This is a genomic window from Candidatus Kuenenia sp. (genome assembly GCF_027493735.1).
In the GTDB taxonomy this organism is placed as follows: Bacteria; Planctomycetota; Brocadiia; order Brocadiales; family Brocadiaceae; genus Kuenenia; species Kuenenia stuttgartiensis_A.
On record NZ_JAOSKF010000002.1, the window covers coordinates 115,343 to 173,013 of the forward strand.

At 39.2% G+C, this 57,671-nt stretch carries 52 protein-coding genes (2 of these 52 running past the window's edge); 40 read left to right on the top strand and 12 right to left on the bottom strand.

What is annotated here, in order from left to right:
* Nucleotides 1-1,123: the 3' portion of an O-antigen ligase family protein gene (locus M5U24_RS02235; protein WP_099323801.1), read on the top strand. Its footprint begins 191 nt before the window's first position; 1,123 of the gene's 1,314 nt are visible here — the last part of the coding sequence; its start codon lies off the left edge, out of view; it ends in the stop codon at nt 1,121-1,123.
* Between the two features lie 132 nt (nt 1,124-1,255).
* Here the strand turns inward: M5U24_RS02235 and M5U24_RS02240 are convergent, their stop codons facing one another.
* Together M5U24_RS02240 and M5U24_RS02245 are read right to left on the bottom strand one after the other, a co-directional pair.
* Nucleotides 1,256-1,486: a DUF4926 domain-containing protein gene (locus M5U24_RS02240; RefSeq protein ID WP_099323800.1), complete on the bottom strand. Its 231-nt coding sequence runs from the start codon at nt 1,484-1,486 to the stop codon at nt 1,256-1,258.
* A 9-nt stretch (nt 1,487-1,495) separates the two neighbouring features.
* Nucleotides 1,496-1,828, bottom strand: coding sequence for a DUF6883 domain-containing protein (locus M5U24_RS02245; RefSeq protein WP_099323799.1), 333 nt, complete (start codon nt 1,826-1,828; stop codon nt 1,496-1,498).
* A 730-nt stretch (nt 1,829-2,558) separates the two neighbouring features.
* Here M5U24_RS02245 and typA point away from each other — a divergent pair.
* Nucleotides 2,559-4,409, top strand: coding sequence for a translational GTPase TypA (gene typA / locus M5U24_RS02250; protein ID WP_099323798.1), 1,851 nt, complete (start codon nt 2,559-2,561; stop codon nt 4,407-4,409).
* 97 nt (nt 4,410-4,506) lie between these two features.
* Here the strand turns inward: typA and M5U24_RS02255 are convergent, their stop codons facing one another.
* The 4 genes from M5U24_RS02255 to M5U24_RS02270 form a co-directional block, all read right to left on the bottom strand.
* The gene (locus M5U24_RS02255; protein WP_099323797.1) at nt 4,507-4,818 is read right to left on the bottom strand and encodes an HU family DNA-binding protein; all 312 of its coding nucleotides are present in this window, start codon (nt 4,816-4,818) and stop codon (nt 4,507-4,509) included.
* A gap of 608 nt (nt 4,819-5,426) precedes the next feature.
* Entirely contained in the window at nt 5,427-5,666 is a 240-nt protein-coding gene (locus M5U24_RS02260; protein WP_157820312.1) for a hypothetical protein, read from the bottom strand.
* 291 nt (nt 5,667-5,957) lie between these two features.
* On the bottom strand, nt 5,958-7,013 hold the full coding sequence (locus M5U24_RS02265) for a type III polyketide synthase (protein WP_099323795.1): 1,056 nt from the start codon (nt 7,011-7,013) through the stop codon (nt 5,958-5,960).
* A 16-nt stretch (nt 7,014-7,029) separates the two neighbouring features.
* Nucleotides 7,030-8,406 carry a radical SAM protein gene (locus tag M5U24_RS02270; RefSeq protein ID WP_298201462.1) on the bottom strand — a complete coding sequence of 459 codons (1,377 nt, stop codon included), beginning with the start codon at nt 8,404-8,406 and terminating at the stop codon, nt 7,030-7,032.
* A gap of 339 nt (nt 8,407-8,745) precedes the next feature.
* On the opposite strand from M5U24_RS02270, the gene M5U24_RS02275 reads away from it, so the two are divergent.
* The 11 genes from M5U24_RS02275 to M5U24_RS02325 all read left to right on the top strand — a co-directional run bounded on the left by M5U24_RS02275 (nt 8,746) and on the right by M5U24_RS02325 (nt 18,013).
* Nucleotides 8,746-9,204 carry a YkgJ family cysteine cluster protein gene (locus M5U24_RS02275; RefSeq protein ID WP_099323793.1) on the top strand — a complete coding sequence of 153 codons (459 nt, stop codon included), beginning with the start codon at nt 8,746-8,748 and terminating at the stop codon, nt 9,202-9,204.
* Nucleotides 9,182-9,685, top strand: a complete 504-nt coding sequence (locus M5U24_RS02280) for a hypothetical protein (RefSeq protein WP_099323792.1) — start codon at nt 9,182-9,184, stop codon at nt 9,683-9,685. Before M5U24_RS02275 ends, M5U24_RS02280 begins: the two co-directional genes overlap by 23 nt.
* A gap of 206 nt (nt 9,686-9,891) precedes the next feature.
* Nucleotides 9,892-12,237, top strand: coding sequence for a ferrous iron transporter B (locus M5U24_RS02285; protein ID WP_099323791.1), 2,346 nt, complete (start codon nt 9,892-9,894; stop codon nt 12,235-12,237).
* Complete coding sequence (locus tag M5U24_RS02290; RefSeq protein WP_099323790.1) at nt 12,237-12,656, top strand: hypothetical protein; 420 nt, start codon at nt 12,237-12,239, stop codon at nt 12,654-12,656. The genes M5U24_RS02285 and M5U24_RS02290 overlap by 1 nt, the downstream gene beginning before the upstream one ends.
* Entirely contained in the window at nt 12,643-13,299 is a 657-nt protein-coding gene (locus M5U24_RS02295) for a metal-dependent transcriptional regulator (RefSeq protein ID WP_164995136.1), read from the top strand. The genes M5U24_RS02290 and M5U24_RS02295 overlap by 14 nt, the downstream gene beginning before the upstream one ends.
* 291 nt (nt 13,300-13,590) lie before the next feature.
* Complete coding sequence (locus M5U24_RS02300; RefSeq protein WP_099323788.1) at nt 13,591-14,379, top strand: MotA/TolQ/ExbB proton channel family protein; 789 nt, start codon at nt 13,591-13,593, stop codon at nt 14,377-14,379.
* A gap of 5 nt (nt 14,380-14,384) precedes the next feature.
* The gene (locus M5U24_RS02305) at nt 14,385-15,095 is read left to right on the top strand and encodes a flagellar motor protein MotB (RefSeq protein WP_164995135.1); all 711 of its coding nucleotides are present in this window, start codon (nt 14,385-14,387) and stop codon (nt 15,093-15,095) included.
* A gap of 34 nt (nt 15,096-15,129) precedes the next feature.
* Nucleotides 15,130-15,822, top strand: coding sequence for an OmpA family protein (locus M5U24_RS02310; RefSeq protein ID WP_099323785.1), 693 nt, complete (start codon nt 15,130-15,132; stop codon nt 15,820-15,822).
* A 68-nt stretch (nt 15,823-15,890) separates the two neighbouring features.
* Entirely contained in the window at nt 15,891-16,835 is a 945-nt protein-coding gene (locus M5U24_RS02315; RefSeq protein ID WP_099323784.1) for a L,D-transpeptidase family protein, read from the top strand.
* A 6-nt stretch (nt 16,836-16,841) separates the two neighbouring features.
* Complete coding sequence (locus tag M5U24_RS02320; protein ID WP_099323783.1) at nt 16,842-17,489, top strand: cyclodeaminase/cyclohydrolase family protein; 648 nt, start codon at nt 16,842-16,844, stop codon at nt 17,487-17,489.
* Nucleotides 17,490-17,497: 8 nt separating this feature from the next.
* Nucleotides 17,498-18,013 (top strand): hypothetical protein, encoded by a 516-nt coding sequence (locus tag M5U24_RS02325; protein WP_099323782.1) that lies wholly within the window; start codon nt 17,498-17,500, stop codon nt 18,011-18,013.
* Between the two features lie 155 nt (nt 18,014-18,168).
* On the opposite strand, the gene M5U24_RS02330 is transcribed toward M5U24_RS02325, so the two are convergent.
* Genes M5U24_RS02330 through M5U24_RS02340 form a run of 3 tightly spaced genes read right to left on the bottom strand, consistent with a single transcriptional unit; the run spans nt 18,169 to nt 19,691 of the window.
* On the bottom strand, nt 18,169-18,402 hold the full coding sequence (locus tag M5U24_RS02330; protein WP_099323781.1) for a hypothetical protein: 234 nt from the start codon (nt 18,400-18,402) through the stop codon (nt 18,169-18,171).
* Nucleotides 18,403-18,460: 58 nt separating this feature from the next.
* Nucleotides 18,461-19,174, bottom strand: a complete 714-nt coding sequence (rnc, locus tag M5U24_RS02335; protein ID WP_099323780.1) for a ribonuclease III — start codon at nt 19,172-19,174, stop codon at nt 18,461-18,463.
* On the bottom strand, nt 19,158-19,691 hold the full coding sequence (locus M5U24_RS02340) for an NYN domain-containing protein (protein WP_099323779.1): 534 nt from the start codon (nt 19,689-19,691) through the stop codon (nt 19,158-19,160). Before M5U24_RS02340 ends, rnc begins: the two co-directional genes overlap by 17 nt.
* Nucleotides 19,692-20,067: 376 nt before the next feature.
* Between M5U24_RS02340 and pheA the strand changes: the two genes are divergently transcribed.
* From pheA to pgsA, 10 genes are all read left to right on the top strand, one after another.
* Nucleotides 20,068-21,147, top strand: a complete 1,080-nt coding sequence (gene pheA, locus M5U24_RS02345; protein ID WP_099323778.1) for a prephenate dehydratase — start codon at nt 20,068-20,070, stop codon at nt 21,145-21,147.
* A gap of 6 nt (nt 21,148-21,153) precedes the next feature.
* The gene (tpiA, locus tag M5U24_RS02350) at nt 21,154-21,939 is read left to right on the top strand and encodes a triose-phosphate isomerase (RefSeq protein ID WP_230405671.1); all 786 of its coding nucleotides are present in this window, start codon (nt 21,154-21,156) and stop codon (nt 21,937-21,939) included.
* A gap of 39 nt (nt 21,940-21,978) precedes the next feature.
* Nucleotides 21,979-22,377, top strand: coding sequence for a preprotein translocase subunit SecG (gene secG, locus M5U24_RS02355; RefSeq protein WP_099323777.1), 399 nt, complete (start codon nt 21,979-21,981; stop codon nt 22,375-22,377).
* A 195-nt stretch (nt 22,378-22,572) separates the two neighbouring features.
* The gene (locus M5U24_RS02360) at nt 22,573-23,457 is read left to right on the top strand and encodes a YicC/YloC family endoribonuclease (RefSeq protein ID WP_099323776.1); all 885 of its coding nucleotides are present in this window, start codon (nt 22,573-22,575) and stop codon (nt 23,455-23,457) included.
* A 63-nt stretch (nt 23,458-23,520) separates the two neighbouring features.
* On the top strand, nt 23,521-24,066 hold the full coding sequence (gene gmk / locus M5U24_RS02365) for a guanylate kinase (protein ID WP_099323775.1): 546 nt from the start codon (nt 23,521-23,523) through the stop codon (nt 24,064-24,066).
* A gap of 2 nt (nt 24,067-24,068) precedes the next feature.
* Nucleotides 24,069-24,611 (top strand): flavoprotein, encoded by a 543-nt coding sequence (locus M5U24_RS02370; protein WP_099323774.1) that lies wholly within the window; start codon nt 24,069-24,071, stop codon nt 24,609-24,611.
* A gap of 5 nt (nt 24,612-24,616) precedes the next feature.
* Complete coding sequence (gene dut, locus M5U24_RS02375; RefSeq protein WP_099323773.1) at nt 24,617-25,066, top strand: dUTP diphosphatase; 450 nt, start codon at nt 24,617-24,619, stop codon at nt 25,064-25,066.
* A gap of 157 nt (nt 25,067-25,223) precedes the next feature.
* Complete coding sequence (locus tag M5U24_RS02380) at nt 25,224-27,485, top strand: DNA translocase FtsK (protein ID WP_099323772.1); 2,262 nt, start codon at nt 25,224-25,226, stop codon at nt 27,483-27,485.
* A complete protein-coding gene (gene rimO / locus M5U24_RS02385; RefSeq protein WP_157820309.1) occupies nt 27,478-28,785 on the top strand; it encodes a 30S ribosomal protein S12 methylthiotransferase RimO in 1,308 nt (435 codons plus the stop codon). Before M5U24_RS02380 ends, rimO begins: the two co-directional genes overlap by 8 nt.
* Nucleotides 28,786-28,944: 159 nt before the next feature.
* Complete coding sequence (gene pgsA / locus M5U24_RS02390) at nt 28,945-29,511, top strand: CDP-diacylglycerol--glycerol-3-phosphate 3-phosphatidyltransferase (protein WP_099323770.1); 567 nt, start codon at nt 28,945-28,947, stop codon at nt 29,509-29,511.
* A gap of 21 nt (nt 29,512-29,532) precedes the next feature.
* On the opposite strand, the gene M5U24_RS02395 is transcribed toward pgsA, so the two are convergent.
* Nucleotides 29,533-31,290, bottom strand: a complete 1,758-nt coding sequence (locus M5U24_RS02395) for a DUF1858 domain-containing protein (RefSeq protein ID WP_099323769.1) — start codon at nt 31,288-31,290, stop codon at nt 29,533-29,535.
* 384 nt (nt 31,291-31,674) lie between these two features.
* On the opposite strand from M5U24_RS02395, the gene M5U24_RS02400 reads away from it, so the two are divergent.
* Nucleotides 31,675-32,463, top strand: coding sequence for a ParA family protein (locus M5U24_RS02400; protein ID WP_099323768.1), 789 nt, complete (start codon nt 31,675-31,677; stop codon nt 32,461-32,463).
* Nucleotides 32,464-32,546: 83 nt separating this feature from the next.
* Here M5U24_RS02400 and M5U24_RS02405 read toward each other — a convergent pair whose 3' ends face one another.
* Nucleotides 32,547-33,098 carry an RNase H family protein gene (locus M5U24_RS02405; RefSeq protein ID WP_099323767.1) on the bottom strand — a complete coding sequence of 184 codons (552 nt, stop codon included), beginning with the start codon at nt 33,096-33,098 and terminating at the stop codon, nt 32,547-32,549.
* Between the two features lie 198 nt (nt 33,099-33,296).
* Here M5U24_RS02405 and M5U24_RS02410 point away from each other — a divergent pair, with 198 nt between their 5' ends.
* Nucleotides 33,297-33,680 (top strand): VOC family protein, encoded by a 384-nt coding sequence (locus M5U24_RS02410; protein WP_099323766.1) that lies wholly within the window; start codon nt 33,297-33,299, stop codon nt 33,678-33,680.
* Nucleotides 33,681-33,903: 223 nt separating this feature from the next.
* On the opposite strand, the gene M5U24_RS02415 is transcribed toward M5U24_RS02410, so the two are convergent.
* Nucleotides 33,904-35,382 carry a B12-binding domain-containing radical SAM protein gene (locus tag M5U24_RS02415; RefSeq protein WP_157820308.1) on the bottom strand — a complete coding sequence of 493 codons (1,479 nt, stop codon included), beginning with the start codon at nt 35,380-35,382 and terminating at the stop codon, nt 33,904-33,906.
* 1,071 nt (nt 35,383-36,453) lie between these two features.
* Between M5U24_RS02415 and M5U24_RS02420 the strand changes: the two genes are divergently transcribed.
* From M5U24_RS02420 to M5U24_RS02490, 15 genes are all read left to right on the top strand, one after another.
* Nucleotides 36,454-37,803 carry a DEAD/DEAH box helicase gene (locus M5U24_RS02420; protein ID WP_099323765.1) on the top strand — a complete coding sequence of 450 codons (1,350 nt, stop codon included), beginning with the start codon at nt 36,454-36,456 and terminating at the stop codon, nt 37,801-37,803.
* Between the two features lie 75 nt (nt 37,804-37,878).
* Entirely contained in the window at nt 37,879-38,376 is a 498-nt protein-coding gene (locus M5U24_RS02425; RefSeq protein WP_099323764.1) for an AmiS/UreI family transporter, read from the top strand.
* Nucleotides 38,377-38,961: 585 nt separating this feature from the next.
* A complete protein-coding gene (locus tag M5U24_RS02430) occupies nt 38,962-41,481 on the top strand; it encodes a glycogen/starch/alpha-glucan phosphorylase (RefSeq protein WP_099323763.1) in 2,520 nt (839 codons plus the stop codon).
* 433 nt (nt 41,482-41,914) lie between these two features.
* Nucleotides 41,915-43,138 carry a DEAD/DEAH box helicase gene (locus tag M5U24_RS02435; protein WP_099323762.1) on the top strand — a complete coding sequence of 408 codons (1,224 nt, stop codon included), beginning with the start codon at nt 41,915-41,917 and terminating at the stop codon, nt 43,136-43,138.
* 287 nt (nt 43,139-43,425) lie between these two features.
* Nucleotides 43,426-44,616, top strand: coding sequence for a lipid-A-disaccharide synthase (lpxB, locus tag M5U24_RS02440; RefSeq protein ID WP_157820307.1), 1,191 nt, complete (start codon nt 43,426-43,428; stop codon nt 44,614-44,616).
* A gap of 509 nt (nt 44,617-45,125) precedes the next feature.
* The gene (locus tag M5U24_RS02445; RefSeq protein ID WP_157820306.1) at nt 45,126-45,560 is read left to right on the top strand and encodes a BlaI/MecI/CopY family transcriptional regulator; all 435 of its coding nucleotides are present in this window, start codon (nt 45,126-45,128) and stop codon (nt 45,558-45,560) included.
* Nucleotides 45,550-46,548 (top strand): M56 family metallopeptidase, encoded by a 999-nt coding sequence (locus M5U24_RS02450; protein ID WP_099323759.1) that lies wholly within the window; start codon nt 45,550-45,552, stop codon nt 46,546-46,548. Before M5U24_RS02445 ends, M5U24_RS02450 begins: the two co-directional genes overlap by 11 nt.
* Before the next feature lie 64 nt (nt 46,549-46,612).
* Nucleotides 46,613-47,947, top strand: a complete 1,335-nt coding sequence (locus M5U24_RS02455) for a TolC family protein (RefSeq protein ID WP_169702940.1) — start codon at nt 46,613-46,615, stop codon at nt 47,945-47,947.
* A 67-nt stretch (nt 47,948-48,014) separates the two neighbouring features.
* A complete protein-coding gene (locus M5U24_RS02460) occupies nt 48,015-49,868 on the top strand; it encodes a multiheme c-type cytochrome (protein ID WP_099323757.1) in 1,854 nt (617 codons plus the stop codon).
* Nucleotides 49,869-50,106: 238 nt separating this feature from the next.
* A complete protein-coding gene (locus tag M5U24_RS02465) occupies nt 50,107-50,334 on the top strand; it encodes a heavy metal-binding domain-containing protein (protein ID WP_099323756.1) in 228 nt (75 codons plus the stop codon).
* 126 nt (nt 50,335-50,460) lie between these two features.
* On the top strand, nt 50,461-52,080 hold the full coding sequence (locus tag M5U24_RS02470; protein ID WP_099323755.1) for an HD domain-containing phosphohydrolase: 1,620 nt from the start codon (nt 50,461-50,463) through the stop codon (nt 52,078-52,080).
* Between the two features lie 103 nt (nt 52,081-52,183).
* Nucleotides 52,184-54,352, top strand: a complete 2,169-nt coding sequence (gene glgX, locus M5U24_RS02475) for a glycogen debranching protein GlgX (RefSeq protein ID WP_197705305.1) — start codon at nt 52,184-52,186, stop codon at nt 54,350-54,352.
* Nucleotides 54,353-55,436: 1,084 nt separating this feature from the next.
* Nucleotides 55,437-55,796: a response regulator gene (locus tag M5U24_RS02480; protein WP_230408031.1), complete on the top strand. Its 360-nt coding sequence runs from the start codon at nt 55,437-55,439 to the stop codon at nt 55,794-55,796.
* A 175-nt stretch (nt 55,797-55,971) separates the two neighbouring features.
* Entirely contained in the window at nt 55,972-56,883 is a 912-nt protein-coding gene (locus M5U24_RS02485; protein ID WP_099323752.1) for a radical SAM protein, read from the top strand.
* Between the two features lie 24 nt (nt 56,884-56,907).
* A protein-coding gene (locus tag M5U24_RS02490) for a cation-translocating P-type ATPase (RefSeq protein ID WP_099323751.1) crosses the window boundary here: on the top strand, nt 56,908-57,671 show its 5' end (the start). It continues 1,993 nt past the right edge of the window; the window shows 764 of its 2,757 coding nt (coding positions 1-764); it begins with the start codon at nt 56,908-56,910; the stop codon falls past the right edge of the window.

Sequence of the window (57,671 nt, forward strand, 5' to 3'; positions counted from 1 at the left end):
ACCCATACTGGTATTTTTTATTTATCTGATAATAGCATCAATTTTTTCAAAAAATACAAAGTATTGTTTCGAAACACTCCTGCACGACTATGTCCCGTACTTCATCATCTTTTTTTGTATGGTCAATACAATACACAGTATTGAACAAGTGAAACGCATAATAAAGGCAATGCTTATTACCTGTGGGCTGGTATGTGCATATGGTTTGTATGGGTATTATACGGGAATTGCCGCAAGAGATGACAGGTTAATTGCTACATTTAAGTATCACTCAAGGATTGCAAAATATATTTCATTGTTCCTGCCGATTGCTATTTGTCTGTTTTTTTATTACAGAAGCATATTTGTTAGGTTTTGGCTTGGATGTCTTGTTTTTGTAAGCGGATATGCAATAGTTCTGACGATGAGCAGGGCAAGCTGGTTCGCAAATATGGTTGCTGTGATTTATATAGCGTTCATGTTGAAAAAAAAGTACTTGCTCATTGCGATAATTGCTATGTGTCCTTTATTGTTTGTGCTTTTGCCATCGAAATATTCCATGCACGCCAAAACCATCACACAATATGATAAATTCTTTTCGTCGAACAAGATTCTTGGAGAAAGGTTGATGTGCTGGAAGGCGTCGATTGCGATTATTCTTGATCATCCGTTGCTGGGGATCGGGCCAGGAAAAAGAAACTTCAGGGATATATATGAAACATACAGAAAGGAGATTAGAGAAAAAGAAAAGAAATCTCTTGGGGATATTCCTGCGAAGACTATTAAGAAGAAAAAAGTGCAAAAGGTTGAAAGTCTTTCGCATGCGCATAATATTATACTGCATATGTGGGTGGAAACGGGGATATTTGGATTAGCGATCTTCCTATGGATGTTTACCATAATATTTTATAGAACAATAAAAGCGATAAAATCAATTGCAGAAAATAGATTCGAAAAAATGCTGCTTGTAGGTGTTTCAGCCGGTCTTGTTTCGCTGATTTCCCACGGATTAACTGATATTTTCTGGAAAACCCCTGAATCCTTATTTCTTTGGCAGGTTATCGGGGTGTTGTTCCTTATTATTCAATTAGAGGGAAACAGAAAAAGAAAGGATATTTTAAGCAGTCATTCAGGGAATAGCTAATGCTATGCTTGCCAATTAAGAACGCATTTCCCGAACCTAAAAATGAGGAAGACTGTGTGACTTAAATCCTCAGGATGGTTTATTTTTATTGACAGAAAAAATATTGTCTGCTTCAGTAAAATCCTTTTTTAATCAAGAGACAGCAAGCTCTCTAACATGGGTTATGTCCCTTTTACTAACTGCTCGTATTTGAGATGAAAGCAAAGTTGTAACAGCAACTGTTCCACCGTCAAGTGTCATAAATTCGACTTCAAATGCTTCACCTTGACGATGAATGTGAATAACCGTACCGACATCACCAGCCTGTAAACCATCCTCCGGTAAATCTTTCAACAAAACAATTCGGTCATGCTCTTTTATCATGGTTTCCTCCTATTTTGGGTGTGCAGTAATCAATCTTGGTGTTGTAGACTTTTTTTCTATTATCCAAACAGTCCTTATATACGGATTGCGGCTATCCGGTGTTTCTAACAATCCATCGACACTATAACGTGTGCCATATTCAGATTCAACGACTTTTACCACATTATAGGTTGCCCCATGTTTGCGCAAAGATTCTGCTAATATTCTCCAATTTTCCAGCGTGAAACCAAATTGAGATAAAAAGACCGCTTTATTGCTCCCATCCGGATGTGATGTACACAACAAGTATTCCGTAATTTTTTTACGATCTACTTGTGCCTGATCTGCATTAGGCAAATTCATTAGTTTTCTTACGTGAAAGTAATTTTACGTGGTATAACTTTATGGCTCTTCAGTAAAATCTATGAGTAAAAAGAAAGAAGAGTGTGGATCTGCTGTAAACCCTTATTAAATGAATGAAACACCAATTCCATTCATTACCAGGGAGCAACAGATGTAAGTAAAGACTATATTGAATAAATATAATAAATTCAAGTTCTTTGTGTATTCTAATATTCGATATAAGGATAAATACGAAGGGCAGGTTATTGAAATCGACATCTTTTTCAAAACATACAAAATATTGTTTCGAAACACTATTGCATGACTATGTCCCAACTTCATCATCTTTTTTTTGTATGGTCAATACAATATATATATATTCTGGAAAACCCCTGAATCCTTATTTCTTTGGCAGGTTATCGGGGTGTTGTTCCTTATTATTCAATTAGAGGGAAACAGAAAAAGAAAGGATATTTTAAGCAGTCATTCAGGGAATAGCTAATGCTATGCTTGCCAATTAAGAACGCATTTCCCGAACCTAAAAATGAGGAAGACTGTGTGACTTAAATCCTCAGGATGGTTTATTTTTATTGACAGAAAAAATATTGTCTGTAATAATCTATCTGGAATAGTGTATATTTAATAAAAAGTTAATCTTATTCTATGCCGCTTCGTTATTCGTAGCGGCTTTTTTATTTTGAGTTCACAAGAGAAGCATTGTAATGTTTCCATAAGAAATTTGAGGAAAAGAATGGCAAAAACGGTAAGAGATAATGTTCGTAATGTAGCTATTATCGCCCATGTTGATCACGGCAAAACGACTCTGGTTGATCAATTGCTTAAGCAGAGCGGTACGTTTAGGGTGAATCAGCAGATTCAGCATAGTGAAAGAATCATGGATTCGAATGACCTTGAGCGTGAGCGTGGTATAACCATACTGGCAAAAAATACTGCTATTAATTACGAAGGAGTGAAAATAAATATAATAGATACGCCAGGACATGCTGATTTTGGCGGAGAAGTGGAGCGGGTGCTCAAAATGGCGGATGGTGTGTTGCTGCTGGTTGATGCGGCAGAGGGGGTCATGCCTCAGACCAGGTTTGTACTGCGAAAAGCCCTTGGTTATAACCTGAATCCTCTTGTTGTAATTAACAAGATAGACCGTCCTGACGCCCGTTGTCAGGATGTAATCAATGAAGTGTTTGATCTCTTTGTGGACCTTGATGCCAACGACGAACAATTGGATTTTAAAATTGTATATGCAAGCGGACGAAACGGCTATGCCAAATTATCGCTTGATGATGAAAGCAGCGATATCAGACCACTCCTTGATGCAATTATACAATTTGTTCCAAAACCATGTTATGACGCTGAATTCCCATTGCAAATGCAGATAGCATCGCTTGATTATAATGACTATGTCGGCAGGATTGGAATTGGCAGGATTTTTTCCGGCACAATTACCACCGGCCAGCAAGTTGTTAGAATTGATAAGACAGGAAAACAATCCTTGCATAAAATTACTGATCTGTTTGCGTTTGTGGGGTTATCAAGGGAAAAAACGCTGTTGGCAATGGCGGGAGACATCATAGCATTAACGGGAATTGAGAATATTGATATAAGTGATACGATTACTTCTGTTGAAAATCCACAAGCAATGCCGTTGATACATATTGATGAACCGACCCTTTCCATGGTATTTTCCGTTAATAATTCTCCGTTTTGTGGTAAGGACGGAAAATTTGTTACCAGCAGAAATTTGAGGGAGAGATTGTTTAGGGAATTACGTGCAAACGTTGCCCTTAAGGTGGACGAAACAGCTTCGCCAGATGCTTTTTGCATTTCAGGAAGGGGATTATTACATCTCTCAATATTAATCGAAAACATGCGCAGGGAAGGATATGAATTGCAGGTATCAAAACCGAAAGTAATTTTTAAGGAAATAGACGGGAAGAGAATGGAACCGATGGAGTATGTGGTTATAGATGTGCCAAAAGAAATGGAGGGACAGGCGATTTCTCTTCTGGGGGCTAGAAAGGGTGAAATTGTCAGCATGAAGACGGAAAAACAATATACACATTTTGAATTTAAGGCGCCTTCGCGTGGATTAATCGGTTTGAGAAACCGTTTGTTGAGTTCTACGCGGGGCGAGGCGGTTATGCATCATAATTTTTATGATTACGAACCTTACAAAGGAGATATAGTGCACAGGACGCAGGGCGTATTGGTTTCTATGGCTGCTGGTGAGGCCACGGCATACGCTTTGGAGGGTTTACATGATCGTGGAATAATGTTTGTTAAACCCGGTGAAGAAGTGTATGAAGGGATGATAGTTGGTGAGCATTGTGAACAGAATGATATTGTGGTTAACGTGATAAGGGAGAAGAAGGCTACGAATATCCGACAGGCTACCGGAGAGAAAAGCGTTAAGTTGTCTCCGCACAGAGAATTTTCACTAGAAATGGCACTTGAATATATTGAAGACGATGAGCTGGTTGAAATTACTCCTAAAACATTTCGATTAAGAAAAAAATTTCTTACGGAGAATGAAAGGAGAACCACACGCAGGCAACAGAACCCTGAAAAGGTAGCAATTCCATAAAGATACGAAGATTCGTTACGCAAATAATGTTTTGTTAAAAAAAGCAGGCTTTTCAGCCTGCTTTTTTTAACAATAATAGTAAATGTATATGTAATTATTACTTCTTTTTCATTTTTCCTGTTGAAGCGGAACCACCTTTTGCTACAACCTTTTTAAAATCTTGTCCTACGCTGAATTTAACAGTTTTGCTTGCCTTAATATTAATAACTGCTCCCGTTTGGGGATTCCTTCCTTTTCGTGCTTTTCTTTCTTTTACTGAAAAGGTTCCGAAACCAATAAGACGCACTTCGTTCGATTTCTTTACTCCCTGCTTGATGCCGTTCAATACAGCGTTTACCGCCTTTTCTCCGCAAGTCTTAGAAACACTACATTCATTCGCAACATACTCAACTAACTCCTGTTTATTCATACAACTTTCTCCTTTCTAAAAATATGGCGTATATAAGATAACCATAAGGACAAGCTAAAGTAGGGGTTAGAATACAGTAAATAACTTTCTGAATCAAGCAATTTTTTGGGCATTCTGAAAAAATATAAGTATGATATATTTGTGCAAACTAGCATAAATAGGGAATCAGCAAGGGGAGTTCTTTTCAGCTTAACTCGTTTCCAGCATTTTAGCTGTTTGAAAATTGCATTTCAATAAATTAGGCCGCCTTTGTCAGTGACTTTATTCTGTTGTTACTCTTGATGTAGAGGCGCATACAATGCGTCTCTACATCAAGTCGTCGGAGTTGAGAGTGGCGGTATGGCCGGGAAAGGTACATAAATGAACTTGGGAGGTCTCATTATTCAGGTTGATGACTGTAATACCGCATATTGCAAGGGAAGCCGAAGGATATCGCGAGGAGCATTTCCGATTTTTTGTAACCGTTTGTGTGATTGGGGCAAAACAACGCTGCAAGGGATGTGGCAAGCCTTGTCCCCCGCTGGCGGGGGATTAAGGGGGTGGAATTGTCTGCGGAGGAAATCAGGGAGGTTTATAACATGAATAGCCATAAATTTTTCTTCTCATTCCTACGTTCTGCGGGAATGCATGTCACGAAACAGTATAAAATTGTCCATTTGACCAGTCTGCGGAGTGTGGGAAAGAGGGTCAAATTTGTTTTCATAATAAAGGGGTAGTTGAATCGATGGAGAAATCCAGTCCACCCCCTGCACCCCCGCCAGCGGGGGACATAGTTTGAACAACAGGCGCATTCCCGATTTTTGGTTAACTAATTGTACATTGTAACACAAACATCCTGCTTGTGGCATTTTACCCTCAAACAGGAAGCTTGTGTTACTATTCCTTTCCCTCTCCCCGCTAATGGCATTTTTACAAAAAATCGGGAATGCTCCCATATCGCGGGATAATGAGAAGTTGGATAACACTTTAGTTTTTTTGAAAAACGTAAGAGCAGGGACGAAGCACGAAAGACGAAGGATGTTCATCATCCGTCGTCCCTACACTATGCGCCAAACATTGCTATTATTGGAATTTTTCAAAAGACTAAAGTGTTACGATAATTGAAATATGGAGGTTTGACCCCACTGTTGCGACGATTTTTAATGTCTAAGAAGAAATCCATGAGCGCTCAGCCCGGCGCCGAACGCTACCATTACACACCAATCGCCGGGAGCAATGCTTTTCCTTATAATTTCTTGCAACACAAACAATACTGTCGGGGAAGACATGTTTCCATACCTCGCCAAAACGTCACGGGTTGGTTGTAGTTGTGATTCGGAAAGTCCCAGCTCGTTCCTGATAGCATTGATTACTTTTTCCCCTCCCGGATGGAAGGCCCAGTGTTCAATATCCTCAGGTTTTAGTTTCCAGGGTGTTAGCAAGTCCATTACAACCTGAGAAACAGTTTTACTGGCAATCGCAGGTAATTTCTGAGAAAGCTGGTTATGCAATTGCCCATTTTTGTATATGTATCGTATATCTTCGCGATGATGAGTGTCACACCTGCTGGCAGAAGCAACCAAGGTAAATATTCCAGGACGTTTCCATAGAACGGTTGCCGCTGCCCCGTCAGCAAAGATCGCATTTGAGACGATTAAACTCAAATCGTCTGCCATTTGAAATGTTGCGCTGCAAATTTCTACCGAAACACTTACGACCACTCCATCTCCATTCGACTGTATCATATCTTTACAAATCTGTAGATTGGGGATAGAACCGCCACAACCGCTTCCTACAAGGTCGTGAATCCTTATTCGTTTAGATAAACCAAGCTTTTCTATAAGGTATGTAGAAATTCCCGGGCAAATGTATCCGGTACAGGTGTTTACTACCAATCCTGTTATGGTATCTTTCGTTAAACCAGCCTGTGCGAGGGAGTCATTAATTGCTTGCGACGAAAGCTCTATTGCCCAATTTGTGAAACGGGTAATACGACTATCCGGAGGTTCATTGACAAGGCATTCAATGTTATCTGTTGCAATATGTCTGCATAATACACCCGGATGAGCGAAAATCTTTTTCATTCTTGCAAGACTTTTTGGCCCTAATTTACTGGCATAATGTTTTGCGAGAAAAGCTTCCGCTTCTGCCTGTTTTATCACATACGGCGGTGTTACTGTAGATAATGAGGCTATAGATACATTTTCATTAAACATAAGCAAGATTATTACATTATATATCTCTACCCAAATATCTAAGCCCTCTGCGAATGAATCGTGTATTTTTCCAGAGAGGAGGTTTGATTCCCAGCCAATATCCTATACGATTCAGAGCAGGAAGGAACGGCAAACCGATAGCTTTGGGAGTCATAAAATTCATGTGTACCGACATGGCAGAACGGATTGTTTTCAATAACCATTCCAACTGAATGGTTGGAGAAAAGTAAAATACCGGTTCAAGCATGTTATGGGGAGAAACGGTTAATACGTCCTCTGACCGTGCTATATTTTCAAGCTCAGTACCTGGATATATGCGTATTCCTATCATAAAAAGCGCTACATCTTCAGGGCGAATTTGTCTTTTCGCGAAATCAAGTGTTTCCATAACAGTGTCTTCCGTTTCACCTGGCCCGCCGAACATAAATATCCATAAACAAGGCATAGTATGTTTCCGGATTATTTCAGATGACCTATAGATCTCACGCGCGGTAAAACCTTTCTTTAAACGTTCAAGGACGGGGTCGGCAGCGCTTTCAATGGTAATACCTACACCAACAAAACCTGCACGTTCCATTACATGAAGAAGTTTATCGTCAATAAAAAGAGGATTCAACTCCACCGTTTGGAATCTGGCATTTATTCCAGTCTTTGCAATCGAATCACAGATATCCAGTGCGTGTCCGTAAGGGGAATTAAATACATTGTCTACAAACTCAATATCTTTCATACCACTTTTTGTCAATTCAATAATCGCATTTGCTACCTGTTCAGAATCACATAACCGGTAAGAAATGCCTTCAAGTTTTCTATACGTGCAATAGACACATTGAAAGTGGCACCCGAGTTTCGTTTGAATGGGAATAGTGGAAAACCGTGATAAATATGCGGGCACATTAATCCATCGACGAAAATCAGGGATTACGTTGTTCAATAAAAAATTGTTTCCACTATGAGTATTTATTTTAAAACCTGTTTTGTCATTCCACGCAATACCGGGCACATGAATCGGCTTTTCATTTTTAGAAAGAACATCCAACACTTCGGGAAAGACAACCTCTCCGTTTCCTGTGATTACCCAATCTGCGCCGGTATAATTGAGGAGTTGTTCTGGCATAACCCCTGCACCGGCACCTCCCAGGATAAGCATAGCTTTCGTTTTTGTGCGAATTGCATCGACAAGTAGTTTCAAATCTTTATAGAACGCTACCGGATGTAACATATCATTGTTGTCGATATTTCGTACAGAGAGTCCTATGACATCAGGTTGTATTTTATCGATGGATGAACAGAGGGCGCGTAATGGGTTACGAACAAACATTAAGTCTAATACCTGAACATGATAACCAGCCCGTACAGTGGCATCAGCAACCATACATGCTCCGAGGGGCATGACAGGTATTGGACCGCGATAACGATTGGTGATAACAAGAAGGACATTCACTGCTTAAAATGTCAACCCATAAACAGATTGTTTCAACTACCGTTCATCCAGAAAGATTAAAAATATATTCTAGTATGGTTTTTTGTTAATAGCTATTGAATTATTAATTGTTTATTGTACATATTCATTGCTTCAGAATGTGGAGTTTTACCATTATTTCTTCCTTTACATTTCAAAGTTAAAATTGTATTGTTATTTCCCGATAGATTTTCAATATATGAGAAATTTTACTGTGTGGAATAAACGCAAAAAGTGGGAAGTATAGAAGAGAAATTATTTATTTGAGATATGGATTGCAGCGAACAAACAAAAGATAAAGAGGATGGAGCAGATTGTAAGCCCTGGTACAAAAAAGGACTACAGTTTGAATGCCAGCAGTGTGGCAAGTGTTGCCGTGGGGAGCCAGGGGTTGTTTGGGTGAATGACAAAGAGATTAAAGACATTTCCCGATTTCTGGGAATTACTCAGGAAATGTTTGCAAAAAAATATTTAAGAAATGTTTATGGGCGAATTAGTTTGGTGGAATATGGCAATGGCGATTGCGTTATGTATAACAACGGTTGCGTTATATATGAAGTTAGACCATGCCAATGCAGAACGTTTCCTTTTTGGTCTTCGAACATCAAAGAAAAGAACGAGTGGGAAAAGTTAAAGGGGCAGTGTGCAGGCATAGATAAAGGGCGGTTGCATAATTTGAAAACAATACGAAAGAATTTGATAATGTATGAAAATCGATTTGCCGGATAATAGTATTATTGCAGAAAAGGAAACAGCTCATAATGATCAACTGTTTTCGGAGTTAAAGGAACTTTATTGTCTCTTAGAGCATGAAGTGTCTTTGATTAATCCCAGATGTAATAAATGTGGAATGTGCGGCAATTTCGGGGAATATGACCATGTGCTGTATGCAAGCAGTGTTGAAGTTGATTATGTAACTAAAAATGTGTCTGTTCACGATTTTGATATTTCAAGAGATGTTTGTCCATTTCTCAAAAATGATTTATGCAGTATCAGGAACTTTCGGATGCTTTCCTGCAGGGCATTTTATTGTGACGAAAGACATAAAGATGAAACCCAATCAATACATGAAAAATACCATCGGTTAATCAAGACGCTCTATAATAAATACCACCTCGAATGGGAGTATAGTCCATTTCTCCCACAACTTAAGAGATTCAAATCAAACACGTTGAAAAACGGCAACATCATTCTCCCTCCGGATATTTAAGAAAGAGTTCATCAAATCCTCTACGCAGAAATTACTTGACTTAAACCGGAAAGGAAGTAGACTGTTTTTGCTGAGACTCATTATCAATCAAGCCAGAACCAAACATGCACGAAATACTAAAGGCGGAACCACAGATTGCACAGATTAAAAAATTAAATATTCGGATTCCACCATTAAATATTTTGCTACAAAGCACGCACTGACGAATGGAAGTGTGCAAAGAAATTACTGATAAGGTACTAAACGTTAAATTAAATGAAAGAGCAGTTACGGGTAATACGTATATGAATATTAAGAGTGCAGGTACCTTCAAATTGGCACTTGTCGGAAACCCGAATGTCGGAAAGAGTGTTATTTTTGGGTTACTTACGGGTAAATACGTAACAGTATCAAACTATCCGGGCACCACGGTGGAAGTATCGCGTGGGGTATATAAAGGGTATGAAGGGGGTATCGAAGTGATAGATACGCCGGGCGCGAATAGTCTCATACCGCTTTCTGAAGATGAGGCAGTTGCAAGGGATATTTTGCTGGAAGATTACGATAAGCGCATTGTTCAGGTTATCGATGCTAAAAACCTGAGGCGTGGTTTATTGATAACAACCCAGATCGCTGAAATGGGGTTGCCGGTCTTGCTGGTACTTAATATGTGGGATGAACTCCTTGACAGAGGGATGAATGTTGATATCAATGCCTTGCAGGATTATTTGAAGATTCCTATAGTGAAAACTATTGCAACACACAAGGTAGGTTTCAGAGAGTTGTTTCATTCGGTGCCTCTTGCCAGTGTGCCGGACATCCGGATTAATTACGGCAGATATATTGAAGAAGGAATTTCAAGGGTAGGCAAGATACTTAACAATCTAATGGTGGTGAACGACAGGGCTTTGGCGATTATGTTGTTATCGCATGACGAATCGCTGGAAAGAAAATTAAAGGAAAAATTACCGGAAGTTTCGTTGCAAGAAATTGCCGGAATACGTGAAGACGTGCAGAGACATTTTAGTAATCCGTTAGGGTACGTTATTAGCATTAAACGCTCACATTATGTTGACAGTCTGATTGAAAAGGTTACAACCGCAGCGGGAAAAGAGGCGGAAACCCGGCCGTTTATGAGGGGAGTATTTTTCTTCTTTTTGGTACCCCTGACGACTTTTTTAATCGGATATAAACTTATGTCGTTGCTCATGTATGCAATTACCATGAAGTTGCAGGTATCCGATGTCCTTGAGACCGTGCTGGAACTTTCTGCCGGCGGCATAATGTCCCTTTATTTTACGTTGTATCTTTATAAAAATGAATTTAAAACACGGAGTAAAATTACCGAAGTTTTGGGGCGGATTACCATGCATCCCATAGCTGCATTTCCCCTGTTGATAATAATTTTGTGGATAGTTTACAAATGGGTGGGAGAGTTTGGTTCCGGTGTGTGTGTGGACTTTTTAGAAAACAAGATATTTGGCAGTGCGGAAACGCCCTCGGATGGCTTTGATTTATGTGTGTATATTCCTTTTCTTAAAAAGGTTTATACTTTTACCCACATCAATTTCGAGGGAATAAATTATTATATTGGACTGTTGGCACAAAAAATAATGAGTAAAGATAATTTGATTTACGAATTATTTTTAAATGCGCAATCAGGGCTGATTCAGGTAGGACTTACCTATGCGATTGCAATCGTTTTCCCCATTGTAGGGTTTTTCTTTCTTGCATTTGGCATTATGGAAGACAGCGGGTATTTGCCCAGACTGGGGGTGATGGTGGACAAGACATTTAAGCGTATCGGATTAAACGGAAAGGCCGTGCTTCCAATGGTTTTAGGTTTGGGATGTGACACGATGGCAACGATGACCACCAGGATTTTAAATACGAAAAAGGAAAGGATTATTGCCACCCTGTTGTTAGCATTGGCGGTACCCTGTTCCGCGCAGCTAGGGGTGATTGCAAGTGTTCTCGGTAGTATTTCCGGGATATATTTTGCGGCATATTTTCTTATTATTTGCTCACAGCTTTTTTTTGTTGGTTATTTATCAGCAATAATCCTGCCAGGCGCCCCCTCTGATTTTATAATGGAGATACCTCCGTTTCGCATGCCAAAATTATCCAATATATTCATAAAGACATTTTATCGGGTTAACTGGTTTATGAAAGAGGCCGTACCTTTGTTTGTACTGGGTACGCTTGTTTTATTTGTTGCTACAAAGTTGGGAGTGTTATCTTTTGTTGAGAAAATAGGGCAACCAGTAATCGGATATTTTTTAGGATTGCCGGTTGAAACGACCCGCGGATTTATTTTAGGGTTTTTAAGAAGAGATTATGGAGCGGTTAGTATTTTTAAAGTGTTGGAAGAACAGGGGGTGGGGCATGTAATAGATCCAAAACAGTTACTGGTTTCCCTCGTGGTTATCACCTTGTTTATTCCCTGCATTGCAAATTTTTTTGTTATGATCAAAGAGCGCGGTGCGAAAAACGCATTTTTAATGTTTGCATTTATATTGCCCTATTCTATACTCGTTGGGGGTTTGTTAAGAATTGTTTTGCGTTTATTTTGATGGGACAAATGATAGGCAGGATTGTTTCTCTTTCGGAAGAGTGTGCAGAGGTATGTATTGTTGATACACAAAGCGCGTGTAGTAACTGTTCGTCATGCCCCAAGAAAACAGGAACAAAAGATATCATAAAGGTAGCCGGACTAAATAAAGTAAAGGCTGGACAGCTTGTTATCTTGCGTGATAACAGAAACTGGATAAATAAAAATAAAATAATATCATTAATTGGCGGCTTTATTTTTGGAGTAATTCTTTCAGAAGTATTTTCAAAAATTATAGTGTTTCGTACATATCGTTCGGAATATGATTTCATCGGTGGCGGTATTATGGTTGTCATCATGATAATTCTTATAAAAATAACAAAACCAAACTATTGTTTGAGAATGGAACTGTATGGAGAAAAAAAACGTGAACATAATTGAGTCTTGCCATGAAGAATTGCTGGAGTTGATATGGACAATTGAAGAAGAACATGGTGAAACCGAGAAGGAATTGCTGATCAGGAAGGAAGGCAGTTCTTTTGCTGAAGCATATCTGAAAACACTTGTGAATAATGGATATATTTTGTTAAAAGATAATAAAGTTATTCTGACGGAAAAGGGTCAGGTGGAAGCAAAATTAATCATCAGAAGGCACAGACTTGCGGAAAGATTATTGCACGATGTTTTAGAGGTAAAAGAAGAAGCCATGGATTCCAGCGCGTGTGATTTTGAGCATTTTTTGAGCGAAGAGGTAACAACAAGCATATGCACGCTTTTGGGTCACCCATTAACATGTCCTCATGGGAAAAATATCCCTCCGGGTGATTGCTGCAGGAAAACTGATCAGGAAATACGCCCTGTAGTATTTCCACTTACAGAATTACAGCCTGGGAAAAACGCTAAAATTTCTTACATTGTTACGAAATTTAACGGTAGACTGGACAGGCTTTCTTCAATGGGATTATTGCCAGGGATAAAAATCCACCTACACCAGAAATACCCCACCTATGTGATACAAATGGGCCAAACACAAATTGCAATCGATTCAACTGTTGCACGCGATATCTATGTGCGGCATGGTTGAGTAAGAGGTCATGGTTGTATTTGTTTGACTAAAGTTGAGAAGTTCCACTAAATTGACATAAAAATTTCCCCCGTCAGTTGAAGAAGCATATTATTTCATATCTGGACATACCGCTGCGAATAAGAAAACCGATACATTATCCACGGCAAATATCTGCAATTTAAATCCAAATATATACATAAAAAGAACTTGCGTAAGTTTTAAATAGAAGGTAATATTTCGAGAAAAAATTTTATGAACACGAAATTTGTTTTAAAACGTTATCATTTTTTTGCATGGAGAAAATAAATTATGGATCCTGGTGCACTAATAGGGATAATAATTGGTGCTGCGTTGATATTGGTATCTATTGTGATGGATGGAGGTGGAGCGGCAGTTATTGCTTACATCAACATACCTTCCATAATGATTGTAGTTGGTGGGACGTTGGCTGCGACCATCGTACGATTTCCGATACCGACAGTAATTGGAGCGATTGCCGTAGCAAAGAAAACGGTATTTGTTAAATTTGGGCCAATTGAGGAAGAAATCAAGCGGTTGGTTGAATTTTGTAAAGTCAGTCGTCGCGAAGGTCTTTTGGGACTCGAGAAAGAGGTTGAAAAAATAAATGATCCATTTTTGGTTAAGTCGGTAAGATTACTGGTGGACGGTTCGGACTCGGATGCCTTAAGGGATATTCTCGGAACTGAAATTGATAAAATAAGACAAAGACATACATCTGGCAAGGGTATTCTTGATTTTGCAGGAATGGTGGCTCCTGCTTATGGTATGATTGGAACGTTGTTGGGCCTTGTTAATATGTTAAAAAACCTCGATGACCCCTCAAAAATTGGCGGCGGTATGGCGGTTGCGCTTATAACTACATTGTATGGGGTTATTTTGTCAAATCTTATTTTTATACCACTTGGTGGCAGATTAGAAACGTTAAGCAGCAAAGAACTTTTGTCGAAAGAAATCATACTGGAAGGCGTTGTTTCAATACAAAAAGGTGATGCACCCATGATTACCGAAGACAAATTGAAGGCGTTTTTGCAGCCGAAGGATGCGATGAAAATGTCTGAAGAAAATAAAAAGGAATAGAAACAATGTCAGAAGAAGCGCCGAAAGGCCCGGAAACTCCAGGATGGTTGCTAACATACGGCGATATGGTGACATTGTTAGTAACATTTTTTGTTATGTTAATAAGCCTTTCTACGATCAATGTTGATAAATATAAAGAAGCCATGAAACAGGTTCAGGCTAGTATTGGGGGTACTCATGTATTGGAAGGCAGCAAACAACCTCTAGACAAAGATGCAAAGTCCGACATTGTTGATATTAAAGAAGTTGATTTTCCGCCCACGCGAATGCAGGAATTGACGGAAACGGAAAAATTTGTTGAAGATAAAGAATGGTATCAATATTTAAACGATTTTGTTACGAAATCCGAACTAAGCAATTATATTGACATTGAAGAGATAAAGGTAGGATATATTGTAAAAATACCAGTAGATGTTTGTTTTGAAAAAGGTGAGTCAATTTTAACATGGGAAGCAAATAATATTTTTAAAAAACTGAGTTCTGTTTTGGGAATGACGCGCGGAAAGATTATTGTGGATACGAGTGTTGGGGGTGTCGAATGGCAGAAAATTTCAGCACAAAAGAAATTGATAATTGATAGGGCAGGGCGTATTGCAGATTATTTATTATCATTTGAAACGATTGCTCCGGCAAGGGTTGCAATCTCCGGCAGACGGATTGATGAAATAAGAGATACAGACAAAATTGCTATTGTTGTATTAAAAAAAGCGAGCTAATATTTTTGTGAATTTTATTGGAAAATACATTTAGATGTCTTCTCGCAAAAAGAAAAAGAAGGGTTTCTTTCCTGCAAAGCCGCCGGACATGTTTTTGTTATCGTATGCAGCATTGGCAACGTTGCTTCTGGCTTTTTTTATCATTATTAATACTTTTACTGAAGAGAAAAACAAGAAAATGGTTGAAGCATTTCAAAAATCGTTTCAAAGAAATGTTATAACATTAGGTATGGGGGGATTGTTGCCGGAGAGCAGTAGTATTGAAGAGAGTAAAAATATCCATGATATGAAATATACCTTTTACGATGATGATATGGATGATATTCCGGCGCAAACAGGCGATAAGGAAGTAGATAAAATGGAGAATGAAGCAGATCATATACCTGCCGCTGCAGTAATTTATTTTAAAGAGCATGGAGCAACATTGTCGCTGGAAGGCATGCATTCTTTAAATAACCTGGTTAATTTGACTGCTGACAGACCTGTTTTGTTAATGGTAGAGGGGCATACGAGAGTGGCCTTTAAACCATCTAAGGATTATGAAACAAGCTGGAAACTATCGGTTGATAGAGCGAGAGCTGTTGCTGATTATTTGCACGAAAAAGGGAACATTTCTCACAAAAGGCTAATAACTGTCGGACATGGCAACAATAATTCTTTTGTTAAAAGCCCTGGCGGCGACAGATTTAATGACAGAGTGTCTATTATCATCAAAAAGTTGAGATAACGGCTTGCTATGTATCGAAAGAGTTTCAATTACTTGGGTGCTATTTATGCGGGGGGATTGTTAATAGTATGAAAAATATTACAATAAACAAAATATTGATATTTATGTCTATTTTCGCTCCTGTAAACAGCGGCCTATTTTTATTTAGCAACAATACCAGCATCTTTGCCGCAAATGATCACGGAACATCCATTTTACTGGTAGGAAAAGATGATATCATATTGTATAAAAAAGATATTATTATAAGCACTGATGATCTAAAAAATATTAAAAAGAATAAGACGCCACTCAGTGAAAAAAGGAGTGTGTTTAACATAGGTATGATTGATGAATATTTAAAAGAGGGGAAAAATTATGAGGCGAGAAATCATCTTTCGGAAATTTTTTTAAATAAAAAAATCCCTGAAAAACAGCATGAAATTAAAGAATTATTAGATAAATTGAACAGTGAATTGATATTTTCAACCAAACCTTCCGAAGATGCGGTATTGTATACCGTGCAGGCTGGGGAAACGCTTTCGAAGATTGCAAAGCAATTTAATACCAATTATGAACTTATTATGAGAATAAATAAAAAACCGGATTCACGACTGAATATTGGAGAAAAACTCAAGATTCTAAAAGGTAAAACAAAGATATTGATTAGTAAGAGTGAATTTACCCTGACGGTGCTGCTGAACGACCGTTATGTAAAACAATACCGTATCGGTACCGGTAAGAATGATAAAACGCCGGAAGGAACGTTTGAGGTCAAGAACAAAATGAAGAATCCAACATGGTATTCGCCTTATGGCGGTGTTTATTCTTACGGAGATGAGAAAAACATATTAGGGACACGGTGGATAGGTTTTAAAGAAAAAGAAAATCTTGCCGGATTCGGGATTCATGGTACAACGATGCCTGAAACAATTGGTACCGCATCTTCAGACGGGTGTATTCGAATGAAAAATAGTGATGTTGAAGAAGTGTTTGATTTTGTTACAACGGATACCGGGATTATCATACAAAGATAACAGGCCATGATGTATTTAAATGAGTCCATTGAAAAGTATTTGAATGATTCGGCTGCCCGCATTCCGGCGCCTGGCGGTGGGAGTGCGTCGGCATTAATTGGGGCGTTGGCGTCAGCAATGGCTTCAATGTCGATTCATTTTACTGTTGGAAAACAAGGATTTGAACAAAATACCGGACGGTTAAAGGAATTACTGAAAGAATGTGAAAAGAGCAGAGAAGTGTTAACGGCATTAATACAGGAAGATGTTGATGTTTATAATGAAGTAGACAAGACATTACGGATGCCAAAGATTACAAGTGATGAAAAGAAATTTAGACTCGAATCCATTATAAGGGCAAAGATATTTGCGACGATGGTACCCTTAAAAACCGCAATGACGTGTCTTTATGTATTAAAATTGACCAGAGAATTTGCGGAAATTACCAATCCAAATCTCATATCAGAAGTAGGTGTAGCTGCGATACTTGCTGATGCAGGATTTCAATGTGGTAAGATAAATGTTGATATTAATCTTTCGCATTTGGACAACCAGGTAATGATTCAAAAGGTACAAAATGAGATGCATCAGGCAGAGAAAACTGCCAAAATTTATTTTAATGAAATTTATAAAATCGTACAGAAAAAATTGTGGAGAGAAGAACAAGCTATCTAAATTGCGCTATGGAATGGAGAATAAATAAAGGGAATACCAAATGCAGTGTTTGTGAGAAAAAATTCGAAGAAGAAGAGGACTATTATTCAGCCCTTTTTGATGAAGATGAAAATTTTACACGAAAAGATTTTTGCGCTACCTGTTGGAAAAGAGATGCGCTTGAAAATCTTTTTTCATTCTGGAAAACGAGGATACCGAAGCAGGGCAAGCCCATTAAAAAGTTTGTCAATATTGGCCTGATTCTGGATATATTTTGCAGATTAGAAGATAGCGAAAATGCGCACAAAAAAAATTTACGATATGTTTTAGCGCTATATTTAATCCGAAAGAAGGTATTTAAATTCAAAAACCTGCAAAAGCAAGAAGACAAGGAATGTATTGTTGTTCAATATCCCAGAGAAGATAAAGAATATTATGTTTTTAATCCAAATATGAGTGAGGAAGAAATTGAATCACTCACGAGAGAAATGTCAGATCTTCTCGAATACCCTTATACAGAACAAGGTATTTTAAATAATGTGTAATATTCGCATTTCTAATGAAACATCCATGACCTAAAGGTCACAAAGTGGGACGAAAATAAATAATCCACAGATTACGCAGATCAAGAGAAGATTAAAATAGTTTTTTTTAAGTGCTAATCTGCAGAATCTGCGGATAAAAAATATTTTCCAATAAATTATTGCTTATTATATATGCAGGTACCGCATTCGACCGCAATGCCTATGCTCTTTCTTTTTCTTAAAGCATTTCTAAGGCTTTCAATTTGCGATGAATCTGGATTCTTTTGCCTTTGCGCAATCATTAACTGTGTGTGCATTTGTCTGGTCTTCTTAATACTTGGACATACTGCTTTTTTTATACCTACCGGACAGATACCGACTATTTTCTTTTTATTCAGTTGCCTTACCATAAATTACCTCCGTTAATTGTTTAAAATAAAGAGAATCATTTAGTTACACGCAGAAGATTTAATTTGAATCGGGTGTTAATATTTTCAAGGCTTCTTTCGCGGCAGATTGTTCTGCTTCTTTTTTGCTTTTTCCCCATCCCCGGCCATATTCACTCCCCTTAATTGACACCACTATTTCGAAGGATTTGCCATGGTCTGGCCCTATTTGTTGCAATAACCGGTAAGTTGGGGTAATACCATATTCTTTTTGACTGTATTGTTGCAATATCGATTTGTAATTTTTTTTGTGCTGGTTTTTACATACGAGATCTATTTCTTTTTTTAAATATCTTAAGGTAAACTCACTGGCGGCTTCTATGCCTCCATCAATATAAATTGCTGCAATTAAAGCTTCAAAAACATTTGCGAGCAAAGATTTCGGAAAAAGGTCCCTGTCGTTTAATCCTCTTCCCACTAAAAGAAATTCTTTTAAGCCGGCCTCCATGCCAACTTTTGCCAATGTTGATTGGCTTACAACAACAGACTTTACATTTGTCAACTCTCCTTCGCTATAATGCGGCATTGTTTTGTAAAGATAGTCGGAAATAATCATACCTAATACTGCATCGCCAAGGAATTCTAACCGCTCGTTTGAAAAATTATTCTCAACCCGGCATGATGTATGCGTCAATGCCTTTTCTAGTAACAACATTTTTTTAAAAGAATAGCCAATAATGTTCTGGCATGCAATAAATTTTTCCGGGTTTGTTTGAGAGTTAGTTTGCAGTATCATTTTTTTGAAACTTTTTTTCCTTAAATAGCATAGATTCTTCTATAGCGGTATATTTTGTAGAAACATTGATGAGTTCTATGGCGGTACTACGTCGAAAAGAAACAGTTTCAACCCTACAACCATGGTATTTCAATAGCTCTACCAGTGGTACAAAATCCCCATCACCAGTAACCAATACAACTGTGTCCAGTTTGGATGCAATTGAAATTGTATCAATTGCAATACCCATGTCCCAATCACCTTTTGCGGTGCCGTCAGGCCTCAGTCGCAGGTCCTTCGTTTTGATCTCATACCCTAATCGGCACAAAGCGTCTGTAAAACTGGATTGGTCCACATCCGGTTTCTGTACGATATAAGCTATTGCCCGTACTAAATTTCTACCACCAACGATCTCTAATAAAAGTTTACTATAATCAATCTTAGACTGATGTAACGCCTTTGCGGAATAAAACATATTTTGAACATCAACGAAGACCCCAATCCTTTGCGGAGAGTTGCCTATTTTTCCTACTGCCATAAGTATACAATCCTTTCTGAACAGGTTAATATAAATTCATATAATACAAATACTTAAAAACGTAAGATAATGATATTGAAGCTCAGGTAGGAAAATAATAAATCAATCGTAAAAATAGTATTTAAAAGAACGATGGCATCGTTATCGTTTTACATCATAACATGCCTAAATGCAAAATATTAGAGCAAAAATAAATTTTATTTTAATGATTTTAACAATGTTTCGTCTACAGTCAATTAAAAAAACTTCAAATGACTTAATTTTATTGACTCTCTTGAGGAATTGTGATAAATTTAGTTGAAATTTTACCTATAAATGCTTTGTTATCAACGACTAACCTTAAATAATTACTATTTGCTGACTGGTTAAAATAGACATGAGTATCGATGATTTAAGGAACGAAATTGACATAATTGATGAGAAGATTGTAGATTTACTCAACGAAAGAGCAAAATTCGTTTTAAAGATTGGAGAAATTAAACAACAAAATCGTTCACAGGTTTACGTTCCTAATAGAGAGCAGGAAGTTTACCTACGAATTACATCAAAAAATAAGGGGCCTTTATCTAATGAATGCTTAAAAGCTATATACCGTGAATTAATGGCAGGTTCTTTGGTGTTAGAGAAGGCTATTAGGGTTTCTTATCTCGGCCCTGAAGGAACGTTTAGTTATTTTGCCGCAAAACAGAAATTTGGTTCGTCTGTTGAGTACATCCCGGCAAGGGGCATAGAGTGTGTTTTCAGTGATGTAGCCGGCAATAGATGTGATTATGGCATTGTTCCCGTTGAGAATACCATTGAAGGTGGCATTCGTGAAACATTGAATATGTTTGTAAAACATGATGTAAAGGTATGTTCTGAAATAATTTTGCCAATCCATCATTATTTGATGGCAAATTGCAAAAAAGAAGAAATCAGAAAGGTATTTTCGAAACCACAAATATTAACACAGTGTAAAAATTGGTTGGCGGTTAACATTCCTTGCATTGAACTTATTGAGGTAAGTAGTAGCGCAGAGGCTGCAAGAATAGTTGCAGGTGCTCAAAAGTCGGAGGAAGGCAGGTGTTTTGCCGTGATTGGCAACTCTGAGATTTCTCACAAATATGGATTAAAGATTCTTTTTGAAAATATTGAAGACGACCCGAGCAATACGACAAGGTTTTTTGTCCTCGGCAAAGAATATAGCGGCCCCAGCGGAAAGGACAAAACAGCGATAATGTGTTACGTTAAAAATCGTTCCGGGGCATTGGTAGAAATCTTAGGCCCATTTAAATCGTACAGCATCAATCTCACGAATATAGAATCACTGCCTACGCGAAAAAAGGCATGGGAATATTGCTTTTATTTGGATTTTGATGGACATGTATCAGACCAGAATGTTCAAAAAGCACTTGAAGAGATATCAAAAAAATGTTTTGATGTTAAGATTCTCGGCTCTTTTCCAAAAGGAGATTAAGAGGCATTGAATTCAGACAACCAAAAAAAAAGACCGATTATTCTGGGCAATTGGAAGATGAATAAATCCCTGAAAGAGGGGGTTCAATATGCCAGGTCTTTAAAAGCGGCTATAGCGGGGAAAACCTGGATTATGTGCGGTATTTGTCCGCCTTACGTTTTCCTCAAAGATATTTGTGCCATTTTGGAGGGCAGTACGATTTGCGTTTCGGCTCAAAATATGCACAGTGAAGCCAGTGGGGCATTTACAGGTGAAATTGCCGCTCCAATGTTAAAGGAAGTCGGGTGTTCTCATGTACTTGTTGGCCATTCAGAGAGAAGACATATTTTTGGAGAAGACGATTTCTTCATAAATGATAAAATCAAAAAAGCCATATCCTTTGAATTAGTTCCAATACTTTGTATTGGTGAGACGTTGGAAGAACGAGAGGCCGGGAATACAAAAGATATCGTTCTTCGGCAGCTTAAAAATGGATTGCGTGGTGTTGGCATTGAATTAATAAAATGCATTATCATTGCGTATGAGCCGGTTTGGGCGATTGGCACTGGCAGAACGGCTTCTCCTGAACAGGCAAACGAAGTTCATTCCTTTATCAGGACTATTTTATCTGAAGACTATGGTAAAGATATTGCAAAGAAGTTGAGTATTATCTATGGAGGGAGCGTAAAAGCAGATAATACTGAAGCATTGATACATCAGCCGGAAATTGACGGTCTTTTGGTTGGCGGTGCCAGCCTTGAATTAGAATCTTTTTTAACAATTATTGAAGTTGTACAGGGTGTTGATTTTTAGTTTGATAGTGTGATTTTTATGAATAGGTAGGAGAGTTAGATGATTAAGGCGGAAAAGGCGTTTAAATGGGGGCTTGCTATTGTTGTTATCTTTGGCACGCTGAATGCATTCTTTTTTTTAAATTGGATTGTTGCATTGAAAATAACATTGCCAATTTTATGCGTATTTTTAATTGGTGCAATATTATTGCAGTCCGGAAAAGGAGGGGGGTTGGCTGCTATTGGAGGTTTGGGCGATCAGTCCGCTTTTGGCACAAGAACAAGCTCGTTTCTTACGCAAGTTACCTATCTGATTGGCGCCGCCTTTATTGTTGCAACAATTTTCTTGTTTAAACTTTCTTCGCCTACCGGAGATTTAGGAACAATGATGACACATGAACATCGGGAACCGCAGGAACCGCAGGAACATGAACACAGTGAAGATTGTGATCATGATTAATGCACGTATGAAGGCGAGAACAATGTTGAAAATGCCGGGCTAAGGGTGTGCCTAAAAGTCTCTTTGACAATGTAATAGATGGATTACCGTGAGGCAAAACAATGTTAAATAAACAATTATTAAATATGGTGATGAAACAAAAATGCAAAGAAATGATAGTCTGAGAGTCCGTAGGTATAGATATGGAGCCTTATTATGCTTAAGAGTATGACCGGATTTGGAATTGCTGAATACAATGATGATAGGGGTTCGATGCGTGTGGAAATCCGCTCTGAGAACAATAAATTCTTAAAAATAAATACACGTTTGCCGGAACAATTTCAGTCTTTTGAAAGTGAGTTTGATCGGGCTATAAGGAAAAAAATTGTTCGGGGTTCTGTTGTTTTATCGCTGAACTATAAATCGTTTCGGCAAGAGAATGATTTTACATTAAATACGGAGAAGATAGAGGAGTATTATCGTTTAATAAACGAGCTTAAAGGAAAAATCAAATGTACTGATGAAATTTCAATCAATTCGTTAGTACAATTGCCTGGAGTTTTACAAAAAAACAAGGATGATGCGAATGACGCTGAATCGTTATTGAGTATTTGTCATACTCTTATTAACGAGGCTCTGGAAAAATTATCAGAAATGCGCATAACCGAAGGGAGTCATATAAAAAAAGATATATTACAGAGAAAAGATTTTATCGTGTCAATGATGGATAAATTTGAGGAACGATTACCATTAATAATTCAGGAATATGCAAAACGGCTGCACAGCAGGGTAGCATTCCTGCTTTCTGAAACCAACGTTGAACTTACAGATAGTAATTTATGTCGTGAAGTCGCCATATTTGCAGAGAGAAGCGATATTGCAGAAGAAATAAACAGACTTAAAAGTCATATACATCAGTTGCAGGAGACATTAGATTCTAATGAATCTATTGGTAGGAAACTTGATTTTATTATTCAGGAAATGTTTCGTGAGACAAATACGATGTGTTCTAAAGCTAACGATACAGTATTGTTGAAAGACCTTATTGATATTAAAATGGAAATTGAGAAAATCCGTGAGCAGGCATTTAATATTGAATAAGGGAATTGTTATAATGAGAAACAATAAATATTTTAATCTGTTTGCCGGCATAAGCATATTTTAATGGGGAAAATTGTAATTATTTCAGGGCCTTCAGGGTCTGGCAAAACAACGGTTTGCAAAATATTGAAGCAACAGGCGCATGTCGAAGAATCAATTTCGGTAACGACACGCTCACCCAGAAACAACGAGAAAGACGGCGAATCATATCATTTTGTTTCTAAAGAGAAGTTTATGGAAATGATTAAAAATGGTGAATTTGCCGAATACGCAGAATATTGCGGCTACAATTACGGCACACCTCTAAAACCACTGCAGGAGGCAACCAAAAAGGACATTTTTTATCTTCTGGAAATCGATGTGCAGGGGGCTTTGCAAATAAAAGAAAAATTTCCTGAGGCCATTTTAATTTTCTTATTGCCGCCGAATAATGTAACCTTGAGCCAACGCCTGATTAACAGAAATACCGATAAGGCACAAGACCTGGTGAATCGCCTTAAAATGGCGGAAAAAGAACTGGAATACAAAGATAAATATGACTATTGCGTTGTAAATGATGATTTGGACGCAACCGTCAATGCAATTCGTAACATTTTGTATATAGCGTAATTATGCATAATTGTATAGTTGTTGGGGTGACAGGAAGCATTGCTGCTTATAAGGCGGTTGAAATTGTATCGGGCTTGGTCAAAAGAGGCAGCACCGTGTTTGTGGTAATGACGTATAATGCGCAGCGTTTTGTACATCCGGTAACGTTTCGTTCCATTTCCCAAAAAAATGTCATTACAGATTTGTTTGTCGAAAATGAAAATTATAATCCTAGTCATGTGTCTCTGGCGGAGAGAGCAGATTTAATTGTAGTAGCTCCTGCTACGGCAAATTTTATTGGAAAAGTGGCTGCCGGAATTGCTGATGATGCATTAACCTGTACGGTTATGGCCGCGAAAACCCCTGTAATTATCGCTCCGGCAATGAATGATAGCATGTATTTAAACCCAATAGTGCAGCAAAATATTAAAAAGTTAAAAGAGCATGGTTATATAATTATTGAACCGGAAGAAGGTCGTTTGTGTACAGGGAAGATGGGAAAGGGAAGACTCGCTTCAAACGAAATGATAGTTTCTGTAATATTAGAAACACTTAAAAACAAATAAATGCTGTGAAAACGGTCAGAGTAAAATTAAAGAGAAAACAGGGAACGGAGGACTTGCCATTGCCGCAATACATGAGTGATGCGGCAAGTGGTATGGATCTTTATGCCGCCGTTGAAAGCGATTTAACATTGAAACACAGTGAAATTAAACTCGTACCTACGGGTCTATATATTGAATTGCCCTTTGGATATGAGGCACAGTTAAGACCAAGAAGCGGTTTGGCATTGAAGCATGGTCTAACACTTTTAAACACTCCAGGCACAATAGATAGTGATTACCGCGGTGAAATCGGAATCATATTATGTAATTTCGGAAAAGAACCGTTTGTTGTGAAACGTGGTTTAAGAATTGCTCAAATGGTAATTCAACCAGTAGTGAGGGCAGAATTGATAGAAGTAGACCAGTTGGAAGAATCAAACCGTGGAGAAGGGGGTTTTGGTCACACAGGGCATTAGTTATTTTCAATAATTTCCGTATCAACTGAAGAGAAATACCATGAGGAATCGGAGTACGCTCTCCCCGATAGGAATAACAAACGATTTATTACGTTTTTAGAATTAAAAGAATTTCCGAAATTATCAGGTACTAAAAAACAATAATCATGGTAATAAAATGCTTTCTATTTGCTTACGTCGCGTCATTGCGATTTCTTTTTTAGCCTCGAAGTTATTCATCTTATTAAGTTTTATTAGTTATTCTCATAATGACCCGCCATTTGCAGACTATCCGCCTAACATCCCGATAGCTAATATTTGTGGTATAGCCGGCGCACAAATTTCCGGATATGCCATGGAAACCTTAGGCAAGGCTTCATATGTAATAGTAATTATTCTTGGATGGTTTAGTTTGCGGTTTTTTTTCGGTGGAACGATAAAAGACTTCTGTGTAAAGTTGTTGGGAGCCTTTCTTTTAATTTTCACCTTGTCACCACTCTTAACGCTTGCAGTATGCACTTTTAAACAATCTCTTTTATCAATGAATTTGGGAGGCATATTTGGTCTGGTAATTACCTCGAGGCTATGTACATACTTTAATATTACCGGCACTGCCATCATTTTAGTATCCGGTATGTTGATTTCAATAATGCTTTTGGCAAATCGAACGCCATTTTCTTTATTTATACGTTCCCCTAAAACAAAACCAGAGCCGGAAGAGGTAAGAAAAGCTCCTTTGAAAAAAGAGAAAAATAATACTTCTGCAATGATATCGCCACCAAAAAAGATGGAGAATAAGCTTCTGAATGTTGGAGAAATATCGAAACGAAAAGAAAGTGAAATAGGGTATGAACCGCAAATAAAGAAAGATATAAATGAATCCCTTGGTGAGAAAAAATACAAAGAAAGCGGCGAGACTGATATTTCCCCTTCGTTCACTAAGGCCAATGGAGAGAATAGTTATAAGTTACCGTCAGTTGAGTTGTTGGAAAAACCTTCGGCAAGACATCACAAGGATGATTTAGATCATATTACACAGGGGGCGCATGTATTAAGAGACACACTTGCACAATTCAATGTAAACTCTGAAATCGTTGATTTACAAACAGGTCCTGTTGTTACAATGTACGAAATAGAATTAGCCCCAGGTACGAAAGTTGGAAAGGTAATAGCGCTTTCTGACGACCTTGCAATTGCATTGAAAGCGCTAAGTGTAAGGATTGTGGCGCCATTGGAAGGAAGGTCTTCTATCGGTATTGAAGTCCCGAATGCACATAGAAGGAAGGTGACTTTTAGGGAATTGCTGGAAGTCGCTGATGAAGCGAAAAAAAAGATGGCCATTCCGCTTTTAATAGGGAAAGATGTGGCCGGAAGACCTCTTATCTCCGATTTGGCATCCATGCCGCATCTGTTAATTGCCGGTACGACCGGGTCTGGTAAATCCATATGCCTGAATTCCATTATATTAAGTATTTTGTATACCCGATTCCCAAATGAAGTTCAGCTACTGTTGGTAGATCCAAAAATGGTTGAATTTTCATTGTTCGCTGAAATACCTCACCTGATAAGCCCTGTTGTGACAGATATGAAAAAGGCGGCTGCGGTACTTGAGTGGGCGGTGAATAAGATGGAAGAACGATACGCGTTACTTGCCAGCGTAGGTGTTAAAAACATCAGTGGGTATAACAAATTATCCGTATCTGAGATAAAAAAACGACTAAATGCTGAAGAGGACGTTAAATTAGATGATATCCCTTTACACCTTCCACACATTGTTATTGTCGTGGACGAACTGGCGGATTTAATGATGGTTGCATCAAAAGAAGTGGAATCTTCGGTGATCCGTCTTTCACAAAAATCACGTGCTGTTGGGATACATCTTATACTTGCCACACAAAGACCGTCTGTTGATGTAATTACCGGATTAATAAAATCAAATATGCCCTCAAGGATATCATTCTATGTATCATCAAAGGTTGATTCCAGGACAATACTTGATCAAAATGGGGCTGAAAAATTATTGGGAAGCGGGGACATGCTTTTTTCGCCGCCTGGGACTTCCAAATTAGTCCGTGTTCAGGGAGCTTATGTAAGCGAAGAGGAGGTTAAAGATGTTGTTGATTATCTTAGAAAGCATGCAGAACCAAAATATAACAAAGAATTGAAGAAATGGAAAGATATCTCTGATAATGATAAGAACGAACCACTGTTTGATGCGGCAGTAAGAATCGTATTGGAAACTCAAAGAGGTTCTGTTTCTCTATTACAAAGGAGATTGGAAATCGGGTATTCCCGCGCTGCGAGACTAATAGAGCTTATGGCGGAGGCGGGGATTGTTGGGGAATATAAAGGCAGTCAGGCTCGGGAGGTTTATTTAACTTTAGATGAATGGGATTTACAAACATCTTCTGCGGACAGAGAAGAATATAAAGATGATTAGCAAATCAAAAACGGTAGCATTAATTAATTTGGGATGCACTAAAAATTTAGTGGATGCAGAAGAAATGCTCGGGCGAATTGCAGCGAACGGCAGTACTATCTGCCAATATCCGGAAGACGCTGAAGTGCTTGTTGTAAATACCTGTGGTTTTATCGATGATTCAAAAAAAGAATCAATTGATATGATTTTTAAGATGGCAAAACTCAAAGAAAATGCGCAGTGCAAAAAACTGATTGTTACCGGTTGTCTGGCGCAGCGTTATTCTGCTGAATTGAAAAGTGAAATTCCGGAGATAGATGATGTTGTCGGGTTAAAAGATTTTGAGAAAATAACTCATTTAACAGGTAAGCGTCAGATGGATAACAGTACTATTTATCAAGGGGATGACTGGAGGAATCGAATCAGACTCACCCCGAAACATTATTCGTATTTGAGAATTTCAGATGGTTGTGACAATAGATGCACTTACTGCGCTATTCCCGGAATACGTGGTAATTTTATGAGCAGATCTATTGAAAATATCCTGGAAGAATCAAGACAAATGGCTTCTGAAGGGGTGAAAGAAATTAATATTATCTCGCAGGATACGACTTCATATGGTTTAGATATATATGGGAAACAGATGTTGCATGTATTACTTGAAAAAATTGCAGCGATTGAAGGTATTCAATGGATACGATTGTTATATACGCACCCTGGACATTTTTATCCTGAATTAATTAATACCATTAACGAACACGAAACCATTTGTAAATATATCGATTTGCCTATTCAGCACATTAATGATACTATACTGGGGAAAATGGGCAGAAACACTACCCGTAAAAGTATTGAGACCCTAATCAATAATTTAAGAAGATCAATACGTTCCATAGTTCTAAGGACTTCGGTAATTGTTGGATTTCCCGGAGAAACTGATGAACAATATCAGGAACTTTTAGAATTTATTAAAAAAACCAAATTTGAAAGGCTTGGGGTTTTTGCATATTCTAAAGAAGAAAATACGCCTGCGGCAAAGTTTAAGAAACAAGTAGGTAAAAAAGTGAAGCAAGAACGGTTAAATGAAATAATGCTGGCACAACGTGAGATTGTTTGGGAAAATAACAAAAATCTTATCGGGAAGAAGGCCTCTGTAATTGTTGATGAAAAAGAGGTTGTTTCCGGAATGTTAATAGGGCGGACGTCCGGGGATGCACCTGAAGTAGATGGAAAAGTATTTATAAATGACAAGCAAATAAAAGTGGGTGAGATAAGAGAATTAGTTATCAGTAATGTAAACGGTTATGATTTGGTGGCTTGATTATTTTCTATCACCTGTTTGTACAAACGATTTTTATTACTATTTGATCTGGTTGCATGCGTCGTATGGACAAACTTTGTTTGTCTATGCCTGCAGAAGATTTGTAGGGTATGTGGGCATTCCTACATACTTGTGTAATTTGGGTGCGAGTTGTTGATTATGGATTTCCAAAAATCTACCATATTTAACCTTCCGAATAGCCTGACATTATTCAGGCTCTTGTTGGCTATTATATTCTTTATTTTCTTGTCCTATCATTATTATGCGCTCTCCTTGCTCTCATTTTTAGCAGCGTCATTAACAGATTGGTTAGATGGTTATGTAGCAAGGAAGAAAGGTCTTTTGACTGATTTTGGACGTATTGCCGATCCTTTTGTGGACAAAATTATTGTTTGTGGGGGTTTCATTTTACTAATAAAACATGGCTATGAAAATGTCCCGCCATGGATGGTATTAGTGATTGTTGCCAGAGAATTTTTTGTCAGCAGTATAAGAAGTTATTCTGAAGCAAGAGGCATTGAATTCGGTGCTACATTATGGGGGAAAGCGAAAATGTTTGTTCAGGCGTTGACTATCAGTTTGATGTTGCTTTTTTCCGCTTATTTAAAACATGTGGGAAGTATAAAGAACATAATCATTGTTCTGTTATGGTTGACGGTGATTATTACTGTGGTCTCCGGTATAAAATATATGGTAAAGGCCAGCCCGGTGTTGTTAGAAAGATAAACTATTGGCTTGAGACAACACTCACTTCATTGAAGCATTCAAATCCCTTAACAAATCCTCTAGATTCACCGATACAATTTGAACGGCTTGTCCCAGGCTTATTGTTCTTGCCAGGGTATTTCTTAACACAGGATTCTTTAGCTGTTTAAAACCATATCCTATTAAAATGTCTAATGTTTGCGGATATTGTCTGATCAATTGATAAACATTTGTAGATGCAGTTGCCGAATTTATTTGTTCGGCAATTTCTTCCTGGGTAGATTTCAGCGTTTTCCATATATTAATACTAAAAAGGAAGATAGCGGCATATTCTATAAATCCACTGAGTCCCAGCAAAAAATAAAATTGCGGATTGAGGTGAAATGAAACAGGTTGGGTGACAACCCTGAATACGCAACCTAATATGATGAGGAAAAACGTTACATTCAGTAATTTAGGGCTGTACAGTTTTACTCCTTTACTTAGCGGGATCATTTTAGAGGCGCATCCGATAATCATCATACTGATAAATCCTACAAAAATTGCGTGCCTATATGCTCCAAATAAAGCATGAGAAACCTTTTCTCCTGCAAATGTCTCATATAGGGTAAAAGTTAAAAAGGCACTTTCAGAGACAAACAACCAGAATAAGGCAGCCCGAATGTATTTTCTGAAACCAGTGGGGAGTTTAACCTTGTTTTGAACAAGCTTCTTTTTATCGAATAAGTTTAAATTATAAATAAATAGAAAAATTCCGAGGGCTTCTAAAAGTCCTGAAATAAAAGATATTGCGATAAAAAATCCGTGAAGATTTTGTGTATAGCCTTTGTAAAATTCGGAGAATACCCTTAACGCTATTGAGAGGTTTAGCAGATACAGCACATATGCGCTATTTTTTCTGTTGGGGATTTGTATGCCGAGAAATATGGGTAACGTTTTAGTGAAAATACCAATTATTACCAAACAAGAAAAACCGACAATTTGAATATGCCTGATAGGATCTTTAAAATATGCTGGTATCTCTGTGTTACCTACTATGCAGTAATGGAAATGTAAGGCAGTAAAAACAAATGCTTGTAAAAGAAACCATAGAAAACTCGATAGTATGAAACCTTCATAAACTTCATAGTCACGTTTTTCTGAAGAAAAATATGTTCTGCATAAAACATACATAAAAATAGCAATAGAAGCCGTTTGCAATGACAATCCCACAAATACCGGAATTTTTAAAAAAAGTCCCCCGGAATAATAAGAAATCGTTTTGAAAACAAAAGATAATAAAATTCCTATTACCATTAGAAAAAAAGATTTGTATGCCAGTTGCGTGCTATACAAAATCGTATTCCAAAACTTTGGCAAAGCAAAAAATGAAAGGCCCATTATGAATAATCCCACCCATCCATAAACTTGTGTATCGCCGTGTGTCTCCAGTAACACCCAAGGAACGGAAAGGAACGATCTCTTATATGCCATGTATGCCAACATTACAGCTCCATACAGACAACCGGTGGAAAGTACGATGATGATTGATGTTTTTATAAAAAATTCATAGATATGCTCTGTTTGAGGTTTGATTAAAGACACTTCATCATTTTCAACTTCTTTGCCGTCAATAAGGTTTTGTAAGTCCTCTATTAGTGTAGACGGATTAATGTTGTGCATCCTGGCGAAAAAAGAAATAGGTTTGTCCGGAAGCGAATCACCTCCACACATTATCCCATAGGTATCAAATATCTTTCGGGTGACCGGAAATTTTTCTGCAATTTCCTTTACCGTACTATTTTCCCGAATCCTGTCCATAAAAAATAATCCTAAAAATTTTTAAGGTAATTTCATAGAATGACTGTTTTTAACAGTGATTATTATGATTTATGATAAAGTGATACTCTACTGTGACCAAATATACAAAATATAAAAATCTAACCAAGAATAGTTAAATAAAAATACTATATCAGGCTAAAAAAGCAGTGTCAATGACTAACTAATAAATATAATGCAATTTTGAATACCCATAAAAAATTGCGGAAGGTTCAATAAAATTAGTGTAGAGAAACCTTTTTATTTTGGTTATATTCACACATTGTGCTATTTTTATCCGAATCGATAAAGATCACTCATAAAACTATTTAAATGTTACATTTATTTTAATATTTTTCATTTTTTCTCAATTGAATAAATAACAATATGCGTAGTATTGCGCTGACAAATCAAAAGGGTGGTGTTGCTAAAACAACGACAACGGTAAATCTTGGTGCCTGTCTTTCTGAAATGGGAAAGAAGGTTTTATTGGTTGATTTGGACCCTCAGGGCAACATGAGTTCATGGTTTGGGCTCGATATACATTCCTTAGAAAAATCGATGTACAATGTCTTTTTGCAAGAGGTTTATTTTGAAGAGATTCTGAAAGATACTTGTGTTCATAATCTCACCCTCGCACCCTCAAACGTTGCGTTGGCAGGTGTGGAAAGAATTTTGGCAAATGAAAAAGAACGCGATCTTATCTTACGCAAAAGAATCGCTCCTGTTGCAAATAATTATGATTATATTTTGTTGGATTGTCCGCCTTCATTGGGCTTGATAACGATAAATGCACTTACTTTTGTAAAAGAAGTCTTTATTCCTCTTGAAACAAAAGTGCTGGCGTTGAATGGGCTGGTAACACTTGTAAATACCGTTCAGATAATAAAGGAACGGCTGAATCATAAACTGGAAGTCACCGGTATTATTGCGTGCAGATTTGATAGCAGGACAAATCTAAGCAATGAGGTGTATAAACAAGTGAAAGAGCGTTTTCATGAAAAGGTTTTTAATACAATAATTCGTGAAAACGTACGTTTGGCAGAATGTCCAATTTCCTCAAAACCTATTACTATGTATGCACCTGAAAGTTCCGGAGCAAAAGACTATATAGCGTTAGCAAAAGAAGTAGTAGGATTAGAAACTACCAGGGAAAAAGATATGCCAGAAGAATAATTTATACTCTATTTATTGTACAAATAAACATACAGAATAAATGAATGTCTCCATAGATTGCTAACTACAGGATCTTCCAAGAATCATGGGCATGTACGAGCGATGTAAGCTCTCAAATGGTTCCTGACTAATCTATCTACTTCCGAAAATATTTGATGTACGCCAACACGGTCTTTTTTAGGGGTATGTCCTTTAATCCAGACGAGCTTTGGCAAAAACTCATCATAGAGCGCAAAAATGCTTTTATAGATATCCGCATTCCGCAAAACAGAGCCCTTTCTTTTACTGAGATAATAAACGTCCTCAAGCCTCCTCCTTCGTCCAGGCAAATCAACTGCGGTACGGCAGTCTGTATAAATTGTTATGAAATCCCTCTTTTCAGAGGCCTTGTTCCCGTTTTCTAATGTGAGGGATTCAAGTGCCCAAAGAAGTGTCTGAAGTTCCAGCCGCGTATTCGTTGTATTCTCCACAATCCTTGTTTTCACTGCATCCGGAAAATACCATGCCTCGAACATGTCTTTGTTTGCAGGTGTTTCACCGGGGTTATGCGGAATACACAAAAATCCACCTACGCCAAGCTTTCTCTTTGGGTTGTAGCTGGAATCAATAAAAATCGTTAAATGAGATTTATCCATGGAGAATCGAAAATATCACCTTCTTTATAAAAAAATTTGAAAAAAGTATACAGTCCGCTTATTGAGTAATTAGGTATAGAGCCGCAAAGTGTGTTAAAATGTGGGTTCTAACGCTCCAAACATGGGTGTGCACTGTACGTTTAGCAATGCGATGAAACCTGCCCATTGACAAGGGACAATTAAACGTTAAAATACGGCATGGAATTAAATCACATTGGCATCACAAATAAGAGTGAAGATCACGCCCTGAAATTTTATCGGGACTTTTTAGGTCTTGAAAAAACAAGAGAAATACTTTTACCGCCGGAACTTTCAAAGCAATTATTCTCTCTTTCCCGAGAGATCAAAGTGTTGGTTTTTGAAAAGCCCGGGATAAAGATTGAGGTATTTATCTCTGATTTTAAGCATGCATATCCAAATTTTACGCATTTCGGGATGATGATTGAAAGCTTTTCGGATATTGCAGAAAAGGCGCGGCGATTTGGTGCGGAACTTATTGAGGGAAAACATAAAGATAAGACAGTATATTTCCTCAAGGATTTTTCCGGCAACCTGATTGAAATAAAACAAAAATCCCAATGAGGAATGCCTTATTGACGAAGCCCCTTTTTATTTTGCCACTGCATTTTTCATATTCATACCTTAAAACACTGAGATACACCTGAAGAATCTTTTCCGGGTAATTTTACAGCAATAAAGATTCAATCCCCCTGTCGGTATTCTGTGTTTCAATTTATACAATGCAATTTCAGATTGACAAAGGCCTTCTAAAGGACGAGTCCAATTCCCTCTGGACTTTTTTGATTTACAGGACGTGTAATTTGCTGACCTTGCGGAAATGGTAGCCGTAAACTGCAAGGGTAATGGAAAGTGGTAATAATTCCCGATGGTGAAAGGATGTCCATAACAAGAGCTTCCAAAAGTGAAAGCGTTCATTGCCAAGGATGCCAAGGTAGTAGATGGCGCGGAATAACGCCAGTATATCATTAAAGGTAATTTGCGCTTTAATCTTTGGCGTTTTATATTCCCGAAAGAGGGTCTTTATGCGCTGATAGTGGTTTTTGGGAGTATAAATGTGTTTCAATATTTTTTTATATCCTTCCCGGAATGTATCAATATCCATTTTAGGGATAATGTTAGTGGTGCCGTCTACATTGTCTCCAGACATCTGTCCAAGCAAGCGCCCCTCCTGCATTAGGCGTTCGTATAGCCGCGTTCCTGTCGGGGCCTGAAGCAGGCCAATCATCGCAGACACAATCCCGCTATTTTGTATAAAATCAATTTGTCGCTGAAAGATGGATGGTGTGTCGCTGTCAAAACCAACGATAAAACCCGCTTGTACCTGCAGTCCGGCCCGCTGAATACGCCGTACGTCTTCGAGGAGGTTACGGTTTTTATTCTGTTTTTTGTTACATTCTGCCAGGCTATCCGTATCCGGCGTTTCGATCCCGATAAAAACCGTAATAAAGCCCGCCTCGGACATCATTTGCATCAGGGATTCATCATCGGCAATGTTAATGGAAATTTCGGTGTTAAACGTTATCGGCACATGTTCGCCTTGCCATTTGATCAGGGCTGGCAGTAGTTCGTTTTTGAGGGTTTTTTTATTACCTAGGAGATTGTCATCTACGAAGAATACAGGCCCACGCCAACCCCTGTTATAGAAACTATCCAACTCGGCAATAATCTGTTCAACAGTTTTGGTGCGTGTACGTCGTCCAAATAATGAAGTCACGTTGCAAAACTCGCAGTGGTATGGACAACCTCGAGAGTACTGTATGCTCATTGAGGCGTATTGATTCAGATCGGCTAACTCCCACAGAGGGGTTGGTGTTTTTTGAATGTCGGCAAAATTAGATGAGATGTATACACGTTTAGCGCAATTATTATTCAGGTCTTCCAAAAAGGGTGACAGGGTTAGCTCCGCTTCGTTGAGTACGAAATGATCGACATTCTCAAACTGTTCATGTTCGCTCGTGAATAAAGGGCCTCCGGCAACCACCTTAACACCGGCTTTACTGCAACGGCCAATGATATGTTTTGCCGACGTTCTTTGGACAACCATGCCGCTGATAAACGCATAATCTGCCCATAACAGATCGTCATCCGTGAGTTTTGTTACATTGACGTCTATAAGTCGCTTTGACCACTCCGACGGCAGCATTGCAGCAACTGTCAGGAGTCCTAGCGGGGGAAAGGATGCCTTTTTGCGTATGAATTTAAGGGCGTGTTTAAAACTCCAGAATGTATCCGGGAATTCAGGGTATATTAATAATATATTCAATATGTTTTATTTAATAAGTGATAGGAAACCACACTTTCCATGTAGAACACATGTTAAACTAAAATGGAAGACGATTGCAAGCATTTTTAATTTTTTCGGCAATATTATCAAAATTATAACAATTTGGCTGTTTGAAAATTGATCATAGTTCGCCCACATTTAATCTGAACAAATCAAGGGCCAGGCAATCAGGAGATAAAGAAATACGAAGCACGAAATCCGAAACAAATTTTAAAATGCAAAATCCCAATGAAAAAAAAACGGGTTTTGAACATTTGAACATTTGAAAATTTTACACCGTCTGATACACAATTATCTGAATTATCTAACAATAGTAAATGCACTATTGAATGTTATATAGCGGGGTGAATTTAGGATTCGTTTCGGATTTCGTGTTTAGTATTTATTTATCTCCTGCTTGTTTGGTTCCGAAGATGACAATTTAGGGATGTTTAAAGAAAAGGGAAAATGCAGAGTAAGGAATATTTTTATCATTTAACTGGTAAATTTATTATTATACGATATTATTATGTGATTGATGATGAATTTGGGCACTGTTTAATTTGCTAAATATACGAAAATAATAAAAGAAAGCATGTTGTAATATGATTTTCTGCGAAACATCGTCCACAAATTGTTCACAACCTTCTCTTTTGATGAAAAAAATCGTTACCTGATTCCCAATACTCTGTTTTTCAGAGGTATTTTTTTTCAGAGAAGAAAGAACATTATCATATCCGTTACTAGCCTATTGTATGAGTTGTTCTTCCGCCATATACCAAAAAAACATAGTTTTATCAAATAATTCTAAAAGGAATTATAACGCAGCCAATCACGATCCCGACGTTGTGTTGTTTTTGATGTATTTGGTTTTCTTTGAAAGTTATCAGGGAATCGGAGGGGTTATATTTTAAACATCCCCGTAGTTCCTTCCTTGTGCAAGAGGGGAAATGACGGGTAATTATATATACAGATGTCACGTTTTTACAGCGACGGGAAGCATGTTGCTGGCCTGACAATAGTACAATAGGAATAGTTTATTCCTACAATATTTTATGAAAGAAGGGGTTTATGAAAAATTTTCAAACGTTTAATTTTAATTCTAACATTGTTGCAGGTATAAAATCGGTCGGGTATGTCACCCCAACGCCGATTCAATTACAGGCAATTCCGCTGATTTTGGAGGGGACAGATGTAATGGGCCTGGCGCAGACAGGCACCGGCAAGACAGCCGCATTTGTGTTGCCGATACTACACAGATTGATGCAGGGAGAACGCGGCAAAATACGTGCTCTTGTTATCGTCCCAACCCGTGAACTGGCTGAACAGGTTCTTCAGGATTTCAAAACCCTCGGGTCAAAAACATCATTAAGAAGCATTAGCATTTACGGGGGCGTTAGCATTACCCAGCAGATCAATAGACTCAGAAGCGGCGTAGAGATTGTTGTTGCCTGCCCTGGAAGGCTTTTGGACCATATGAAACAAAGGACCATCGAACTTTCAAGGGTAGAGGTGTTGGTGCTCGATGAAGCGGATCATATGTTCGACATGGGATTTCTTCCGGATATCAGAAAGATAATAAAGTGTCTGTCGCATAAACGGCAAACATTGCTTTTTTCCGCGACCATGCCAGATGAGATCCGAAAGTTGGCGCAGGAAGCGCTAACAAAACCGGTGACTGTTCAATTAGGGAAAACCGCTCCGGCATCCACGGTTAAACACGCCTTATATCCGGTGAAACAACATCTTAAAATACCCCTTCTTCTGAAGATATTGCAACATACAGACACCCAGTCTGTGCTGATTTTTACCCGTACCAAGTACCGGGCAAAGAGCCTGGGCGACCGGTTAATAAGGGCTGGGTACAAGGCGACGTCGTTTCAGGGGAATTTGTCACAACCACAACGACAGGCGGCTTTAGGTGGGTTTAGAAATGGCGCCTACCAGATCCTTGTGGCGACAGATATTGCAGCACGCGGCATAGACATTTCACAAATTTCACATGTTATTAACTATGATATTCCTGATACCCCGGAGGCATATGTCCATCGTATTGGCAGAACAGGTCGTGCGGCGCGTACCGGAGATGCTTTTACCCTGGTAACAGAAGATGATAAAGCAATGGTACGCGGTATTGAAAACATCCTTGGCTCACGTATCGAACGATATACCCTGGAAGATTTCGACTATTCTATGCCTGCATTAAAAAACACCGGAACACATGCTGCACCAACACAGAAAAAAATTGTACGCAATAAAATGGATTGGCACCAAAAAAGTGATACTAGGGGAAAGACTGATTTAAAAAAGGATATGAGCACTTCCACAATGAAAAAACAATATTCCTTTATAAAGACCAAAACTACTCGTCCCTTATCCGCAAATATAAAGACTGCGCCACGTCCATTAAAACATAAATAAGTGCGCCGTGTGTGGTTTTTCTGAATGTAAATGGTTTAAGAAACTGATTTAAAAATAGGAGCGGTTGCTGTGGGAATGTTAGGCGTTGCACTGGTGTATGTTGGCTTTGTTCTGTTTATGAATGGCTTGATGGTTTTGGGAAAGTTAAGCGCAAAGCATGTATTTCCAATGAACCTGTTTGCCGGTGCTCTTATTGTGGCCGGAGCTATGCGGACTGTTTTCGTTCACGGTGGAGAAATAATAACCTATTTTTATGCCATGCAGTCCCTGTTGTTTGGATTTACCTATTTATGGGTAGGCATCAACGCTCTGGGGAACCATGAGGGCAAGGGATTAGGATGGTATTGCTTATTAGTGTCTGTAGTCGCCGTTCCGACGTCATTTACTGCAATGCCTGATATAGGATTACTTATATTGTGGTTAATGTGGGCGAGTTTGTGGTTTATGTTTTTTCTGCTGCTTGGACTCGGAAAGGCTATTGAAAAAATTACCGGTTACTGGACAATTGTTAATGCCATAGTAACTGGTATTGCCGGATATACAATCTTAGTCGAAGTCTGGCCCTGGCAATAATGCAATAATATAGTACCTTGTCAGTAATTTCTTTGCACTTCAGGCGGGTTCAGGGTTGTAACCCAATGTCATTAAGTTAAGCAAACGGCCGCAAAAGTCCCCCTTAATAAAGGGGAAAAAAGGGGGTTGTTTTTGATCAAATAATTCATAGCACCTTAGTTATTTGAAAAATCCAAGGGGACATTAAAAACAATGCAGCCCCTTTAGGGGCGGTCTGTTTGTAGCGCAATAAAATTCAACAGGTAAATAGCTCCGTAGGAGCGGCCTGTATATGATTGACAGGAAGACAGGCCGCTCCTGATTATAGAGACAGGTTTCAAACCTGTCTCTACGATCTGTTATGGTATCCTATCTACAAACTTATCGGTAATACGTTTTTTTAAAAACCAAAGTGTTACAATAATTCTTAACTTAATGACATTGAGTTGCAAACTTGAACCCGCCATGTGTAATTTCTTTACATTTTTTGGCAAAATATTTAATAGTTCATTCTGCAGTCAGCGATCTAAAGTCGGCAGTAGGTGGTGGACCAATGACTAATGACTGTTTAGTTCTGGCTATGCCAGGTTAGGAGGTATCTAAATAATGGAAAAACGGAAAGAACTAATCCTTCCCTATAAGACTTTAAAACAGAGCAAACCAGTATCTACACTCACAGAGCTTCCGCCTTTAGGGATGAGCGCTAAAGATATCGGGGAAGAGTATCGACGGTATTTTAGTGATACCCTGGGGCGAGACAAGCATTGTCGTTTATTACACTATTCATATAATGCGCTGGCGTTAGTGCTCCGTGACCGGTTATTGGAACGTTGGAAAAAGACCCGCTATGCCTATCATGAAAGCAAATGCAAATGTACGTATTATTTGTCTATGGAATATCTCCCCGGGAGGACGTTGAGCAATGCCATGGTCAATCTTGGCATTGTTGACGAGGTTTCCCATGGCATGCAGGAACTTGGCTACGTATTGGAAGAGGTGAGCGAGGCGGAACACGACGCCGGTTTAGGCAACGGGGGCCTGGGACGGCTTGCCGCATGTTTTCTTGATAGCTGCGCCACGTTGCAGTTGCCGGTTGTGGGGTACGGGATTCGTTACGAATACGGAATGTTTCGGCAGTGTATAGAAAATGGCGAACAGGTGGAAGAACCCGACCGTTGGCTGCGCTACGGAAATCCCTGGGAGCTGGAACGTCCGGAATACATGTGCCGCGTGCATTTTGGCGGACGAACTGAATTTTATCGCGGCGAAGACGGAAGGTTGTTCGCACGTTGGGTAAATACGCAGGATGTATTGGCGACGCCCTATGACATTGCGATACCAGGGTACCGGAATGGAACCGTAAATACGTTGCGATTGTGGTCTTCTTCCGCCACAGATGAGTTTAATCTGGGAGAGTTTAACGCGGGCAGTTATCCTGAATCTGTTGCCGCGAAAAGCGCCGCGGAATATATTACCATGGTTTTATACCCGAATGACGTCAGTGAAAACGGCAAGGTGCTGCGCCTGAAACAGCAATATTTTCTCGCATCAGCAAGCCTGCAGGATGTGTTACGCCATTGGGTGCGACTATATGGGTATGATTTTAGCGAATTTGCTGAAAAAAACTGTTTTCAAATGAACGACACTCATCCCGCTATCGCAACGGCGGAATTGATGCGCTTGCTGATGGATGAATATCGAATGGAATGGGATGAGGCATGGGACATTACCCACAACGTTATGGCATATACAAACCATACCTTACTTTCTGAGGCGCTGGAAAAATGGCCGGTGCGTATGTTCCGCGAACTGCTGCCGCGATTGCTCGATATTATCTATGAAATTAATGCACGTTTTATCTCAGAAGTGGCGCGACGTTGGCCGGGCGATATTGAACGGCAAATGCGCATGTCGATTATCGGAGACGGCAATGAACCATATGCCCGTATGGCACACCTTGCTATTGTCTGCAGTTTCTCCGTAAACGGCGTCGCGGCACTGCATACTAAATTATTAACGGAAGGATTGTTTCGTGATTTTTATGAGCTATGGCCGGAAAAATTCAACAATAAGACAAATGGCGTCACTCCACGAAGGTGGCTGGGCTGGGCAAATCCGGCATTAAGCAGCCTTATCACAGAAAAAATCGGGAATGGATGGATAACTGACTTACCGCAATTACACCTGCTAAAAAACTATGTTAACGACAAGGAATTTTGCTTGCGATGGCGGGAGATAAAAATGCATAATAAAAAACGCTTGGCGGCGCTTATAAAACAGGGTTGTGGTATTGTGGTTGACGCATTCGCCCTGTATGATGTGCAGGTAAAGCGTTTTCATGAATATAAACGTCAATTGCTTAATATTCTCCATGTGGTACATTTGTATGATCGCGTGAAGCGTGGCGACGATGCAAATTGGACTCCGCGACTCATCCTTTTTGGCGGAAAAGCCGCTTCGGGATATTTTATGGCAAAAACCATTATTAAATTGATAAATAATGTTGCGGAGGTAATTAACGCCGATCCAAAGATGCACGAATATTTAAAAGTGGTTTTTTTGCCGAATTATTCTGTAACTGCCATGGAAATTATTGCCCCTGGCACAGACCTTTCCGAACAAATTTCTACGGCAGGAAAAGAAGCCTCGGGCACGGGAAATATGAAATTCATGATGAACGGCGCTATAACTATCGGCACACTCGACGGCGCTAACATTGAAATTCGCAAAGAAGTTGGAGATGAAAACCTCTTTTTTTTTGGTTTGACTGCTGAAGAAGTTTTCCAATTACGAAAAAACTATAACCCGGATGCGATTATTCACACGGACGAGGACTTGCTTCGCGTGATGCAGTTACTTACAAGCGGCCATTTCAACCAGTTTGAATATAAAATATTTGATAGCATTATTCATTCGCTTACCAGTCCGAACGACCCGTGGATGACGATTGCAGATTTCAGAAGTTATGTCAACGCTCAGAAAAAAGTAGCAGAGGCGTATCGGGATCAGAATAAATGGACGAGGATGAGCATCTTGAATACTGCCTGCAGCGGCAAATTTTCCAGTGACAGAACGATAGAAGAATATAATAATGAAATATGGAAAATGTCTCCGGTGCCAGTATAATTCAACGTTAAAGAATTTAAAACTATTCTTGTATAGGGCGTATTGCACGTATTCTCTATGATTGATGGGTCTGCCAGGACAATCACATCGTAATCACTGCAAAATTAACGATATTCCCGCCCGTTCAGGTTTGCAAGCCAATGTCATTAAGTTAATCTACCTGCCGCAAAAGTCTCCCTTAATAAAGGGGGATAAAGGGGGTTGTTTTTAATCAAACAACTTTAACTTAATGACATTTGGTTGCAACCTTAACCACCCATGCTGGAAAAAATACAGGATAATGAAGTGGAAAAGATTTAATTTGTGAAAAATTAAGGTTTATGTTTAAGGAGATAGATTTAAAAAAATGATATGAGTAAAAACTTTTTAATTAACCCAATGCCATTGTGTTCTATTTATGCGGTCATTGCCTTGTGGAGGGGGATAACTATACATGAAATTCAGCGACCTTGAGCTTTCTGCAGACATCCTCAAAGCCCTCGATAAAATGGGATATAATGAAATGACTCCCATCCAGGAGGCGACTTACCCTATAATCTTCGCAGGCCATGATTTATGTGCCCTGGCAGAGACTGGGTCGGGAAAGACGGCAGCCTGCGCCATCCCACTTATTCAAAAAGTTGATCCCTCCCTCGACGCCATTCAGGGACTTGTGATTGTTCCGACTCGTGAATTGTGTATGCAGTATGTGGAGGAGATCAGGAAAATAGCGGCAAAAACGGACGTTATCCCTTATGCCGTTTATGGCGGATTTGATAGGGCGGCACAGATAGCCAGAGTAAAACAGACAGTGCATATTTTAGTGGCAACCCCAGGACGGCTCATAGATCTTTTGTACGAAGGGATACTTTCATTTGCACGGATAAAATGTGTTATCCTTGATGAGGCGGACGAGCTGCTAAAGGTAGGATTCCTTGAGGATATCGAATTCATTTTGTCATGTATACGGCACAAACATCAAACACTGCTTTTTTCCGCAACGATGCCCGATGATATAAAAAAACTTACACAAGACTGTTTGCATGAACCCCAGTATATATCGCTTGTTACAAAGAGATCTGCACCGGAAAGCATTGAACATTATTTTTCTTATGTCAACCCGAAACAAAAGCATGAAGAACTCGTTAAATATCTCAAGGGCGAGGAGGTGAACCAGGCGCTTATCTTCTGTAATGCACGGCACATGGTTGACTCTCTGTTTCGGCTGCTTAGGAAAGATTTTCATGATATTGAGTATATGCACGCCGGACTCGCACAGGACAAGCGTTCATCAATTATTCGCAGATTTAGAAGCCAAAAAATCCGCTACCTTATTGCGAGCGACGTTGCGGGAAGGGGGCTTGACTTTTCTCATGTATCGCATGTGATTAATTGGGATATGCCAAGAGATGGTGAGCAATATACGCATCGTACAGGACGTGCAGGCCGTATGGGAAGGAAGGGAATAGCCTTTACCCTGGTTGCAAAAAAGGACCTTTCGCTCCTCAGTAAAGTTATTTCCAGCAGGAAAATCTCTCCCTGTTGGATAGGAAAAAACCCTTTTAATGAAGAAGCCAGATCACGCCAACGAATACCCCGAAAGAAAATAAATACCCCTTCACCTGCGCCATTGCAAGACAGGAAAATACCAGAAAAGGAAAGCGAAGGGCAAGGATAATACGCTCTGCCTGAAAATGAAATGATTGGTAACAATTTGGCTTTTTGAAAAATTCCAATAATAGCAATGTAGGGGCGAAGCATTTGCTGTAAATTGTCATAAATGCGTTCACACCCAAGCGGGCAAATGCTTCGCCCTTACTTTTTCAAAAGACTAAGGTGTTACTAAGCCCACTAAATTCATGTAGTGCGACGAGGTTCGTCGCACTACAAATGACAATTTCCAGTTTCAAAAGACCAAAGTGTTACCATCTCCATAAACTATTACACATTCACATTTTCAAACGTATGAACAATTATAAGATATTTATCAGCGCGGGAGAATCCTCCGGGGATATCCACGGAGCAAATCTGATGCGCAGCCTCCTTAAGAAAAATCCCAATATCACCTTTTATGGTTTGGGGAAAGAACGTATGAATGAAGCGGGCCTGCATTGTCTTTGCGATATGAAAACAAAATCACTCATGTGGCTTCACGCCTTGACAGAATTATCCGCTTTTTTGCGCATGAAAAAAGATTGCGTTCGCTTTTTTCAACATGAAACCCCTTGCGCCGTCATCTTAATTGATTATTGCGGTTTCAATTTCCAGCTTGCGAGGGCAGCAAAAAAATTAAAAATACCGGTAATTTATTACATTACTCCACAATTATGGGCGCACGGGCCATGGCGAATAAAAAAACTAAGGAAACTGGTCGACTTCTTAATCGTCATCTATCCATTTGAAAAATCTTTTTATGAAACTTCCGGACTGCCGGTCACGTATGTTGGACACCCATTGTTTGATGAATTAGACAGGGAACGACGCATCAATAATCACCTTTCGATGGAAGAAAAACAAGTGGGGGAGTACATCGTTTCCCTGCTTCCCGGAAGCAGAAAACAGGAAATTATCCGACTGCTGCCGCTATTGCTCCGGGCAGCAAAACAAATAAAACAGACCATCCCTTCCATAAAAATCCTCGTTTCCTGTACCAGCGAACAGTATTTCTCTCTTATTCGTTTAATAGTAGAAGCATCTCATCTTCCCGCCGAAATTATCGTTGGCTGTGTTCGCAAGATAATTCAGTCTTCCGATATCTGCCTTGCCGGCTCTGGAACTGTTACACTGCAAATTGCCTATTACCATACACCAATGCTTATTGTTTATAAAATTTCACCATTCGCTTATTTTATTGCCAGGCCGTTCCTTACCACCCCTTATATCGGACTGGTAAACATATTGGCAAACAAGATGATTGTTCCGGAAACGCTCATGTGCAGTAACAATTATTCCAGGCTGGCCAATCAGGCAATAGAATTGCTCAGGAATAACCAAAAAAGACACCTGTGTATTGAAAACCTACGCTCACTCATGGATGATATAGGAAAACCAGGAGCATCTGAACGTGCGGCGGAAGAAATATTCCGTTTTCTCAGGCAGGAAACACAGCCTGTAATTGTGAAATCCGAAACAAATTCTAATGACAAAATGATCTGACATTCTAAACAAGCGCATTTTTCGTATTTCGTGCTTCGTGTTTTTTATCTCGTGCTTGTTTGCTTCTGGCTATGCCAGCTTCGGTTTGTATATAGAGGGCAGATATCTGTCAAAAATATATCTGATAGTTTGCCAGGCTGCTTCGTATTTTGACAAAAGGAGTCTCGGATATGAAGATGGGTTTGGACGCAAAAGGGAAACATTCGGTTTACAAAAGGCGTCTTTTGATCCCAATATTTGTTATTAAATGGAAGCAGGAGCTTCCAGGGCACGTACGTTCCCAAGTCGGAACTTGGGAACGAGAATGGAGTTAGGCCTTCGGCGTAGTGCGACGAGGCTCGTCCCATTACATAAAACTAAAAAAAATCTTGCATCTTTTACATGGTGTAGAATATAATAATTTCAATTGACAATGATTTGCCCAAAAGGGCTTATTATTGTGTCAATACACTTAAGATTCTATAACACTAATTAATGCAAAATTAATGCAAAATGTGGAGGGGAAGCTGTTGAAATTTAATTTTAATCCTTTCAGGAAAGGGCTGAATCAGGTACTGGGGAAACTGGAAGAAGATATTATGAATGCATTGTGGATGAAGGGTGAGGGCAGCGTGAAGGATATCCTGGAATCGTTTCCTCAGGAGAGGAGTGTTTCTTATTCGACCGTGATTACTGTCACCAACCGGATGACGAAAAAGGGGCTTTTGACCAGAAGAAGGGAAAAGAAGGCCTTCCTGTATAAACCTTTGTATAGTAAGGAACAGTTTTATGAGATGGTGTCGAAGGCTGTTGTTGAGGGGATTTCAGGTCTGTCGCTAAAAGCCGCAATGGTTCATTTTGTTGAATGCATGTCGCAGTTAAATCCGGACAAGATGGAATATTTTTCGCAACTCATAGAATCCAAGAAACAATCGCTTAAGAAAGAGCAAATCAATGGAAAATAAAGGGGGAGAGAACGTTTCTAATAATCAGCAAAAGAATGCTGATAAGTGTTTTGCTCTTTTTTTGTTGATAAACAGCATCATTGCCTCTGCTTTTGTTGCCGGCATTCTGGTGAGTGTTAACAGCTATATAAAAGGGATTTTTAACACGTACCACTCTGCAACTTGTTGTGGAAGTATTTGTCTGAATTGCCTTTTCAGCTTTTATACGCTGTGTCTGTTGTTTTATTTTCTTTGTATGGGTATTTATTTCGTTGGCGTCGGCAGGGCTTTTTATAAGGCGTTTTTACTCTTTACTATAAACCGCAGTCTGTTTCGTTCTCTTGGTTTGACGGACATAAAAGAGTATCCGATTGGGGATGATACATTAAATACACTGCCATGTAAAAACTCCCCGATATTTGTATCCGGGCAGAAAATATTCAATGCCTTTACCTTTGGCATATTTCGCCCCAAAATATGTTTGTCTGCCGGCCTTTTTTCTTATCTGACCCCAAAAGAGCTACAGTCGGTGGTTCTTCACGAATTTCATCATCTGAAACACAGGGACCCGTTACGATTTGCGATAATGCAGATATTCTGTGCGCTTCATTTCTTTCTGCCGGTTAATAATTATCTTGTGCGGTTGTATAAAATGCACTCTGAGAAGGCTGCGGACGATGCTGCTTTGCGGCTTATGAATGAACCACTTGCATTGGCAAGCGCCCTTGTCAAAATGTCCGGATACAATACAAAGCATATGACGCAAATAGCGATAGCCTCATTTTCGAATGAACAGCAGGCATTTGAAGAGCGTATAAGCCGTTTGGTAGAACCAAAAGTATCATCATTCAGCAAAGGCGGATTATTTGCGATGCCTTGCTATCTAAGCGTCGTATCGGTTTTTTTCTCAGGGATACTTTTTTCGTCCGTCTATTTTCATACACATCTGTTAACCAGCGAAGCCGGGTGCAAAGAAGGTAATTGTCATATGGTTACGTGTAAAGAGTGATTTCAGTACCTTATCAGAGATTTCTTTGCATTTTTTGTCAAAATATTTAATGGTAAAATCCGAAATGTTAAATATGAAATACGAAAAGATGTTCATACTCATTTTACTTTTTTTCACCCAATTTGTCCTGATTTCACGAACCGGGAGTTGTGATACTTCCCCATCAAAGACAAAAGAAGAAGTGGGCGCTGACAAACCTAAAGAAAAGCCTGCCGGTACGTTAAACATACAGTGGCTAATTAATGAGGCGATGGAACATAATCCTGAGATTATTGCTGTGCGTCAGCGGTTAAATGCTTCCGCGTCGAGAATTTCTCAGGCGAAATCACTCGAAGACCCCATGTTTCGGGCAGGTTCTTTTAATATGTCCAACCAACCTCTCAACATTAACGGCCAAACCAGCATGCTGCAACAGCGGTACGCCGTGACTCAGAAAATTCCATTTCCCGGTAAACTTGCCATGAGAGGGAAGATAGCAACTCAGGAATCTAAAATGGCGGAAGAAGATCTGTTGGCAAAGGTGCAGGAAATTACCGCCCTGGTAAAAACCGCCTTTTATGATCTGTTTTACGTAAACCGCGCTATTGCAATTACGGAAGAGAACAGGGAGCTGCTTCGTAAATTTTCAAAAATCGCGGAAACAAAATACGCCGTTGGCAAAACATCGCAAAGGGATGTGCTTTCTGCACAGGTAGAGTTGTCAACACTTACGAATGAACTTATTGTTTTGAACAAGGAAAAAGAGTCGGTTGTTGCCATGATGAATGTTTTACTTGACAGGCATCCGCAGCATCCATTGGGCGATCCCCCTCTTATTGAGATACATAATTTGGATGTAACGTTAGAAGGGTTGGAAAACCTTGCTTCAAACAACAGGCCTGAACTAAAGAAATATGACCACGCAATCAAAAGGGATGAGGCACAGCTAAAACTTTCAAGAAAAGACTATTACTTTATGGACTTTGAACCTATGGTTGAATATATGCAGAATGACGGAAACCCGGATGCGTGGGCGTCTTCTATTACGATTAATATACCATGGTTATGGCCGAAGAACCGCGCCAGGGTGGAGGAAGCAAATGAGGCTCTTTCTGCCTCCAGATCAGAGCACCGGTATATTAATAATAAGACGCTTTTCGAAGTAAAAGATTATTTCGTCAGATTACAATCATCGAAAAGCACGGTAAATCTTTTCAAAACTGGCGTTATTCCCCAGGCGGAACAAGCGCTTAAAGCGGCGCAAATCGGCTATGAAGCGGATATCATCGATTTTCTCAGCCTGATTGACAGTCAGCGAGTGCTTTTAGATTCACAGCTTCAGTATTATAAATCGGTAGTTGATTATGAAACAAATCTGGCAAATCTTGAAAGGGCAGTGGGGATACAACTATCGCAGTGAATTATTCCAGAATATATTATTTAAAGATTGCTTCTGCGTTATGTAAAAGCAATGGAGGAGGGTTTTTATGTTAATAAGAAAACATCTATCAATGCTAAGTGTTTTAATTGCCATTGTTGTGTCTTTCCCAATGGTATCAGGGGCATCCGCTTTTGTATATCAGATGACGCCGATGGCTTTGTCTTCGGCAAACGGCTCAAATAGCATTTTTCTACAAAAAAGCACGTCTAAAGAAACAGGAAAAATAGTTGGCAAGGTAACCAGTACCGACGGGCAACCTTTAACAGATATAACGATCAGCATCCAGACACTTACAGAGGAAACGGCTTACGGGTCAGCCTTTGAGGACATGGCTACCACAAACAAAAAGGGAAAGTTTAAGATTAAAAACCTTGCGCCCGGTAAATACATTGTCAGAGCTACACCTTTATCTGATGAGTTTTATTTACCCAATGATAAATTTAGTGTAAAGGTAAAATCAGGGAAGAAAAAGAGTGTTAAAATAAAACTTTCTTCCTCGTCCCACCCGGACTCTGAATATGTAGGGAGTACGGTATGCCTGGGCTGCCATCCTGACAATAAGGATTGGCAGGAAACGGCTCACGCAAAAACCATCCAGACGCCGGCATCTGATACAGTTGTTGCTCCATTCAGTGGAAATTTTATGACCACGGATGATGGCAAAGTTGCCTTCAGGGCATTTATCAGTGGAGGCGACTATAAAGTCACCCTCTATGATTTGACCAATGAGGCTATTTCCGTCACATATACCGTAGTCAGAACTCATGGAGGCGTTTCCTTTGCAGGAAAACAGAGGTATCACGTAAAAACAGGAGATAGTCATTATATATTGCCCATACAATATAATAATAGAAATGCAGACCAAAGTAATCCCGATGCAGCCTGGGTTTCTTACGAAGCAAGCACATGGTATAACAATGACGGCACGTTAATAACAACAGACGAAGATACTCCTCCGAATAAAGAAAAATCTTTTGAACAGAATTGCGAGGGCTGTCACGTAACGGGATTGGATATTACACAAAATGTCAACGGAGAATTTGTTTCTAATTCAAAGGAACTGGGCATATCGTGTGAAAGCTGTCACGGGCCTGGCGAATTACACGTATCTGAAGGAGGTGGAAAAGCCAGGCATATCGTTAACCCGAAATACCTGGCCTCAGATCGTGGCAATGAAGTTTGCGGGCAATGTCACGTTCGTGTAAAAAACAAGGACGGTGAAAATAGCGCCGACTTTGAGACAGAATATCCCTCTATTATCAATGGCGATGAGATTACACCATTTATACCAGGTAAGGTACTGGCGGACTATATAGAGGAAACAGACGCCGACGGCAATCCAACGGCTGGTTATTGGAATGATAATGACGCCGGTTCTTTAGGTGAGAATGCCTCAGAGAATAACCATTCCAAGAAACATCGTCAACAATATCAGGATTTCATTAAGAGTCATCATTACAACTATGCAGGACAGAAATGTTATCAGTGTCATGAACCTCACGTTACGGGCGAGGCAGGCACACCTCAATTACGCAAGAGAAGTGACAATAATAAGATCTGCATTACATGCCATGATGATTTTGCGGAGACCATTGAGAAAGATGGTGAAGTACAAAACAGACATGCAAAACATGAATTCAGTTCTTCCAGCCCTGGTGGAAGCCTTTGTACAGGTTGTCATATGCCAAAAACTGCAAAGAGCGCAGTAAATAATGACATATCTTCTCATGTCTTTGATATTATCAAACCATACGCCAGCAAAGCGATGGCTGATAATAATACGGCTAACGGTATTCAAAACAGTTCTGGTACCGTGATTACAAATTCCTGTGCCGGTTGTCATTCAACTGATACAGATTATGGAGTGGAACGTTGGTATGAGTGGGAGGAAAAAGACTAGTAAATCGTTTCGCTAAAAGGTGTACGAAAAAAAATGTCATTGCGGGGAGTGGCGTGACGAAGCAATCTCTTGTTCCCAAAAGACTTAAGATTGCTTCGCTGTCGCTCGCAATGACGGTATCAATGTAGATATTTTAATGAAACGCTATACTAGGTAATGTCTCATATTACCATACACACTGTACTATATAATAATAGTTTATGCCTATGTACAATCACTCCGGGAACAGGGGAAGCACATGAGTCATGATCATCATCACAGTGCAGAAACTGCCCATGAAAATTATGAATATATGGAGGCAGAACATGGCATAGAGGATAGTTATCTTTGCCACATGAAACATGAAGGCAGTAAAAGCGATGAGCCTGGAAAATGTCCTGTGTGTGGGATGGATTTGGCAAAAATGGAAGTAAACCACCATAACGATGGGCATAACCATCATTACGGCCATAAGCACGAACAGTAATATTTTGTGATAATAGTTTAATGTATGAAAGTCTTACTGTGCAGTGCAAAAATATGAGTCGGGAAACAGTGGAAACAAAATGATGGTAATCTCAGAAAGGAAACAAACAAATAATCAAGATATATTATGTTGAATAGGAATGTCATAAAACAAAACGTGATGTTTTTATCAATTACCATCCTTCTCTTTATACTTTTTGGGACAGTTCTATATGTTGGTAGCAGTCAGATATATGAAAGAGAGGCAAAATGGCAACACGGGAAAACCACTGCACAATTGGTTTCAGGCAAGAAAATAATCGAAGAATATTTTTCCTGGTCTGCACAGAATTTGCTATTTCTCAGAGATTTGCCAAATACTAAGGATTACGCAGATAGTGATTTTGAATCCAGCCATTATAAAAAAATTGAGGAGAAAATATTCCGCGACTTTGCAAGGGTATATAAAAAATATTCTCAAATCAAAATTATCGATGCTTCAGGACATGAGATTGTCAGGATCAATAAACATCAGGATGATACAACCATTATTGTTCCTGACTCTGATCTGCGAGACCACAGGCATCATCCCCATTTTCAAGAAACTATGAAGCTCGACAAGGATCAAATGTGTTCGTCACCAATAGGTGTAACTATTGATCAGGAAAAGGCGGATGGCCCGTGCATTTCGGTGATAAGTTTTGCGACCCCTCTGTTTAATTCTGAAAACGAGAAAAATGGGATTTTGATTTTAGACATATCTTTTTCAGAAGTGCTTGAAGTCCTCCCTAAAAATATGTTTATTCAAACTGAAGAAGGAAATATCATATCTTTAAAACAGGACGGATCTGTTAACTTTGCTACGTCGGATTATATTTTCCATGATAGTTCCGGGTGGTTATATCTTTCGGATGTAGAAACTATCCACTATGCAACGGTGGAGTTCCTTCCAGGTAAGAGATTCATAGTGGCTATGTTCCACAGCCATCCTTTACTAAAGGCAGGTTTACAACGATTGATATGGGTCTCCGTCCTGCTCCTGGCATTATTTATTTGTCTTATATTGGTTATTGGCTATATAAATTTCTCAAGATTCTGGGCGTTGATAGAGGCGCAGAAGGCTATTATATTTTCTCTGGTAAGACTTACCGAAATCAGAGACCAGGAAACAGGGGATCATTTAGAAAGGACAAGAAATTATACCATAATACTTGCAAGGCAGTTGCGAAAGAAAAAAAAGTACCGGAAAATACTCAAGAACGAATTTCTTGAAGACCTGTATGATGCAGCATCCTTACATGACATAGGAAAAGTGGGAATACGGGATGCCATCTTATTGAAAAAAACAATGCTATCGGACGAAGAATACAAAGAAATGGCGGAACACCCCCGTATAGGGAAACAGGTACTTCAGGATGCTATTGATACATTCAAACTGAAGCAATCGTTTCTTATTCTGGGCAGAAACATCTGTGCGTATCATCATGAAAAATATAATGGTAAAGGATACCCGGAAGGCTTAAAGGGGCTGCAAATTCCTCTGGAGGCAAGGATCTTTGCTGTGTGCGATGTCTATGATGCAATGAGATCAAAAAGGACTTATAAAGAACCCTTATCACACGAAGAGACAGTTAAACGTATAGAGTCTGATAGCGGCGAGCACTTCGATCCCGATATTGTGGATGCTTTTTTAGAAATCGAAAAGGAATTCAAGGGGATTAGCGTCTCTGAAAATATTAATATAAAAGTACCCAAAGGTTTTAAATAAAAAGTATTTACATACTGTAAGAACCAGGTATAAGCCCAGAGGAGCATTGGCGCCCTTTGTTCGGCCAGTGGAATAACATGGTTAGTTTCTGAGAATATAAGCTATGAACGAAATTACACATATGACTGAATGGCCAGGTAAAGCGTATCCGCTTGGCGCTACCTGGGATGGAGCGGGGGTTAACTTCTCGCTCTTCTCAGAGAATGCCACGGGTGTGGAATTGTGTCTATTCGATGGACAGGACGGAAATCATGAAGTAGCCCGTATCCGGATGGCTCATCACACCGATCAGGTCTGGCATACCTATCTACCCACAGTGCGCCCGGGTCAACTTTATGGATACCGTGTTTATGGTCCCTATGAACCTAAGTCAGGTCACAGGTTTAATCCGGCCAAACTTTTACTGGATCCATACGCCAAGGCGATCTCTGGAACCATCTGCTGGAGTGATGCGCTGTTTGGCTATACACCGGGGCACAAGGAAGCTGATCTTTCCAAAGACGATGGAGACAGTGCGCCTAATATCCCCAGGTGTGTTGTCGTTGATCCCGCATTTACATGGGGAGATGATGTGTCCCCTGGCACTCCATGGCATAAGACCCTGATTTATGAGCTGCATGTGAAAGGCTTTACGAAACAACATCCTGGTGTACCAAAAGAACTGCAAGGGACGTATGCCGGCCTGACATGCCATGCGGTAATAGATTACCTTCATTCACTGAAAATTACCGCAGTTGAATTAATGCCGGTACACCATTTCGTGGATGAAAAAGATCTCATCGGACGCGGTCTTTCTAATTACTGGGGTTACAATTCTATAGGATTTTTCGCTCCGGCGGCGCGTTATTCCGGTTCCGGTATAATGGGAGAGCAGGTTAATGAGTTTAAGACCATGGTTAAAACCTTCCACCGCGAAGGTATAGAGGTCATTCTCGATGTGGTATACAATCATACTGCTGAAGGAAATCATCTGGGGCCAACTCTTTCTTTTCGCGGAATAGACAACGCCAATTATTACCACCTTGCATCAGACAACAAGCGCTATTATGTGGATTACACAGGATGCGGAAATATGCCGAATATGATACACCCGCGTGTACTTCAACTTATTATGGACAGCTTACGGTATTGGGTGCTGGAAATGCACGTTGACGGGTTCCGTTTTGACATGGCGTCTGCCCTGGCACGCGAGCTTCATGAAGTAGACCGGCTTGGCGCCTTCTTCGATATAATCCATCAGGACCCGGTGTTGTCGCAAGTCAAACTTATTGCCGAACCATGGGACCTGGGGCCAGGAGGTTACCAGGTAGGAAATTTTCCCATCCTCTGGACGGAATGGAACGGAAAATATCGTGATACGGTGAGACAATTCTGGCATGGTGATAAAGGTGTAGCAGGGAATCTTGCCTATCGTCTGACAGGGAGCAGTGATCTTTACGAGCACGGAGGCCGAAGGCCATATGCCAGCATAAACTTTATAACGGCACACGATGGATTCTGTCTTCACGACCTCGTTAGTTATAATGAAAAGCATAATGAGGCTAACGGAGAGGGAAACAAGGATGGAACAGATTACAACCTGAGCTGGAATTGTGGAATAGAAGGACCAACCGACAACCAGGAAGTCGCAAAATTACGAGAGCGGCAAAAACGCAATTTTATTGCCACCCTTATACTATCACAGGGGGTACCCATGTTGCTGGCAGGAGATGAAATAGGCCGTACCCAAAAGGGTAACAATAATGCATATTGTCAGGACAATGAGATTTCATGGATAGACTGGGATCTGGATAAACCGCGGCAGGAACTCCTGGAATTCACCCGTCTCCTAACTCAACTACGCCATCAACATCCTGTCATGAGGCGGCGGCACTTTTTTCAGGGACGAAAGATTACCGGCTCAGAGGTAAAAGACCTTACATGGTTCCGGCCTGATGGGAAGGAAATGACCGATGAGGACTGGAATAATCCTAGTACCCACTCTTTAGCGCTCTGCCTGGCCGGTTATGCAATAGAAGAAGTTGATGAACGTGGAAAACAAATTGTAGATGACACACTGTTGATTTTAATGAACGTTCATCATGAATCTATCTCTTTCGTTTTGCCGGCGCATAATCCAAAAATACAGTGGAAGACACTTATAGACACGCGGGAAGCAACGGGAAAGAGAAGCATACAACTAATGAAGGGTGGAGAACTTTACAGCCTTGAAGCACGATCCCTTGTATTGCTTCAATTAGTTGAGGAAAGGAGGTCATCGCCTCTTGCCTGAAATGGTGAATATACATCACATCTTAGAGGCTAAAGAAATTTGTCATATCATTATTGAACCTTCTTCGCGACCTGTATATTACCGGGAATGTAATGATGTAAAATTTTGTCATCGTACAGGAGGGGGGGTACCCGTGAACTGCATGTTCAGGAAGCAACGGAATATATTACTCATCATTGGCCTAACCGATGAATACAAAATAGATGAAGTATCTTAAATTTAAAAAATAAAGAATAATAATAGGTATCATGAAGTTGCTTATTATTCCAGCCTCTGTTGTCTTGTGTAGCATAGGAAATTCAATAACAGATTTAAACAATTTTATTCTTTAGAGAGATAAGGAATTGAAAGAAATAGAAAAATCTCTGAACAAAAAAGCTGCTAAAATATGTTTTAAAAAGCAGTATTTACTTTAGGTTCGATACAATAAAAACAATAGCCTTGTTTCTTAAAACAACGTTTTGCATGGCTATTAAAAATTCACTGGATTGGCCTTTGTATTAACCTTCATCTAAACGATAACATATATCATACTTAAAAGGGATTTCCTGTAGAGTGTTTTAAAACATAACGAAAGAATTGAAATTCCTTATACATGTGAAGATCAAATTAATTGATGCATTTATCAAATATTTTGCAACAATTAATTTGTGCTTATTTCAAATCAGTAAATTTGTGTTTGTGTATATGTCTTCTGCCAGGAAGACCTTGTTGCATAGATATTAATGACGCTATATTCGGGAAGTTAATACCATACAGACAATAACCTGCCTCGTGTATTAAAATTTATTTAAAACTATTTTCCAATTATAAAATTATATTTGACACTGCATAAAACTTGTGATAGTTTTACAATGTGTAAAACAATTGTGTCGTTTATAAATTTCCCAAAGGAGATGTTTTATGTTAACAAAAAAACATCTATCAATGTTAAGCATTTTAGGTGCAATCGTTGTGTTTTTCCCCATGGTATCAAGGGCATCCACATTTGTACATCGGATGCCGATAGCCTTATAAATTTGAGATATTTAATATTAAAGATTGTGCAGATGAAGTAGATAATTATAAGTTAGTTAAGAGATACATGATGAAAACCATTCTTGTAGTAAAAGATGATAAAAACCAACTATTACTGTATAAACAGGAATTGGAAAGCGAGGGGTATAATGTTATCACCGCAAGGAACGGCGTAGAAGGCATAAAAGTGGTAAATGATTATTTGCCGGACATAATAGTCATGGACATTATTATGCCAAAAATGGATGGACTCGAAGCTATGGGGAAAATTTTAAGCAAACACAGGAAAATACCAATCATTATTAACACGGCGTTTAGTTGTTATAAGGTAAGTTTTTTGTCCTGGTCAGCCGATGCGTACATAAGAAAATCCTCTGATCTTCAAGAATTGAAAAATAAGATAAAAGAATTATTAGAAAACAAGTAAATTTAAATATTTATAAAAATAAATAATATAATGCCCCCTATCTTCCAGTAACAATAGTAATGAATATATTCTTCGCATTTTCAGGAAGGCCTTTTTACCATGGGTATTTACTTTTCCCGGATACCTGGGGGTATTATGGAATTTTTATAAAAAGATAAAGAAGAAATATAAACTGATGGATAATAATGGCAATCCCATCCCTCATACTATTTTTATAAGTCTTCTCTCTGATTGCAATCTTGCCTGTGATCATTGTTATGCCAGGATCTATAAGGAAAAAAAAATTTTGCCGGGAGAAATGTTAGAAAATATTCTTTTACAAGCTGAATCATTGGGTAGTTTCATTTTTATGCTTACGGGTGGCGAGCCTATGCTATATCCAAATCTCATGGAGATTTTAAGCGGCCATAAGAATAGTTTTTTTATCCTGATAACGAATGGGACTATGATTTCTGAAGCTGTTGCAAAAAAGTTGTCCGGATTACCGCATATAATTCCGGTAATTAGTTTGGAAGGAGATTTAAGAGAGACTGATAAACGACGGGGCGCTGGTGTCTATCATAATGTTATGAATGCCTTTGCAAATCTGAAAAACAATAAAATACTCTATGGTTTTTCTATCACGGTTACAGCAGAGAATGTTGAATTAATTCAAGTAGAAGAGGCATTTTTGGAAAAGTACCCTTTTGGCGCCAAGTTAGGATTATTTATAGAATATATACCGACTGGCAGATCGCATGATTACGGGCTATCCCTATCAACACAACAACGGACTTTATTTAGGCAATGGTTTTTAAATCTGAAAGAAAGAACGAATACCTACTTACTGCATCTTCCAAATGATGGCCGTCTCTTGGACTGTAGCAGGAAGGCGGGAAGTGAATTCATCCATATTAATCCGGAAGGTTATACAGCATCGTGTATATTGTTGCCGTCTGACAAATATAGTGTGTCAGAGTCGCCTCTCGAAGTGTGCATACAAAGATTATATAAAGACAACGAGGAAGACAAGCATCTGTGCGAAACAAGTGAAAGCCATCCCTGTGTGAATTACAGGAAAAGATTAAAAATGCAGTATAAGACATGAGATAATGCGAGAGGCTAAAACGAAATGACTGAATTACAGTGGCATACAATGCATGCCAATGAGGTAATAAAGAACCTTGATACTTCGGTTGACGCCGGACTTAGCCTTAACGAAACGGAAAACAGGCTAAAGAAATACGGATACAATCAACTGGAAGAAAAAAAAGGTGTATCTCCCTTCATCCTCTTTTTGGGGCAGTTTAATAACTTTATTGTCTGGGTATTGATTGCTGCCGCCATAGTCTCCGGAGTTTTGAGGGAATGGATCGATGCGTTAGCCATTATTGCTATCGTTATTATTAATGCGATTATTGGGTTCATACAGGAATACCGCGCGGAGAAATCACTTGAGGCCTTACAAAAAATGTCTGCACCCTTTTCAAGGGTAACACGGAACGGCGAAATACAATCCATCCCCTCCCGGGATATTGTGCCGGGAGATATTGTATTGTTGGAGGCAGGTGATTACGTCCCTGCTGATGGCAGACTATGCTCTTCCTTTAGTTTTATGACCCAAGAGGCTTCTCTTACAGGAGAGTCAACGCCGGTTGGTAAGTCCACTGAACCACTCCCCAATCCTTCTTTACCCATTGCCGATCAGAAAAATATGGTATTTATGGGGACCTCGGTAACGAGTGGTAAAGGGACGTGCGTTATTGTAACAACGGGAATGCACACAGAGTTGGGCAAGATTGCCGGTCTCATTCAGGAGGCAGGGAAGGAAGAGACCCCCCTTCAGCGAAAGCTCGAGGTGTTTGGGAAAAAATTGGTTTATTTGTGTTTGGGGAT

What these genes read in the sequence shown, in the direction of transcription:
- M5U24_RS02370 (WP_099323774.1), top strand. Translation starts at nt 24,069, where the DNA reads ATGCATAATTGTATAGTTGTTGGGGTGACAGGAAGCATTGCTGCTTAT.
- M5U24_RS02400 (WP_099323768.1), top strand. Translation starts at nt 31,675, where the DNA reads ATGCGTAGTATTGCGCTGACAAATCAAAAGGGTGGTGTTGCTAAAACA.
- M5U24_RS02275 (WP_099323793.1), top strand. Translation starts at nt 8,746, where the DNA reads ATGGATTGCAGCGAACAAACAAAAGATAAAGAGGATGGAGCAGATTGT.
- M5U24_RS02485 (WP_099323752.1), top strand. Translation starts at nt 55,972, where the DNA reads ATGGATAATAATGGCAATCCCATCCCTCATACTATTTTTATAAGTCTT.
- M5U24_RS02465 (WP_099323756.1), top strand. Translation starts at nt 50,107, where the DNA reads ATGAGTCATGATCATCATCACAGTGCAGAAACTGCCCATGAAAATTAT.
- M5U24_RS02455 (WP_169702940.1), top strand. Translation starts at nt 46,613, where the DNA reads ATGTTAAATATGAAATACGAAAAGATGTTCATACTCATTTTACTTTTT.
- M5U24_RS02260 (WP_157820312.1), bottom strand. Translation starts at nt 5,666, where the DNA reads ATGCCACAAGCAGGATGTTTGTGTTACAATGTACAATTAGTTAACCAA.
- rimO (WP_157820309.1), top strand. Translation starts at nt 27,478, where the DNA reads ATGATTAGCAAATCAAAAACGGTAGCATTAATTAATTTGGGATGCACT.
- typA (WP_099323798.1), top strand. Translation starts at nt 2,559, where the DNA reads ATGGCAAAAACGGTAAGAGATAATGTTCGTAATGTAGCTATTATCGCC.
- M5U24_RS02430 (WP_099323763.1), top strand. Translation starts at nt 38,962, where the DNA reads ATGGAAAAACGGAAAGAACTAATCCTTCCCTATAAGACTTTAAAACAG.
- M5U24_RS02380 (WP_099323772.1), top strand. Translation starts at nt 25,224, where the DNA reads ATGCTTTCTATTTGCTTACGTCGCGTCATTGCGATTTCTTTTTTAGCC.
- M5U24_RS02320 (WP_099323783.1), top strand. Translation starts at nt 16,842, where the DNA reads ATGATGTATTTAAATGAGTCCATTGAAAAGTATTTGAATGATTCGGCT.
- pheA (WP_099323778.1), top strand. Translation starts at nt 20,068, where the DNA reads ATGAGTATCGATGATTTAAGGAACGAAATTGACATAATTGATGAGAAG.
- M5U24_RS02480 (WP_230408031.1), top strand. Translation starts at nt 55,437, where the DNA reads ATGATGAAAACCATTCTTGTAGTAAAAGATGATAAAAACCAACTATTA.
- M5U24_RS02290 (WP_099323790.1), top strand. Translation starts at nt 12,237, where the DNA reads ATGGGACAAATGATAGGCAGGATTGTTTCTCTTTCGGAAGAGTGTGCA.
- M5U24_RS02310 (WP_099323785.1), top strand. Translation starts at nt 15,130, where the DNA reads ATGTCTTCTCGCAAAAAGAAAAAGAAGGGTTTCTTTCCTGCAAAGCCG.
- M5U24_RS02315 (WP_099323784.1), top strand. Translation starts at nt 15,891, where the DNA reads ATGAAAAATATTACAATAAACAAAATATTGATATTTATGTCTATTTTC.
- secG (WP_099323777.1), top strand. Translation starts at nt 21,979, where the DNA reads ATGATTAAGGCGGAAAAGGCGTTTAAATGGGGGCTTGCTATTGTTGTT.
- lpxB (WP_157820307.1), top strand. Translation starts at nt 43,426, where the DNA reads ATGAACAATTATAAGATATTTATCAGCGCGGGAGAATCCTCCGGGGAT.
- M5U24_RS02425 (WP_099323764.1), top strand. Translation starts at nt 37,879, where the DNA reads ATGTTAGGCGTTGCACTGGTGTATGTTGGCTTTGTTCTGTTTATGAAT.
- M5U24_RS02255 (WP_099323797.1), bottom strand. Translation starts at nt 4,818, where the DNA reads ATGAATAAACAGGAGTTAGTTGAGTATGTTGCGAATGAATGTAGTGTT.
- glgX (WP_197705305.1), top strand. Translation starts at nt 52,184, where the DNA reads ATGAACGAAATTACACATATGACTGAATGGCCAGGTAAAGCGTATCCG.
- M5U24_RS02285 (WP_099323791.1), top strand. Translation starts at nt 9,892, where the DNA reads ATGGAAGTGTGCAAAGAAATTACTGATAAGGTACTAAACGTTAAATTA.
- pgsA (WP_099323770.1), top strand. Translation starts at nt 28,945, where the DNA reads ATGGATTTCCAAAAATCTACCATATTTAACCTTCCGAATAGCCTGACA.
- M5U24_RS02240 (WP_099323800.1), bottom strand. Translation starts at nt 1,486, where the DNA reads ATGATAAAAGAGCATGACCGAATTGTTTTGTTGAAAGATTTACCGGAG.
- gmk (WP_099323775.1), top strand. Translation starts at nt 23,521, where the DNA reads ATGGGGAAAATTGTAATTATTTCAGGGCCTTCAGGGTCTGGCAAAACA.
- M5U24_RS02460 (WP_099323757.1), top strand. Translation starts at nt 48,015, where the DNA reads ATGTTAATAAGAAAACATCTATCAATGCTAAGTGTTTTAATTGCCATT.
- M5U24_RS02410 (WP_099323766.1), top strand. Translation starts at nt 33,297, where the DNA reads ATGGAATTAAATCACATTGGCATCACAAATAAGAGTGAAGATCACGCC.
- M5U24_RS02280 (WP_099323792.1), top strand. Translation starts at nt 9,182, where the DNA reads ATGAAAATCGATTTGCCGGATAATAGTATTATTGCAGAAAAGGAAACA.
- M5U24_RS02265 (WP_099323795.1), bottom strand. Translation starts at nt 7,013, where the DNA reads ATGTTTAATGAAAATGTATCTATAGCCTCATTATCTACAGTAACACCG.
- M5U24_RS02305 (WP_164995135.1), top strand. Translation starts at nt 14,385, where the DNA reads ATGTCAGAAGAAGCGCCGAAAGGCCCGGAAACTCCAGGATGGTTGCTA.
- rnc (WP_099323780.1), bottom strand. Translation starts at nt 19,174, where the DNA reads ATGATACTGCAAACTAACTCTCAAACAAACCCGGAAAAATTTATTGCA.
- M5U24_RS02325 (WP_099323782.1), top strand. Translation starts at nt 17,498, where the DNA reads ATGGAATGGAGAATAAATAAAGGGAATACCAAATGCAGTGTTTGTGAG.
- M5U24_RS02450 (WP_099323759.1), top strand. Translation starts at nt 45,550, where the DNA reads ATGGAAAATAAAGGGGGAGAGAACGTTTCTAATAATCAGCAAAAGAAT.
- M5U24_RS02395 (WP_099323769.1), bottom strand. Translation starts at nt 31,290, where the DNA reads ATGGACAGGATTCGGGAAAATAGTACGGTAAAGGAAATTGCAGAAAAA.
- M5U24_RS02340 (WP_099323779.1), bottom strand. Translation starts at nt 19,691, where the DNA reads ATGGCAGTAGGAAAAATAGGCAACTCTCCGCAAAGGATTGGGGTCTTC.
- M5U24_RS02470 (WP_099323755.1), top strand. Translation starts at nt 50,461, where the DNA reads ATGTTGAATAGGAATGTCATAAAACAAAACGTGATGTTTTTATCAATT.
- M5U24_RS02360 (WP_099323776.1), top strand. Translation starts at nt 22,573, where the DNA reads ATGCTTAAGAGTATGACCGGATTTGGAATTGCTGAATACAATGATGAT.
- M5U24_RS02270 (WP_298201462.1), bottom strand. Translation starts at nt 8,406, where the DNA reads ATGCCCCTCGGAGCATGTATGGTTGCTGATGCCACTGTACGGGCTGGT.
- M5U24_RS02420 (WP_099323765.1), top strand. Translation starts at nt 36,454, where the DNA reads ATGAAAAATTTTCAAACGTTTAATTTTAATTCTAACATTGTTGCAGGT.
- M5U24_RS02405 (WP_099323767.1), bottom strand. Translation starts at nt 33,098, where the DNA reads ATGGATAAATCTCATTTAACGATTTTTATTGATTCCAGCTACAACCCA.
- M5U24_RS02435 (WP_099323762.1), top strand. Translation starts at nt 41,915, where the DNA reads ATGAAATTCAGCGACCTTGAGCTTTCTGCAGACATCCTCAAAGCCCTC.
- M5U24_RS02300 (WP_099323788.1), top strand. Translation starts at nt 13,591, where the DNA reads ATGGATCCTGGTGCACTAATAGGGATAATAATTGGTGCTGCGTTGATA.
- M5U24_RS02245 (WP_099323799.1), bottom strand. Translation starts at nt 1,828, where the DNA reads ATGAATTTGCCTAATGCAGATCAGGCACAAGTAGATCGTAAAAAAATT.
- M5U24_RS02330 (WP_099323781.1), bottom strand. Translation starts at nt 18,402, where the DNA reads ATGGTAAGGCAACTGAATAAAAAGAAAATAGTCGGTATCTGTCCGGTA.